Source organism: Bacteroidales bacterium (genome assembly GCA_031275285.1).
In the GTDB taxonomy this organism is placed as follows: Bacteria; Bacteroidota; Bacteroidia; order Bacteroidales; family UBA4181; genus JAIRLS01.
This window is the reverse complement of sequence record JAISOY010000063.1, coordinates 1-57,671: the sequence shown is the minus strand read 5'-3', so window position 1 is coordinate 57,671 and position 57,671 is coordinate 1. Positions and strand designations below refer to the sequence as shown.

Here is a 57,671-nt window from a genome sequence, read left to right as displayed (position 1 = left end):
AATGATGTGTATCAGAAAATAAGAAACAAAGTAAGATTTATGGGAAACACAAAAACAACTCATAAAAAAAGGCATCTCATTTCGGAGACACCTTTTTTATGGTACTTTTAAGAAAAGGCTTTTTACAAAGTTCTTCCAATCATAAAGGTTGCGGCAAGAGCTACAATAGCATATAATTCTGAGAATACAGCTAAAATAAGTGTTTTACCGAAAACGTCATAACCGGCACCAATTCCGGCGATACCATTAGCGCAAACTTGTCCCTGACGATAGGCTGTGATCAGGCAGACCAGGCCTAAAGCAAGGCCGGCTCCGAATATTGCCGCTCCCTGGAACATAGTAATATCAGCTACGAGATAGTTTTGCAGCAAGAAATAGCCCAAAAAACCATATAATCCTTGCGTTCCGGGCAATGCGCTTAATACCATGTAATTACCGAAAGCATCCGGATTCTTTTTCAGCGCTCCGACTGCAGCGTTCCCGGTAATGGACACCCCAAAAGCACTTCCGATCCCTGACAGCCCGATCATCAGGCCAATACCAATATAAGCTAAAAGAATAGGTGACATAATTATAAATTTAAATTATTATTTCTAATTGATTGTGTTATTATTATTCAGTGACTATATGTTTAAATGGTTTGTATTTTTTTCCTCCACCTTCAAATCCTGCATTCTTATAAAATTCGACGAAAGTTAGACGCATCGGATGAACGAAAGCACCCAGACCGCTCATGAAGATATTCAGAGAATGCCCTATCAAAAGGATAACAAGCATGATAATCTGACTTAATACCGGAATATCACCACTCAGGCTTAATGCCAGGTCATTGAATGCAAATCCTAATACGGCACCACAGATACCTAGTGCAAAAAGACGAATATAGGATAACAAATCGCCCAGTAATCCGGTGGCCATATTATACGTGTTCCATAAACCGGTTCCGAAATTGATAAATGGATTTCTTCCCGGAGTATTGAGCAGGAAGATAAACAATACAGCTACACCTACAACTCCATAACAGATGTATTTGGCTGTATCTGCTGAGAGTAAGGATTTTTTGGTAAGAAGGAGTAATCCCCCTCCACCCAAAAAAAGGATCAACCAGCCCCAGGTTTCCAATGAATAAGCCCAACCATAGCGGCGTACCTGACCGATGGCTTTAATAATCATACCGAAAATGATTTGTATGGCACCAAGAATTAAAGCCAGAAGGAATAATTGGTCTGAATCGAGCATGAACTTTTTGAACGAAGTAAGCCATGGCCAGTTGACATTGAGCAGTCCGATCCCAAAGAAAGTCCCGCTGATGGTTCCGCAGACCATAGTAGCCGCACCTAGCCATGTAACCAGTGATAGTATCGGTTTCATGGATGGCTTTACTTTTGGACGGGCAAATATCCCGACAAGAAACAATAAGAGCCCGTATCCGGCATCTCCAAGGCAAAGTCCGAAAAATAACATGTAAAACGGAGCAAAGAAAGCCGTAAGATCCAACTCATAATAGTTGGGAAGATCATACAGTTCTCCGATCGGTTCGAATAAACGTGCCACTTTATTATTTTTTAATAAAATAGGCACAGATTTATCGTCTTTATCCGGTTCTTTACTGGTGTAATAGGCATCCTGACTATCAAGAGCATCGATCAGACCCTGTTCTTTTACCTCAGGTACCCATCCTTCCAGAAGGATCAATTTGTCATCTGCTTTCTTTTCGGTATGCAGGTGTACCTTTGATACGTCGATACTTTCGCTTACTTGTCGTTGTGCCTCAATCAGGTCATTGAGATGTTCAACGGACAACAGGTTTAACTGTTGTTCTATACTTTCAATCTGGGTATTCGCATCAGTTAAAGCGCATCTTAAATCTCCGAGAGACAGATTTGAAAGCCTTATCTTTTCTGCATCGGGTTCTTCTTCGGATCCTGATTTGGTAATGGTGATGAAATATACGATAGAACCCACCATGGCAATTCTGACCACATCGAATTGATCATTCCATTCAGGTTTGAATTCGCGTTCCCTGCACGAATAGAAATTTATTTGTAATCCGGCCTTTTCATATTTTTTGAGTATGTCCAGATCGAAATCTCCCCATACGGACATATTTTCAATATCTTTCTGCAAACCTTGCTGCTTGTTTCTCAGTTGCTCCTGCTGGGTTTTCAATTGTTCGCATGTATTCAGGATAGTAAGGCCGTCTATCTGGGGATTGATAGGATGAGCGGTTGCTTCTTTTTGTTCATTGACCCTCCGCTTCATCATGCGGATATTGTTTTTCAGCAGATCGGCTGTTTTCAGTTGTTGGCGCAAATCAACGGCATCGTCAGGGATACCCTTTTGCTTTTCAACAATGTGTACAACACCTGCTTGCTGGATACTTTCCAGAAATTCATTATAAGTTTTATAATAAATCAGGAAACTATATTTTTTCATTTTCTCAATCATACTTCTTCATATTGATGATGATGAATGTTATTGAAAGTCAAACATTGTTTTCTATTGCAGACTGACGCGATTTCATGATCTTTTGGGATGACTTCGATAAATTTTCTTCATCTTCCATAAATCTTTTGATCTTTCGGATCGCATCTTCGTATCCGGGTATCTGGACTTTTTCAAACAGATTTACTTTTTGTGTTGTTTTTTTCCGGGCATATTCCAGCGAATCGATTTTCATTTTGCAAAATTCATATTCAATCCCTGTTTTTGCCAGTGATTGTAACAGGTGGATACCATCAAGGTACCATTTAGGCTGATTAAACAGGCTGAACGGCCTGACAGTGAAGAGTACATCTTCCAATATGGGGATACGTATTCCGGCTACTTTTCTAGCCGATAGTTGTACGTCCTGCACTGAAATGAGTGACGGATCGAACTCATTCCAGAGAGCAGCCATTTTTTCATATGAATTGATTTCCTCCTCGAGTTTTGCTTTCAATGTACGCGCTTCGTCTTTGGCCCGTTTTACTTCCATCCGTAAAGCACTTTCCTTGCTTTTAATGGTAGGCAGTGAACGCTGTCGCATCTTCAGATTCTTTTCAATGTTCTGAAGAGAGGTCTTATTATATTGGAATTTTATGGCCATCTTTTAATTGATTATTCAATATTGAAAATTGATAAATGATGCTAAGCCCATTTTCAATTTTCCATTCTCCATTTTCAATTACTTTTCCAGTATTTATCCACCAACTCCTTCTTTATATTCACTTCTTCCGGTTTAAAGTGTTTGGCAAACAACGTCCATGCTTCGTCCAGCATTTCCGTAGTATTGATATTGACATCAATAGCCAGCAGGTTATTGGAGTAATCTTTGGCAAAAGCCAATGTCCGTTCGTCGTAATTACTCAGGTCAAAACCATTTTCGAGCTTGGTTTTTGCATTGGCTGCATCCGAATATAAACGTACGGCAGCATTCATTACTTGAGGATGGTCTTCGCGTGTTTTTTTCCCGATGACCAATTGTTTCAGACGGGAAAGACTGCGGAAAGGATCGACGATGACTTTTCCAATGTCACTATCCCGGCGGAGAAATAACTGGCCTTCCGTAATATATCCGGTGTTATCCGGAACGGAGTGTGTGATATCACCGCCCGAAAGAGTCGTAACGGCAATAATAGTGATAGAACCGCCATCCGGGAACTGGACGGCCTTTTCATATATTTTTGCCAAATCAGAATAAAGTGATCCCGGCATGGAATCTTTCGAAGGGATTTGATCCATACGGTTGGAAACGATGGCCAGGGCATCAGCATAAGAACTCATATCGGTGAGCAATACCAAAACCTTTTCATTCTTATCAACAGCAAAATATTCAGCAGCAGTCAGTGCCATATCCGGAATCAGCAAACGCTCAACAGGCGGATCTTCGGTCGTATTTACAAAACTGATGATACGGTCAAGCGATCCTGCGTTACTGAAAACATTTTTAAAATACAGGTAATCATCATTGGCCAATCCCATACCGCCAAGGATGATCTTATCTGTTTCAGCACGTAAAGCAACAGTTGCCATTACTTGGTTAAAAGGTTGGTCGGGGTCTGCAAAAAAGGGAATTTTTTGTCCTGTTACTAATGTATTGTTCAGGTCGATACCGGCCATACCGGTGGCAATCAGTTCCGATGGTTGTTTCCGGCGTACCGGGTTAACGGACGGGCCGCCGATCTCACGTTCTTCACCTTCGGGTACGGCACCTCCGTCAATAGGGTCACCGAAAGCGTTAAAAAATCGTCCTGCCAGTTGAGATCCTACTTTCAATGTGGGGGATTTTCCCAAAAATACAACTTCGGCATTGGTACGGATACCCTCCGTACCCTGGAATACCTGTAATGTTACTTCATCTCCGTTGATCTTTACCACCTGGGCTAAAACGCCATCCACGGTTGCCAGCTCATCATATCCGACACCTGTTGCTTTCAACATACAGGTAGCTTTTGTTATCTGGCTGATTTGTGTGTATATTTTCTGAAATGCTTTTGCCATGTCAATCGGTATTAATTCTTTTTATGACTATGAATGGTGTGTTTTATACTGCTTTTTCGTTAACCAATGCATGTAATTCCTTTTCGAAGGCATCAAATTCATCTGATTTGAATTCGGAATAGTTCATTTGTTTGCAGACGTTGATCATTTTTTTAAAATGATCCATTACATCGGTAAATGATGAAAATTCAAAATCAGCATGACAAATGCGCATGATCAATTCGAGCATGTATTTCTGACGTTCAATAGAGGTTATCGAATCGATCTTGTCGAATGCATCCTGTTGGAGTATGACAAAATCGATTAATTCCGATTTCCAGTAAGTAATGTGGTAACTAACAGGAACACCGTCATCTCCGAGGATATTGATCTGTTCGGCGATTTCCTTTCCACGTTGCATGCGTGTTTTCAGTTCATTGACTTTTCCGATCCAGTCAGATGATATCCGTTCCCTGATATATTCCGAGAATTCGGGATATTCAAGATATTTTGAGTAACTGTCAATAGGGTTTACTGCAGGGTATCTTTTTTTATCGGCGCGGTCTTGCTCCAGTGCGTAGAAGCAACGGGCTACTTTTTGTGTGTTTTCGGTTACAGGTTCTTTCAGATTACCTCCGGCCGGAGATACCGTTCCGATAAATGTGATGGAGCCTGTTTGATCATTGTCCAGAATTACATAGCCGGCCCTTCCGTAAAAATTGGAAATGATGGCCGATAAGTCCATCGGGAAGGCGTCGGGACCCGGTAATTCTTCCAGACGGTTGGACATTTCACGCAAGGCCTGTGCCCAACGGGATGTTGAGTCCGCCATCAGTAAAACCTTCAATCCCATACTGCGGTAATATTCCCCAATAGTCATTGCTGTATATACTGATGCTTCACGGGCAGCTACAGGCATGTTAGATGTATTGGCAACAATAATGGTACGTTCCATCAATTTACGACCGGTATGAGGATCTTCGAGATGCGGGAATTCGGCGAAAATTTCCACTACTTCATTGGCACGTTCACCGCAAGCAGCCATAATCACTATATCCGCTTCGGCTTGTTTGGAAATGGCATGTTGTAACACAGTTTTTCCTGTGCCGAAAGCTCCCGGAATAAAACCTGTTCCGCCTTCAACAATAGGATTGGCGGTATCAATAACGCGGACACCTGTCTCGAGTAATTTGAACGGACGGGGTTTATCTTTATATACGGTAATAGCCTTACGGACCGGCCATTTCTGAACCATATCCAACTCGATGTCTTTTCCGGACCCGTCGGTGATCGTGGCTATTTTATCATAAATAGTATATTGCCCAGCTTCCGCTATTTTTTTGATGGTATAAGTTCCCTCCAAAACAAAAGGTACCATTATTTTATGTGGTTGCAGGTTTTCATCTACCTCCCCGATCCAGCTTCCGGCTTTAACAGTATCTCCTTTCTGGGCAAGAGGCTTAAAATCCCATACTTTCTTCTCATCCAGCGGAAAGGTGTAATCTCCTCGTTTCAGGAACGTACCTTCCATCTTATCAAGATCGTTTTGCAGACCATCATAATTTTTGGATAAAAGACCGGGTCCCAGGGTTACTTCAAGCATGTGTCCGGCAAATTCAGTTTCAGCACCGACTTTTAATCCCCGTGTACTTTCATATACCTGTACAAAGGCGTTTTTACCGATTACCTTAATTACTTCGGCCATCAGTCTATCCCCGCCTGTATGGATATAACATATTTCGTTTTGCAACACAGGTCCGTCTGCTTCAACCGTAACCAGATTGGACACAATTCCTTTCACAATTCCTTTTGTTGCCATTTTTGCTATTTTATTTATTTCGTTTGAACGAATATCAGTTTTTATTTAAAGCTTCGTTAATTTTATTCTTCATTTCGTTGGCGCCGGGAAATCCTGTCGTAAAAAAAGATTTGTTTCCGCTTCTGTCAAGAATCAGATATGAAGGAATTCCGTTGAACTGAACATCCAGCCTTTGTTTGAGATAATCGTACTGTGCACTGGTGAGGCGGTAATGCTCGCCCGACAAATCGGGAATCATGTTTTGCCAGGTTACTTCAGGTGATGACTCATTGGTAAGATACACAAAAGCTACTTTATCGGGGTCGAATGTGTCTTTTACCGGCGTAAACTGTACATTAGCGCTGCGGCAAGGGCCGCACCAGGTAGCCCAGAAGTCGATAAACACCGCTTTACCTTTTTCCTTTCCGATAACGGATTCAAAAAGTTCATCTTTTTCCTTTCCTGCAACATCATGGACACGATAGTTCTGTTTGACTCTGTTCTTTTCGTTACGTGCAATCAACTGCTCGTTTTTTTCCGACAAGTATTGCGCATAAAACGGTTCTTTCATGCTTTTCAGTTCTTCAATACCATTTTCTGACAAGGGCGTATTTTCTTCAAAAGAACTACTCAGGTACTGAACCTTCATCAAATCGTAAAAGAATCCGTCCTGGATGCCGAGCATTTTTTGCTGTTTTCTCACTTTATGCAATTTGCTGAGTTCGTTGGCTGTTTCATTGTATTTTTCGTAAAAAGCCTCTTGAACAGCCTGATCCGGCGAGGGTGGCTGTGGCAATTGCTGGTAAAATGATGTATATTCGACTTGCGTTATTTCTTCAGCCTTTTGCAATGCAGACAATATTTCATGTATCTGAAGGAAAAGATCGCCGATTTCTTCAGAAGATATTTCCTTTTGGGCGTATTTTTCGATAAAAGCTGATACCTGTTGCGAATGATCACTATTTAGATTTTTTGAACTTCCTATCTCTCTAAATAATTCGATGGCTTTAGCGGAATAAGCATTTCTCTGTTCAGCGCCCCAAAAAGCCGGAGAGGCTGCTATTATTTGTCTGGCGGTTTCTATATCTTCGTCGTCAACTACATTTTCATCCAGTAATAACGGGAAGTTTTCTGCCCAAAACGTAATTCTTTTTCTGTTTATATCAATATATTTTGTTGAATTAACCATGCTTCCATAAGTATGAAAATACAAAGAAACAGGGTCATTGAGGGGCAGATCCCTTAAATATGAATAAAAAACAGAATCTAAAACAGGGCGGACAGAGTCCGGGACAGGATCTTGGAAATCAATACCGTGTGCTTTTTTATAGGCGCCCTCAATAACACTTGCTGTCCAATAGAGTCGATCAGCAGCCGTGTATTTCAATTCCAATGAAAAGAACGCTTTTGCTTTTTGGGTCAGTTGTTTTGAACCGGCAATTTGTTCTAACCCTTCATCCCTGACCTTCAGAATATAATCTTTATACTCTGAAGCAGACATATTAGCAATAGCGGCATCCTGTTTTATGGCGTTAATGTTTTGCACAAGTTTTGGAAAATCAAACAAAAAAGTCAGATTATTGATTTCGGCGTTTGCACCTGCAAAATAAAGATATTGGGCGTTTTCGTCCTTATCATACCGTAATTTCGAATCTTTGCGGAAATATTGAGGCAGATGGAAGCAAACCTCCGACTTTTCACCCGGTGATAATAATATATAGTCGTTCAGGCGTATCTTCTCATCATTATGATACGTAACGCGAAACAATACCTGTGTGCTTACTATCATGGGAACCGGAAAAGAGAATGTGCCGTCGGCATTTACGTCTGTGTTGTATTCTTCCTGATTGTCGGTCAGTATATTGTCTACATAAACATTAACCTTGTACCCCAGATCGGGTTTATAGCCAATAAAAACGCCTGAAAATATAGCGGTATCCTGCTTCCATGCAGGAGCGACCAAAGGTTTGTTATCGTCTTTTATTTGGGCCGCACGGACAAACTCTTCCGGAACAGGCGTAATTGACCTTTTCTTTTTAGGTTTTAATTCTATGTCCCAGATAATCCATCCGTCTGATTTGAAGTTGACATATTCGGTTTTTTTATCAATAGGCGGAAATACCAGCGAAAAAGAATAGTTGCCTTTGTCATCCGAATACGTTTGTTCCCCGAATGTGAGGTTTTCCGCATACCGTGCAGGATACTTGACCGATCCGGCTTCTATATAGGTGCTTTCCTTTGCAACACGTATCCACCAATTCGGATTTGTAAAAACCTTCATCGAAAGGATGGTTGCCGTATCGGTGATGGTGATCTTTTCTACTTCAAGAAGCTCCACAGTCCTTACGCTGAAAGGCGGATTTTCGATAACGACATCTTTTGCAGATAAATATCCGCATAAGGTTAATAAGATTATGATGACTGTTTTCCGCATGTGTATTCTTTTCTTATAATTCCTGCTCTTTTACCACAGACTCTTTCAATCGGTTAATCAGTTCTCTGAATATTTTCTTACCTTCTTCATGATCCAGGTTTGCCCAGCGTTCAATGATCCCTAATTTGATGACATAGGCAAAAATACGCTCAATAGTAAAATATTCAAAAAAGGTTTCTTCGTCCAACCATGACCATTTCAACAAATCGATCTTTTTTTCCCGCTCAAATAAATCACTTTCATCAGCAATGCGTTGCAGCTCCTCCAGATTGTCGATTGTTCCTGTAAGCCCCAGGTCACGTTGATTGGAACCCCTGATGGATTGGGCTACCTCATTATCACCTACCACTTCAGTTTCCATTTGATATTTCCGGTAGGTATATGCTGTAAGGATATTATTCAGATTCAGATTGAACTCGAACCATTTGGATACGAATTTGTTCTTATTCTGCATAGCCCATTGGTAATACAATTCGGATATCCTGTTTTCCCATCTCGTACTTTCAACAGCGGTTTGCGTTTCTTTGAATTCCTCTATGAATGTTTTAAAATATGGTGGGAAATGCTTGTTTTTCGGATCCTCATCTTCACTGATCAGACGTATGCCCTCCTCAAGTTCTTCTTTAGTCAGATTTCCCCGCGTATCCAATTCAGCATCTTTATCATTCAGGTATCTTAATAGATTTTGATTGTCATACTGAGTGTACAGTAAATCAATTAATTGATTGTCTTTATCTGATAACTGAGAACGCAAATCTTCCCTAAAATCGGAAATGTTGATAGACAATTTATTGTCATCAATTTCGATTTCTGGTAATCCGGCTATTAAACAATAGTATTTCATATTTGACAAACCATTACTGAATTGACAAAATAACTTCAAATGAAGTTAATGTTTTTCAGGTTAATTATTGTTTGAACAACATCTTCACCAATTGAGGACGAAGAAACTCTTTAAAATAAGAGGCAAATTCTTCTTCTCCGAATTGGACCTTATAGCTGCCATCAGCAGGTTGTATAGAAAATGTTCCTTTTTTACCATTCACCTGCTCAATTTTTATCCCTTTATCGAGCATTTCTTTTGCCTGTTTGGCAAAATATTTCTGTAATGCTTCGGCATCGGAGGTTTGAATGATAATATTTTCCTTGGATATCCATTCCGTGGCTAAAGTAAGCATCAGCTTTTGTAACCATTCGCTATTTACGGTTTCTTTCACAGTGGAATCGATGATCGAATCGTTGATCATATTGGTGATTTCACTTTTAAGTGCTTCTACAGCACGGCCCGCATATAATTGCAATTCCGACTCTGTATTTTTCTTGAGTTCTTCAGCATTCTTTTTGGCATCAGTGATGATTTTTTCTGCATCCTGACGGGCCTTTTTTAGTATATCCTCTTTTTCTGTTTTGGCCTTTTCGATGATTTTTTCGGCCTCGGCCTGTCCTTTCTCGACACCTTCCTGATAAATTTTTTCTGTAATTTCTTGAACCTTATTTTCCATTTTTACAATATTTTGATTGCTGAAAATGATATTATTATCGTCAAATCTCTTGGTGTATATAAAGTCTGCAAGGTAAGAAAAAAATGAAAAATACCAAGCAGTATGTTTTATTTTATTACTTCCTGTATAGAAAATATATATTTATTATTAAATCAGTCATTTAAGATTGTATTTGATGTGTTAAAGCCAAGTGGTCAATCAGATATTTGCTGAGATTTTTATAGAAAGAACAAGCTATATTTTTAAAACACTAATTACTAATATTTTATATGATTAGTGTTTGTTCTGATTCATTGAAGATTTATTTATTTCAATACAAAAAAGATACCAAACGGTATGTATTTGAATAAAAATTTGTGATCTTTTATAATAAAACAAAGAAAAACCCATAGATTTGTACTCAAACAAAACTGTTTCCGAATGAATTTTTCTTTCCTGGTGGCCCGCCGTTATCTCTTGGCTAAGAAATCACATAACGCTGTTAATGTTATTTCCGCGGTATCCGTAATTGGAGTGGCTATAGGCACCATGGCCCTGGTGATCGTAATGTCGGTTTTTAATGGGTTTGAAGATTTGGCCCGTAAATTATACAGTAATTTTGATCCGGATCTGAAAATTACCGCATCGGTAGGGAAAAGTTTTGTTATCGATGCTGAAAAATTACAATTTCTGGAAGAAGATGCGGATATATTTGCCTTTTCACAGACCATAGAAGAAAATGTACTGGTACAATATGGAGAACAACAGGAAATTGCAGTAGTAAAGGGAGTTGATGACCAATATCAGGAGGTAACAGGAATTGATCAAATGATATTGGATGGGAAATACCAGCTTTGGATCAATGAAAATCCACAGGCTGTTGTTGGCGCAGGTATGGCTGCTAAACTGCATATCGGATTGCATTTTATCACGCCTATCCGTTTTTTTGCTATACGTAATACGGGTACTGTCTCAATTAATCCGGAAAAAGCTGTTAATGACAGATTGTATATATATCCTTCCGGTGTATTTTCCGTAGATGAAGAAATTGATGTCAATTATTTACTGGTGCCGCTATCATTTGCCCGTGATTTATTGGAGAATGACAGTATAGTCGGAGCTATTGAAATAAAAGTTAAACCGGGTGCGGATGTTGAAAATGTACAGAAAAGGATTGCTATGAAATTCGGTACCCAGTTTGAAGTAAAAACGGCCTATCAGCAAAAAGAATTTTATTACCGGGTTCTGAAATTTGAAAAATGGGTCGGATTCATGATCCTGGCTTTTGTTTTGTTGATCGCCTCCTTTAATGTGGTTAGTTCCCTTTCTATGCTGATGATCGAAAAGAAAAGGGATATATTCATCATTCAGGGATTAGGTGCAGATAAACAATTGATAGGGCGGATCTTTATTATCCAGGGATGGATTATCGTTCTTGCCGGAACAATGGTTGGCTTGTTACTGGGGATATTATTGTGTTATCTGCAAATGAGATTTGGATTTGTCCCTTTATCCACTTCAGGGGCGTTTATTATTGATGCATACCCTGTTGCTCTTCGTTGGCAGGATTTTGTGATGGTGTTCTTTGCTGTGATCTGTATCAGCTTGTTAACAATCTATTTTCCCGTAAAATATTTTGTGAAGAAATATATTGACTGATTTAAGCATTCAGTGCTATCTAATATTTCTTTAAGAATCATTGATTGAGTAGATTACGCTTTAAAAATGCGACATTAATTTTTGGGTATTACTTATATCTTGCTTAAAAAATTATCCAGCGCTGCTGATGAACAAAAAATACCAATTACATTATCATCAGAATCAATGACTATAATTTTTGAATAATAATTGGTGAAGAAAATCCGTTCCGATTGTGGCGTATCATCAATAGAGACATTCACGCAAATAGGATCATAGTCCAGGATGCGGTTCTCCGGTTGTAGTACAGAAGTATATGTGTTTACAGCGATACCAAAACATGATTTGGACCGGTATTTATTCAACACTTGCTGCCATCTTGAAACATCAGATAAACATCTGGGACAAATAGAATTCCAAAAGAAAAGTATCCGGTATTTTTTTTTAACGGATGATAATTCAAAAGACTGGCCTTCTTTGTCGAAAAGGTGCATAGACCTTAACCTCTCTTTCAATATGTTTTCATTTGGGATCTTAAAATTTATATTTCTGGATTTAACAGGTAACAAAGGGATAGCTTTTGATCCTAACATATAACGGTTGTGTAATAAAAAGCTATGTAACCGGTTAATACCATCAATTTTGTGCCTTAAGCTAAAATCAATCAGAAAATCGGACATATAAAAGAAAGTCTCATAATTACCTGAGGCTTTTTCAAGCATTCTGTATGCAACAGGAATCAGGGAATCGGTTTTTTGGGTAATAAATTGGGTAAAGTAAAACTGTATGGTTTCATGATACAAAGGAGTGTGTAGTAATCTGATATCGGATAAATCCATATTATCGAAAAAATGTTTTTTCTGATATCGATAGGCCGGATTGACCGGCAAATAGGTGCTATCGCTTGATACTGCAATTTCTCCGTGAATAGGTGATATTGCTTTAAGATACGTTGCCAGAAATGTTTCAGGATATTGTTCTATAAATTGTTGCCGGAGTGTTTTTTTCTGTTGATCGGAAATACCAGGTGAATGAATTGTAGCAAAAGCCATCGATTCAGCATTTCCAGTAATTATTTCTTCTCCGGTATCAGGATTCAATGTAATTTTTAATTCCTGTTTTTCCCCTACTAAAAAATCATAGCTTAATTTGCCCGGAACCACCATGGTGTAAATCCCAGGGTGTAGCTCCTGGTCATCCATGAATAAAACCTTTCCATGTGTATCTGACAGGGCGGAATCAACAATAAAGATCTGTTCACCATAATATCCGGCCATAAATACAGGAGTGTTATCCAGGGTCTGGATCCACAATTCGAACTGATATGCCCGAAGCAGATACGGATTTATTAAAAAACATAATAAAATGAATAATACTTTATTAAAGGATGATCGTTGTTTTAATGAGATCATAAACAGAAAGACTTTAAGCACTCAGTGCTATTTATTGTTTTCTTAAATCGCATTGATCAAATTGATTACGATTATAAAATATGTCATTATTTTATAATCGTATTACTTAATAGGTTACTTTTCATCTTTTTCTTCCATGTATTGTTTGTATTTTTTCATTATTTCCCGATTGATCTCTCCCTGTGATGCATAAAGGAGGTATTCTTTGGTGAAAAAACAATATGACATGAATGCTATCAGTTCGTCATCCTTTAACCCGGTTAGCTGGCCAACAATATCTCCGTTGAATTTTTCAGCAATGATTATATGTTCGGCTGTTTTGTTGATAATACTCTGGTAACGTCGCTGGTTTTTTCCTTCTTTGCTCCATAGGTTATAGAAATAAGTAATAGGACTTATGGTAAAAGGAACATTGATACCTCCTTGTCCTGGTAAGGGTGGTGTATATACTTCAAATTTGTTGATCGGATCGATCTCAAGAAGACTGGGTTTTTTCAGCTCAAGCCCCATAACATCTTGTTTAAAACGGTCGTAAGTCGAAAAAAGCCCGATATCAACTACATTTATATCGTAAATTTTTGGCTTTAGGCGAACAATCCGGTTATTGGTGTACATAGAGTCAGTTGCAACAATGACTAGTTTTTCATAACCGATGGCTGTAAATTGAATACTATCTTTTAGATTGGCAGTAATCGTAAAGCTTCCGAATTCATTACTGATGGTCCCCATATGCTGGGTTTTGTTTATGATATGGCAATCTTTGATAGCTATTCCGGTGCTGTCATCTATTACCCTTGATATGAACTTATATTTGTAATCACGCTGTGCTTTTACAGATGAAGTATATGTGATCAAGAAAAAGGTAAAGAATAGAACAATACGAAAAATGTATGTGGTAATTATATACATCAGGATAATCTGTTTTTGTAATCGTCGTATTCAAAACGTTTCAGTAAGGTAAATCCTTTCCGGTTATTCCAGGTGCCTATTGAAGGGTGTGGAACTCCATTGAACATGGTGGTTTTTACCATCGTGTAATGAATCATATCTTCAAATATAACTCGTTTACCGATATAAGGTTCTTCTTCGAAAGACCAGTCTCCCATAAAATCACCGGCCAGGCAACTGTTTCCGCCGATCCTCCATACCGGTTTTCCGGATTGTGGATCAGAGGCTCCCCGGATTCTTGGCTTGTAGGGCATTTCAAGACAGTCAGGCATATGTGCGGTAAACGAAACATTCAGAATGGCTGTATTGATACCATCATTTCTGATAATGTCTTCAACTGTAGCGACCAGTATGCCTGTTTCCCAGACAAATGCAGCACCTGGTTCCATGATCAGCCGGATATGCGGATATTTCTTTCGAAAGGTTTGTAATGTATTGATCAAAAGATCCATGTTATATCCTTTCCGTGTCATGAGGTGTCCGCCTCCGATATTCAACCATTTGATTTTTGGAAAAAAATGGCCGAATTTTAATTCTGTATTTTTGATCAGGTCATTGGTCGCTTCTGCCGGGGATTCACACAAAGCATGTACATGAAGTCCTTCTATATTTTCCGGTAAAGCAACACCCAGTTGTTTTATTGTAAGACCCAACCGGGAACCGGGAGAGCAGGGGTTATATAATGCAGTATCTACCTTGGATATTTCCGGATTAACACGTAATCCCATTGAAATAGGACGTTCATATTGCATTACGCGTTTATGGAAACGATCATATTGGGTCAATGAATTGAATGTAATGTGGTTACTATATTGTAATATCTGATCAAAATCAGAGTCGGTATATGCCGGAGAATATGTGTGGGCTAAAGTGTTCATTTCTTCAAACGCCAGCCGGGCTTCATGTATTGAGCTGGCTGATATGCCTTTAACATATGGAGATATTAAAGGGAATACTCCCCACATGGCAAATCCCTTAAGGGCAAGGATAATATCAACATCTGCTCCTTGCCTGACATTCCGGATAAATGCCAGATTGTTCATCAATAAGCTTTCATCAATGACATAACAGGGGGAAGGTATCTGAGAAAAATCCACTTTAAGTTCTATTAATAGGTTTTACTATTTCAACGGGAGAATAACAAAAATAGTATTAAAGATATCAGCTCTCAGGCTGTTATCTCTTATTTATTTAGGATAACTTATGTAACCGATGGTGAATCAGCTGTTTCCTCCTTCGGTCGTTTTCTTTTCCAGCGACGGTGGCTCCATAGCCAGTATTGTGGGGTTCTTCGTATCGTCTGTTCGAGCAATTCCACGTGTTTGTCTGTGATTTCTTTATCAGCAGTTTCAGCAGCATTTTCTGTAATCAGGGTGGTATCTACCACATAATAACCTCTTTTTACCCGCCGTATCTCGTAATATAATACAGCTGTATTGTAACGCCGTGATAACTTTTCAACTCCCAAAAAAATGGAAGATTCCTGATTTAGAAAAGTAGTCCAGTAATGACTCTGGCTACTTTGAGGGGCCTGGTCTGCCAGGAAACACAAAGCGGTCAACCGGTTTTCAGTTTGGTATTTATTGATAGCGCGTATAACCATATTGGAAGGAATGGCATCTGTACCATATTTTGTACGCAGATCATAGTATAATTTATCAAAATGTTTGTTATGAAGAGGCTGATACAGGGTTGAATGATGATAAGGAATGGTATGTTCGAGTGTTGCCAGCCATTCCCAGTTTCCATAATGTCCAGGAACAAAAAAGATTTGTTTTCCTTTTTTGCTTAGATCTTCAAACATTTGAGGATTACTGTAGCGAATGCGTCGATGAATTTGTTCAGTGCTGATATGTAGCACTTTGATAGTCTCTATAAACATGTCGCACAAGAACCGGTAAAATTGGTGTGCTATTTTTTTTCGTTCCTTTTCTGTTTTTTCAGGAAAAGAATTTCTCAGGTTCTCAAAAATTACGGAACGGCGATAACGAATAACATAACATACAATCAGGTACAGGAAATCGGATATCACATAAAGGACCCTAAGGGGTAAAAAAGAGATAAGCCAGATAAATCCATAAAATATATAGTATCCAAGTGATGACATTGTATAACCGAATAAATTGTTGTAGCAAATATAAGGCTTTAATCTTTATATTGAAAGATGATTACTGAATAATATTGTATGATCAGAATGAATAGAAAAGAGTTGCCTGGAAAGTAAATCCCTGAGGTGTATATGTTTGATTGGCGAAGACACTGCCCGTTTGGCGTTGATTATTAAGGATATTCTGTGCTGAAATGCGCAGGTCGAAACCTTTAAGGATTCCTTCATAGGTGAGTGCAGCATCTAAGAATATCTGATTATCTACATAAAAGAAGTTAAATCTTTCATCAGCGTCGTTATAATGAAAATAATTAGTCGTAGGCTGTCTGGTGAAAAAGTTTAACCGGGGTGAAAAATATAATTTTTCAAAGAAACGAAAATCGGCACCTAAATTAGCACTGAATTTAGGAACTGCGATCATCTCACCTTTATCATTTACTACAGTGGATGTCGGTATTACAGACCCGTCCTGGTCAACCGGTGAACTGGCCTTTTGTGTAAAGTCAGTATTGCTGTATGTGGCATTGGCCCAGACGGAAATATTAGGTGTGAAATTTGTTTTCCAGGTGGCTTCGAAACCGAAACCTGAAAAATTACCGATATTCATGAATGGTTCAAACCAGGATATGAAATCTTTTAAATGTTGGTAGTATCCTACTACCGAAATCCTGGTATTTTTGAAAAAGAATATATTTTCTGACTCAATGGTGTTTAATTTTTCCGGTTTTGTTACCATACGATCTCTTCTGCTGGGCACGTTCTGGTCCCATACGCATAAATGGCTGGCACGTGCCGAAGGATATCTGGTGGCCTTATTATACATCAATTTGGTGGTGAAACGTTCTGTCGGCGAATAAATAAGAGCCACCCGGGGACTAAGGGAAAAATTATTGTCTTTTAAGATGGAATAATAATCACCCCGTAATGCCGCTACTAACTTTAGTTGATCCGAGATCTGGTATTTTTCGGAAATATAGCCGCCAATACTATAAAGATCACTGTCTTTGATTAACGGATATAACCGGGTAGTATCCGGAGATATCCACAGATGAACCTGATTATTCCTTTCCTGATAATACCCTACCTGAATACCGGCCTGTAAATAATTCCGTTCAGTAGTATGATTGATACCGACTTCCATTTTGTATGCGTTTTCCATCATACTAAGATTATTCGGCTGAATGGTCTGTTTATTGTCAAAACTCGCAGAAAGTAAAAAGCCAAGCTTATCGTTTATTTTACTTTCGTTTTTTACAACAACTGAATTGATATAGTCCTGGTTTTTTAGTTTTTCACGATCATCAAGGCTGATACTTCCGGCCCATCCGATACGTGATGTGGAATAATTGAATGATGATATGCCAATCTGCCAGTTTTCATATTGTCCTAAAGCAGTAATGAAAAAACTCGGATACATGCGTTGGGGCATTGTACTTTTGTCTCTTGACAGCAGATCATAGGTGGAGCCGTTTTCAACAGCTCCTACTTTGTAGGCATTCCATCCTTCTCGTTGTGTGCCTGTGAAAGAAAAGGTAATGCTTTTATCGGTATCCCATACCTTTCCGAAAATAGCATTTAAGGTATATTCTTCAGGAGCCCCCACTGTAACACTGATCTCGTTATTGTATGCTTTCCGGGTGATCATATTCACAATTGCCACCAGGCTTTCTGCACCGTATAGGACTGATCCCGGGCCGACAATTATTTCAATACGTTCGAGGTTACTTAAATTAATGGAGCTATTTAATAAATCAGGTTCAGACATTTGGTTGATCCGGTGTCCGTTGAGCATAAAACTGATTTTCTCATTGTCATTGGGAGCAATACCACGAACCTGGGCAACATATTGCACGTCTTTCATAAAAACACCAAAACCAGGAATATTGACCAGGACTTCTCTCAATGTCCTGTATCCCCTGTATTTAATTTCTTCCTGGGTAATGACATGCATGACATTAGGAGCCTCTTCTCTTGACTCTTCGACCCTGGATGATGTACTTACCATTTCGTATAATTCATCCACAGATACACCAACGATCTCTGATAATTTTATGATGTCTTCAAGTGGTAGTTTATATAGCTCCTCGATCGTCAAATTCAATACATCACTTCTGCTCATTTCAGTTACAGGCTTGTTTTGAGCAAACCCGATGGTGGAAATGCAACAGGTGAAGAAAAAGAATATGATGATATATTTGACCATTTTCAATAAATTAAACTATCTAGGGACACTTGTATCATCCACTGATTCTAATTCAGGTATTTTTCGTATGGTGCCCGAACTATCATATACAATTCCCAAATCAAGCAATGTTTTGCTTAATTTTAGACCTTTATTCTGGACCTGCTTGGGATTCACTTCAAATTGAAGCTTTCCGCCTGTTTGAGATATATTAATATCAGCGCCTTGCATGATCATTCCCCTTTTTTCCGTAACAATGAGGGTAGGTTTTCCGGAAAGATGTTTCCGTGCGGCTTCAAGTAGATTGCTCTGTTGTGCCGGAATATATAAAATATTACATTTCCCTATTCCGGATATATTACTTGCTTCCGATATTTGAATGATTTGATTTCCGACTTTCTTTCCTTTTACATTGTGCTGTAACTCAGAAATCATACTGGATTTCCCCAAAACAGTAATGGTAAAATTACCTTGTTGATAATTTACCGGCCATTCTACATTAACGGAAAACTTATAGATGAATAGCGATTTAAATCGTTCATTTTGAGAATATACCGTAATGCTAAAACACAAGAATAGACCTAAAAAAAATAATCTCATGGGGTTTCCATACTGTATTTTGTTACGCAAAATTAACATTTTAACATTCGATAACAAAATATTTTATCAATAAGCATGAACATTTTTACGGATTTTCATCTTTTATGATGAATTTATAGCCTACACCCTTCAACGTTTTAATGTATTTGTCACCGATTTTTTCACGGAGTTTCCTTATGTGAACATCAATAGTCCTGTCTCCTACAATAATGTCATCACCCCATACGTGATTAAAAATTTCTTCACGTCCGAATACTTTTTCCGGCTTGGACATTAATAAAGCCAATAATTCAAATTCTTTTTTGGGTAGAGTTAGTTCTTTCCCGTTTTTGATGACAATAAAACGTTCCTTGTCAATGAAAATTCCTTTATTTTTTACCAGGTTTTCATCTTCGGTTACATGATATCGCTTCAGTAATGCTTTAATACGTGTTTGAAGTACCTTCGGTTTAATAGGTTTGTTGATATAATCATCTGCTCCGGCCTCAAAACCGGCAATTTGTGAATAATCTTCGGATCTTGCTGTAAGGAATGCTACGATGCTATCGTCCAGCTGGGCATATGTTCTTAATTCCTCACATGTTTCTATACCGTCTTTGTCGGGCATCATTACATCCAACAATATCAGGTGTGGTATCTCTTTCAGTGCTATTTGTATCGCTTCATTACCATTAATAGCCGTAAATACTTCATAACCTTCTTTTCTTAAATTGTAACTTAAAAATTCAAGGATATCCGTTTCGTCGTCTGCCAATAATATTTTATATTTTTTTTGTGTCATGATGAATGATGATAAGTATGATTTACAGGAATACTAATGTTGCACCGTAACCATATTCTTTAAAAGAAGCATCCTGATAACGGAGTTTCGGATATTTTTGTTCCAATGTTTTTCGGATTTCAAGGCGTAGACGACCGTTACCAACACCATGTATAAAAACAATCCGTTTCTGACGGTTTCGGATAGCGCCTTCAAGGGCTATATCAAAACGGCCCATCTGTATGTCGAGTATTTCTCCCGGGGACAAATGCTGGTAATTATCAGATAATTGTTCTATATGCAGATCTATTTCCTGGATCTCTTTTTGGGGATCATTTTTTATATTTGGGGACTTTTGGGGTAGGTCTATCTCCTTTTTTTGTTTTTCTAACTGTGCCTGGTGTTTACTGGCTGTATTTTCTATTTCATGCAAAAGGTATTCCTCTGAAATGTTATATACTATCGCTTTTTCATCCAGGTACCCATTGGCAGAATAATGGGTTTTATCAATGAAATAGAATTCGTCAATGCTTAGCTTATAATGCATTGGATCCTGAGGCATGTAATTTCCCTTCTTGAAAAAGAGAATATCAAAATGTATACTTTTGATATTCTTTAAGTCTGTTCCGAATATTTCAGCCAGGTGAATGGTGGTATTGTTTTCAAGCATCCCTGCCTGTAACCCTTTATAAACACCACCGGTAATCATGGCTGTTACATACATGATATGATAACCGCAGTCATTGATGAGATATAAGTCGTAAATATCGTTATTTTCCTTATTTTTGTTCACGGTGCAGGCCAGCAGTATATTGATCGTCGTATCAATATTTGAATCACCGGAATCCATTGAGATGTCGATATACTCCAGGGGAGAAGGATCCTGGCTTACAGGTTCTTTTGATGGTTCTGCGACCTCTTGTATGTCGGGATCAAAAAGGTCGTACGCTTTTTCCTGGGTTTCTTTTTTCAATAACTGGGAAATCTGTACGGGGATCTCAAAACCGTCCTCATTTCTCACATGAACTATCTTACCATCGATCCGTGTGACAACACCCCCTCCGATATCATTTAAAAATTTGACCTTATCTCCTTTTTTTAGTTCCATTTTCTGTATGTTTTTGCGATGTAAAATTACTCAGAATGTTAATGATACAAACTATTAATGGTAATTATTTTTGTAATGATCTTATTCACAATGTGTTGTTTTTTATTATTGATGAAAAATGCTCATATTTACCAAAGGAATTGAAGAACAGGAGAAATATTTCTACTTTTGCCAAATTAATTGGAATACACAACAGAAATTTTGAATCATAGCTCATTGCTGGTTTCAGAAAAATAAACCGAATACATCGAAATAGTTGATGATATTGAACCGTACCCTGACATATTACTTGTTTTGTCTTTTTATATTTTTACCGGGATACCCTTTATACGCACAATTTTATGAATCAGGAACCAATCCGGCTTCTGTTCGTTGGCGGCAAATAAATACCGAACGTTTTCGTGTGGTATTTCCCGCCGATATTGAGCATCAGGGACTATATACTACCAATGTCCTGAACTATATTTATAATGCGGAAAGCAAAACCCTGAACCATCATCCCCGCAAAATACCGGTAGTATTACATAACAGGCCGGCTTTTTCCAATGGTTTCGTTTCATGGGCGCCCAAGCGGTCGGAATGGTACCTTACTCCGCCACAAACCAATTATTCCCATAATTGGCTTGAACAGTTAGCGCTTCATGAATACAGGCATGTCGTACAGATCGATAAGCTGAATCAGAGTGTAACCAAAGGATTGGGTTATGCGATCGGCCAACAATCGGTAGGTGTAGTATCCGCCTTACTACCTCAATGGTTCCTTGAAGGAGATGCCGTAGCTACCGAAACGGCGCTCAGTAATGCCGGGAGGGGCCGTAATCCTGCTTTCGAGATGCCATTAAGAACGATAGCGCTATCGGATAAGTACCAGAAATTTGATAAAGCATTTTTGGGGTCTTATCGTGATCATGTGCCGAACTATTATGAAATGGGATATCAATTGGTCTCATGGTCACGGAAGGAATATGGCCCGCAACTTTTTGAGAATACGATTGATGTGGTTGCGAGGAAGCCCTACCTTTTCTTCCTTTATCCGTTCAAAATCGGGTTGAAACAGCAGACAGGGCACCGTATCTGGGAACTATATAATCATGCATTCGAAGATCTGACCAATCTTTGGGAAAAACAGGACAGAAATACGTCTTATGATGTGTATACCACTATTAACCGGACATCCGAATTATATACAAGTTATAGGTCCCCGCAATATTATACGGATTCTACTTTTGTTGTCCAGAAAACAGGACTGGCGCAAATTCCCCAATGGGTAACTATTGACCGCTCAGGCAATGAAAAAGTTCTTTTTACCCCAGGTTCGCTGAATTCAGATCGAATATCATCTGTTAATGGTTATATTACATGGTCAGAGTCAATTCCGGATGTCCGGTGGACCAACAGGACTTACTCCGTTGTGAAGTGGCTGGACACCAAAACAGGTAAAAAACATACTTTGGCACGCAAAAGCCGTTATTTTGCTCCTTCGCTTTCTCCTGATGCGTCAACAATTGCTGTAATAGATGTTGCTTTGAATGATGAACATACCATTGTATTACTGGATGTGGCAACAGGTAAAGAGAAATTGCGTATACCTGCACCTGAACAGGCCCAGTTACAAACTCCCTCCTGGGGTAATGACGGAAAGTTCCTACTGGTGATTGTGAACGGGAAGAACGGAAAATCCATTGCTAAAGTAGATATTGTTTCGGGACTATTTATAACTGTACTTGAATCTACCTATGATGATATTGCACATCCGGTAGATGGAGGAGAGTATCTGTTTTATACAGGGTATTATAATGGGATTACCAATATTTATGCGACCGGTTACCAGGACAATAAAATCCTGCAGGTGACTTCTTCCCGCTTTGGTGCATTCGATCCTCAACCGGATATCCCGGGCAACAAAATGCTTATTTCCGAGTATTCGGCTAATGGTTACCAACTAGTCGAAATCGAATTGAATGACCAACAATGGACCCCTGTGGAGAAGGTATCTGACCACTCTGTCAAACTGTATGAAACACTTGCTCTCCAGGAAAATTTTAATTTGCAGGATAGTATTATTCCGGAATATACTTATGAGGTGAAACCCTTTCGCAAATGGCAACATTTGTTCAATGTGCATAGTTGGGCTCCGTTATATTATAAAATAGATGTTTCTGATGTTACCTCTACGGGGATCTACCCAGGTGTTGTATTTCTTTCGCAGGATCTACTTGGGAACATGACTTCATCAGCAGGTTATTCATGGAGGGGACATCATACGCTTCATGCAGACCTTACTTATAAAGGACTGTATCCGGTTGTCGAATTCGGGATAGAATACGGAGGGAAAAAAGACGTGTACGGGCCGTCCGGAGAAGGAAGGGAAAATCTGAACTCAAGGCATAATAATGCCGATATCCATGTCCGGACTTATGTTCCTTTTAATTTTACGCGTAACCGTTACATAACAGGCCTGGTGCCTCAGGTAAATTTGTCATACAATACCACTTATTTTTATTCAAATATTAGCGATGATTACTTGTATGGCCTATGGGAACTGGCTTATGGGATTAATTTTTACCGCTATCTGCGGACTTCTACCCGTGACCTGGCACCCAGATGGGGACTCTTATTGCAGGCTGCATTGAAGCATACTCCCGATCATACCCGGTTGTTCGGTTATATGTATTATGTATACGGACGCTTTTATTTTCCCGGTATAGCCAAGCATCATAGTTTACAATTATCCGGAAGCTGGCAACAGCAGAAAACTGATTATTATTTGTATGGGACTATGCTGAATTTTCCCCGTGGTTACTCTAAAGCGCGTACCGAAAAATTACTTATGGGATTGGCTGAATATGCTTTTCCATTGGCTTATCCGGATTGGAACTGGACTTATCTGATGTATGTGCGGCGATTGAGCGCCAACGTATTTTGTAATGTAGCCGATAATCGTAACCAGACGAGTCAGGGATGGGTATCCGACCGGATGTTGAGTGTAGGAATCGACTTATTGGCTGATATTAATTTTTTCAGGATGAATTTTCCGATCAATATGGGGTTACGTACCATATATATTCCTGAATATAAAGAAGTGCAACCACATCTTTTGTTTAAAATCTCATTTAATTAGTGGAAAATATTGAGAACTAACTGATTCAACTTAAACCGTACTTAGGGTAAGTAAATCATTGATATCATTTTGAGGTCAGTATATGAAAATTATTATGTAACTTTGTATCCGCGTGGATGCATGATAAATATGTATCCTAAGTAATGGTAAGATAATTAACAAGCGCAATGATGAACAGACTGGTTTTAACTAATTGCTTGATTCTTTGTATGATTAGTGTTATATCATGCAATAGTTCGAAAATGGATAAAGCGATGTATGCGGGAGAGGATATTTCAGCTTCCATCATTAGGGATAAAAATACCAAAGCAGCCAGTCTGGAAATAAAGTCTGACGGGGAATGGGTATTATATGCGGGAAAGACCGTAGAAAGTATCTCTTTTTCAAAGCCTTTGCTGAAGGGAAAGGACAGTGGGATATTTCCACTGGATGTCCCGGAAAATGAACGGAGTTATTTCCAGTTGGTTACCGGAAAGGGAAAGGCCATACTGGCAGAAAGGCATCTGCCTATGACCGGAGGGTATAATTTCAGGGATCTGGGTGGATATAAAACCAAAGATGGCCGGTTTGTGAAATGGGGAAAGATTTTTCGTTCAGACGACCTGTTTCATTTGACGGATGATGATTTGCGATATCTTTCGAGTATTCCTGTTGTATCTGTTGTTGATTTCCGTTCGGAAGCAGAGATCGCTCAGGCTCCCGATAAGTTACCGGCTTCTTCAAAAGGTTATGCTTATAGTATTAATCCGGGAAACCTGAGTACATCTGCAGTTGCTCCGGATCTGTCTTCACTGGATGCCGCATCCATGCAGGAAATCATGAAGAACATCAATGTTTCCCTTGTTACTGATCCTGTTTCCATCGATCATTATAAAAACTTTTTTGCATTATTGCAAAGTGAAAAGGATATCCCCCTGTTGTTCCATTGCTCTGCCGGAAAAGACAGGACAGGTATGGGCGCAGCCCTGGTCTTTTTTGCATTGGGCGTTGATGAGACAACCATATTCGAAGACTATCTGGCTTCTAATACCTATCTTGGCGATAAATATGCCAAATTTAAGGAGGAAAACCCGGAAATGGGAGCATTGTATGAGGTCAGACGCGAATATTTACAGGCAGGAATTGACCGGATCAGGCAAGACCATGGTACCGTAGAAACCTATCTGGAAAAGATATTGAATGTAGATTTAGAAAAATTCAGGAAAATGTATTTGTATTAAACACAGAAATAAAAACCATCACACACACTCACTACTTTATGACACTGAATATTGACCAGAGCACCTGTATCAAATGCAGGAAATGTATCCATGTATGTACTTCCCGTATTTTCAGGCAAACTATTTCGACGGCAGAAATTGAATTGTTAAGGATCACCAAGTGTGTACAATGCGGACTTTGTGTTGCCGTATGTCCGACACATTCTATCAATCATTCGCATTTTCCTGTGGAGAAAGTGCGTCCGATAGATACGCACCGGTTACCGTCACCCGATCAGATACTATTACTGATCAGGTCTCACCATGTTAACCGGACATTTATCAAGGGACCCGTCCCCGATCAGATGCTTGATATGATACTGGAAGCAGCTTCCCGGACGCCGCCAACAAGCCGGCAACGGGGAGTAGGGTTTACCCTGGTGACCAACCGGGAGATATTGCAACAGATATCAGCGATTACTATTGATACGCTTTTTTCAAGAGCAAGGAAAACTACCTATCCTTTGATCAAACCACTTGTCCAGAAAACCAATCCTTCATGGTATAGCTTCATGCGCAACATTGTCAATATGAAACGGTTATTTGAGACCGGACAGGATAAAGTACTGAAAGGTGCTTCAGCGGTTATTTTCATTCATGCCCGGGATAATGCCCGGTTCGGGAACCAGGATTGCAACCTTGCTTACCAGACAGCTTCCCTGATGGCAGAAAGCCTTGGGATAGGTCATTTTTATACCAGTTTTGTCTGTTTGGGAACTAAAGAAGATAAAAAACAACGGATCAACCGTTTGCTGGGAATTGACGGAGTCATACATGCCGGTATGGCGCTGGGGATGCCGGCATTCAAAATTCCTAATTATATCGAGAAAAGCGATGTGGTGGTGAATAGAATTTAACCGATGGATCAGTCTTCCCACATTTCATCCCTACGCGGATAAAAGGGGAATCCTGTGATCCGGTCGTTTTGATCCGGACGGCGACGTTTCCAGTAGGGATGATCTCCTGTGTCTTTTTGCCATTTTAATAACATGGAAACCAGTTTTTTACCTTCAGCAAGGTAGGGTTGCTCGTCAGCGACATTATTTAATTCATATTTGTCCTTTTGCAGGTCATAGATCTCTATCATGGGCCTTGGGCAAATAAAGATATTTCGTTGTTCTTTGGTCAGCATATCCTCTTTCTGTACTTTTTTTAATGCATACCATGTAGGGCTGGTGCTAAGATCTATGGCGGTTCCGTGGGGAAGTTCATAATAGGCGTTATAGATCAGTTTGTATTTTTCTGTTCTGATGCAGCGGATGTATTCATCACAGTTATGCCAGTTCCTTTCGGCGAAAATATATTCACGCCCTCTTTCCGAAGGGTGGTAGAGGAGGGGAGAAAGGCTCTTGCCGTACATTTCTTCCGGGATATCCATCCCTGCCAGGTCCAGGATCGTAGGCGCCAGGTCGATGGTACTTACCAATCCGTTCCGGTGGACGCTGCCTCCCTGTATCTTTCCTTTCCATGAGAAGATCAGGGGCGTTTGGATTCCGGCATCGTACAAAGTCCCTTTTGCACGGGGGAAGGGCATGCCATTGTCGCTCAGGAATATGATCACCGTATTGTCCAATAGATTGCGGTCTTCCAATTCTTTCATCATGATACCGATATGCCTGTCCAACCTGGAAATTTCATCATAGTAATCGGCAAGATCGCGCCGGGTTGACGGATCATCCACATAGTAAGGAGGAACCGTTACTTTATTAGGGTCATTCTGTTGTACGTTACCTTCCGTATGATAGGGGCGGTGCGGATCAATAAATCCTACCCAAAGGAAAAAAGGTTGTTTTTTATCCTGGTCGAGGAATGCTTTATAACGCGATAATACCGGGTTATTATTGCTGATGGGTTCCTCTTTGTACCATCCTTTTCCCGGATCTACCCAATCGAATTGGCGGTCTCCGTTATTGCCCCAATGTGTTTTCATCATTACTCCTGTCCGGTAGCCGGCCTCTTTCAGGTATGAAGGTATCATACGGGTATTTTCGTCAATCGGGGTATGCAGGTCTTCAGTACCTATCGTGTGGGCAAACATTCCCGTCATCATGCTTGTACGTGACGGGCTGCTTTGGGGAGAAGTCAGGAATGCCTTTTCGAATTTTAATCCGGAAGCGGCCAGCTGGTCGATATGCGGCGTATGTATGTTCTTGTTTCCGTAGCATCCGAAATCCATTCCGGCATCGTCAGCGATAAAGACGATAATATTTGGTTTTTCTGATGCATAAGAAAATGCCGGGATACAAGGTAACAGGTACAGAAGTTTATTCATGGTGATGGGAATTTTATGCTTATTCCAGACAAATATAATGAAAGCCGAGAGGCATTGTAAGCTTGTTTACAAATGTCCGAGGCGCATCCTTTATTTTACAAATATAATTCAATATTTTATCTCACCTGTGCCTATTTTCCGGATAAAAATAGAATTTCTTAAAATATTGAAAAAAATAGAAGGGAAGTGAATAAAATATGGTATTTTATTTCAATTTTATTAGCTTTGTACAAACATAAATCATTATTCCATGACAAAGATATCATTACTTCTTATGACTTTGATCTTCACCTGTCATGTGCAGGCACAGGATCAGACAATTAAACTGAATACTCCGGATAAAAACCGGGGTACGGCGATCATGAAAGTTTTTAACGAGCGGCATTCCGAGCGGGAATATGCTACCGAGAAATTAAAGGCGCAGGATCTTTCCGACCTGCTTTGGGCGGCCAATGGGATCAATCGTACGGATGGCAAGCGAACTGCTCCTTCATGCCGGGATTTCCGGGAAGTAAAAGTATATGTAATACTTCCTGAAGGTGCCTATTTATATGATGAAAAAGCTCATGTACTGAACCTTCTGACTGCCGGCGATCATCGCGGGGCAGTGGCCGGAGGACAGGATTTTGTCAAAAAGGCTCCGCTCAGCATCGTGCTGGCTGCCGATATGACTCCGTTCGGGAATATGTCGGAAAGCAGCAAATTAATGGCAGCCGTGGATGTAGGACTCGTTTGTCAGAATATCAATATGGCATGTGCCGGTTTGGGTCTGGCTACTGTTCCCCGGGCATCAATGGATCATGCCGCACTGAAAAAAGCATTGAAATTGAAAGATACCGATCTGTTATTAATGAATAACCCGGTTGGCTATCCGAAAAAATAAAGGAAAAAGCAGTATATACAGTATATATTACTGTAGAATTGGTTTCACAAGGAAGTATTTATACTTCCTTGTTTGTTTTTATATGATTTGAAGAATATAGGATATGGTTCGGCAATTTTTCGAAAGCAAGCTTTCTGCAATTGCTTTCACCTTTCACTATCTTTAGGGAAGATAATTTTCGGTATCATTTTATCCAAAAACCCGCTCTATCACCATTCCGTCTCTGTATTTTTGAAACACATGATCGTCTGCGGCATAATTGTTTTTTAGGGCAAGAATTGTTTCCTGCTGATGAAACTCCGGTAAAATGGTTGTGCGCAATTGATATGCTATTTCCGAATCGCGTAAGATATGCAATGAACGGGTGACTTTCTCTGTAAGATATGCATCTTTATTACCGGTAATGGCCATATATTCCGGAGCCTCAAGGATGGTTTTAATATCCATGGCTACATAGTCGACCAGCTTTTTTCCGATCAGTTCTTGCAGTACTTCCGGGTGAGAACCGTTGGTATCCAGTTTTACCGGCATACCCGTTTCTTTTATTACATGAAGGAACCTATCCAGGTCTTTATGTATGGTCGGTTCTCCGCCGGTGACCACCACTCCGTCCAACCATTCTTTCCTTTCTGCCAGGTAATTCAATATGGTCTTTTCCGGAATATCCGGCTGTATATTCAGTAGCTTTGGTAACACCAATGAAGGATTATGGCAATATCCGCAACGAAAATTACATCCTTTGGTGAAAATGACGGCAACGGTTTTTCCATCCCAGTCAATAAAACTCTGTTTGGTAAATCCTCCAATCCTCATATTTATCCGATAAAAATATAACAGAGATCAAAAATTGGTAAAAATGTGAACGAATAAAAGGCACAAAGAATATCTGTGGGATCTCTGTGCCTTTCAGGGATCAAACATTTATTTCTGAAACTACCGTATTTTCCTTGATACGCTCTCTGGTATTATTCTCTGAAATCTTTACCCGGAATAACTTCCTGTCTTTATATTCCTGTTGTTTCCCGTTGTTCCATTGTTTTACCGGTCGCATATATCCAACGATCCGGCTGTATACTTCAGTTGCTTCACTACATTCCGGACAGTTGAAATGTTCTCCGGCAATGTATCCGTGTGACGGACAGATACTGAAGGTAGGGGAGATGGTGATATAAGGAAGGCGAAATCTGGCTGTTATCTTCCGGATCAGGTTCTTGGCTGCCAGCGCGGACATATTGGCATCGCCAGTGAATAAATGCAGGACTGTTCCTCCGGTATAGAGTACCTGTAAATCGTCCTGTAAAGAAAGTACTTCATAAATATCGTCGGAATATCCTACCGGGAGGTGGGTCGAATTGGTATAATAAGGGCTTGCCCCGTCTTTACAGGCTTCATGATTGGCTGTGATGATATCCGGATGTTGTATGGTATCGATGCGTGCAAAGCGGTAAGCCGTACTTTCGGCCGGAGTGGCTTCCAGGTTATATATGTTTCCCGTTTCTTCCTGAAATTCGGCCAATACATCCCGCATATAAAACATGACCCGTTGAGCAAATGTCTTTCCGTCTGTGTGGGCTAAGTCCACTCCCAGATAATTCAGACAACACTCATTCATTCCATTGATACCGATGGTAGAAAAATGGTTTTTCCAATAACTGTTAAACCTTTGGTAAACATGGCGCAGGTAGAATTTTGAATAAGGATACAATCCTTTTTCCGTGTATGCTTCTATTGCTTTACGTTTGATTTCCAGACTGTCTTTGGCCAGTATCATGAGATTTTTAAGCCGTTGGAAAAAGTTTTCTTCAGAAGTCGCCTCATATCCGAGCTTGGGCAGGTTAATGGTGACCACTCCCACAGAACCGGTCAGCGGATTGGAAGCAAACAATCCTCCCCCTCTTTTGTTCAATTCCCTCTTGTCCAGACGAAGCCGACAACACATGCTCCGGACATCGTCAGGTTTCATATCCGAATTTACAAAATTAGAAAAATAAGGAATTCCGTATTTTGCAGTCATTTCCCATATTTTATCATACTCGGAATTGCTCCATTCAAAATCCGGTGTGATATTATAGGTAGGTATGGGAAAAGAGAACAGGCTGCCGTTGGCATCTCCCTGAAGCATCACTTCGGCAAAGGCTTTGTTTAGAAGAGTTACCTCTGCCTGAAAATCACCATATACATCTTCTTTCAACGTCCCACCCCATGCGATGGGTTCGTTTTTGAGAAAATCCGGGACAACCAGGTCCATCGTAATATTGGTAAAAGGGGTTTGGAAACCCACCCGTGTCGGAATATTGATGTTGAATAGAAATTCCTGCAAACACTGTTTTACCTGTTCATAATCCAGCCGGTCATAACGAATATATGGGGCAAGATACGTATCGAAATTTGAAAACGCCTGTGCACCGGCAGCTTCACCCTGCATGGTATAAAAGAAATTGATAACCTGTCCCAATGCCGTTCGGAAATGTTTGGCCGGCTTGCTTTCCGTTTTTCCTAATACACCTTTAAATCCGGTCATTAACAGGTCTTTCAGATCCCATCCGACGCAGTATACGCTCAGGAAACCCAGGTCATGGATATGGAAATAGCCTTGCTTATGGGCTTTTGAAATATTTTCAGGATACAATTTATTCAACCAGTATTGTGAAGTAATCAGGGTAGAAATATGCTGATTTAAACCCTGCAGAGAATAAGCTGAATTGGCACTTTCTTTTACTCTCCAGTCACTCATTGAAAGGTAATCGTCCATTACTTCGATGTTGGAAAACAATTCTTTGGCATTACGGGATTGCTCTCTTTGTTTCCGGTAAAGCAAGTATGCTTTGACCAGCTCAAAATTACCATGCTCAAAGAGTACTTTTTCAACAACATCCTGTACCTGTTCTACAGTGGGTACTTCAACACTATGACTATCTCCAAGCAGCTGGACTACCTGGAGACCCAACTTATGGGCTTTTTTCCGGTCAGGAATACTGATGGCCCGCATGGCTTTAAATATGGCATGCTCAATCTTTTCAGGATGAAAAGATACAATTTCACCGTTACGTTTTACAATTTTTTGGAAACGAGGTTCACCATTCATTTGATTATTTTTTAATGATTCATAAATGGTAACTCGCGGGAAGGAATAAAGAATAACTATGGAGTGGTTATTCCCATCGCTTTTTCACCCGAAAGCTACGAAAACTGATGTGTCCGGCAGGTCTTCTGACTCACTCCCGTTGGTCTTGCCTTCCCATCGCCTGTTGCGACAGTGACCTGGATTTAGACCTTCGTATATGGAGTTTACAGCTACGGGGATAGTTTTGGAATTGCACCAAATTCCCTTTTAATCGGTAAGAACCGGATACGGGTGCAAATGTACCGGATAGGATTCATATTAAAAGCCTAATCTGAAAATAGTTATACACACAGTTATCAACAATACCGATATCTCATCGTATTTACAGGCAAAGTTCAATTTTATAAGTCAAAAAGTCGGAATGTTTATAAAGTTTGAAAGTCAGAAAGTTTATAAAGTTTGGATATCCCACATATTAGTTTATCACTTTATGAACTTTTTTGCTTTTCATTTTTTAATTCATTACTCGCTTATAATCATGAGGGCTTACGCTAAGTTCATCATTCAAAATTTAAGATTCGTAAGGAGCGGTGTCAATTTTTTTCAGATACTTTCTCAATAGATCCGACCAGTCTTCATTTGTAAATTCCTGATTAGGGGGAAGTGGAAATTCATGATAAGTAAATGCCGCACCTCTGGTCAGATACAAATATCCTCCGATCTGAACCACTACATATAATTGATGGACATTTCCCGATGCAGCATAAAGATCACCATTGGTTGAAGAACCGGACACATTCCGTACATATATTTTTTCTGATACAGCCACATCCCTGTCAGGTCCGGCTGTATATGCCCACCGGTCCACCAGGGGTTCCACCATCGAAAGCGTAAAATATTCGATACTGTCTCCCATATGAGCAATAAAGGAGGATTCTTCTTCATTCAACAAACCGGCTTTTGCCGATGCATTTTTCACTATGCTCAAATAATATAACAAGCGTTGTGTCTTGACCTGCATATCTTCCGTCATTATTTGATGCTTACTAAATGTTTTATCCAACAGGGAAACCCATTCATGCAATTTTGTCCAGAAAACGACATTGGGCTCTACATATCCTTTCAGGAAAGATTTGGGAAGTGTATCTACAGGAGAGACGGTATTGTGTGAAGTATCTGGATATTCCGGAATAATTCCATACAACAGGACATCATGTTTGAGCTTTACCCATGAAGCAGAAGCTGTTTGTAAATTTTTCACGGCCCAGGCTTTATTCTTTGTCAGGGTAGCCTGTCCGGGTGATGTTTGTTGAAGGGCCAATAAGCACCCTATCCATTGGTGGTACAATGAGACACTTTTTACCTTTTTCATTTTATCCTTCATCTTTTTCAATTGATCAGGATAGGCAATCCAAAGGGTATCTTCCTGTTTTTCAAAAAATAACCAGTCAAAAGCTGATGATGAACCAAAAGCAGCAAATACATCCAGTACACTGGGAAAAGCCCTCTGTGCTCCCGGAGCCGGATCTGCCATATTTTTCAATACTTCATCATCCGGATAATAGGATTGAGGTATAAAATAAATGCCGTCTTTACATACAGGAATGAATCCGGATGATGCCGGATATAAAGGAATTTCTTTTTTCAACAGGTTCAGTATCTTCGATTGTGCCTGTGTAGTCATGGCTGCAGCCATGGTTTGGATACGTTCCTTCTGCAGATAGGTAGCTAAATCTAATAAAGAATAATAGGCCGGTTGTCCTTTCAGAAAAGAAACCAACTCAAAGAAATTACGGTAACCGGTGATCAACGGTCTTTTGGCTTCATCTTTTTCAGTATTTAACAATACAGCAGTGAATGTGGCCTGTTTCAGTTGTGTTTTCTGATCGGTACAATAAGGAGCCAGTTGTAACCATCTCAACGCTTTATAGTAACGGCGGAGCATTGACGTCCTTGTATAATGCCCGTATGGTTGGAATGCTTCATAAGGAAACATCGTTTTTACTTCAAGCAGCGATGGGAGATGGGCCTCCTGCTGGTCAATATAAGCCAGTTCCTCTTCCATCTGCATCTGATATATCCCATTGATCTTTAGATGTTTTCCTGTTATTAACGTATATGGTACCGCATAAAATGCGGCATTATAGTAAGCAAGGTTCTGCATTTCTTCTGCCTTTTCTTTTTTTGCCTGAGCCATGGAGGACTGATACAGTGAGAAACAAAGATCTGCAAGCATGGGCGCCAGAAATTCCTCCTCGGCTTTTCTCAACATATAGGCATAGTAGATGTGGGTCAGTTGTAGAAATACATCAGTGGTAACAAAACCAGGAAGTTGCAACGAATCATTGTATTGATATATCTGGAAAAGTTGTTGCACGGAATCCGGAACAAGCACATAATTATTCAATGCCAGCTCATCTAAAAAGGACTGATCGATTATTCCTGCATACTGATACAGGTTAATGATGTTCAATATATTGGAAACTGTATCTTTGCCATTGGCTATATAATTGGAGCTTTGTAAAAAAGCCATCTGCTTGTCGATCCGTTCTACAAAGGATTGTTCTGCTTCCGGCAGGTCAGGCTGGTATATCTGGTTTCCGTTTTCCAGTGTCCGGGAACGGGATAGCGTATCATACCAGACGGTATGGTCGCGCCAATATGATCTTAATTCACTTTCTTCGAACAACATTCCATGGCGTGCATATACAGAACTCCGTAAGATATATAGTTCCTGCAAGGTCAATTGAGTAATATCCTGTTCTGTATCAAGCTCTTCAATGACAGATCCAGGCTTCTTATCAATAGTGTCAACTGCAGCCGATTCAATAACCGGTACTACCGTTTGTTTTTTCCCTCCACAAGCGAAGGCAATAAGAACAAAGGAAAAGAGAATAACTATTTTAAAATACCGGTTGATCATTGTTGTCATATCTATTATCTCAATTCCTGTGAGTAATCTATGAAATTATCCGTTTTCTTCCGGATTATTGTACCAGCTTGCGTACATGATATAGTTATTGGCTATACGTTCAATCATGTCACGTGTTTGTTCCGGGCTCACATCTTTTACCTTTTTTGCAGGAGTCCCTGCGTAAAGGCTACCTGGCTCGACAATGGTACCGGTTAGTACTACCGAACCGGCTGCAATAATGGAATTTTCACCGATCACGGCATGGTCAAGGATGACGGATCCGATACCTATTAACGAGTTATCACATATTTTGGCCCCATGTACCACCACATTATGCCCGATGGATACATTATTGCCTATTTCCACTATTGATTTCTGGTACAATGTATGCAATACCGATCCGTCCTGAATATTCACCTTGTTACCGATCCGGATCGAATTAACATCTCCGCGTAATACTGTGTTGAACCAGATACTACATTCATCGCCCATCACCACATCACCGATAATGGTAGCATTGTCGGCAAAGTAACAATTTTTACCATGAATGGGTGTAAATCCACGTACTGATTTGATTAATGCCATAATTCCTTTTCAAAATTATTTTCCGGGATGCTCCGGAAATTGTTTCAAAGATAACAACAAGATTTATAGAATGAAAAATCCTCTACCGAAAAATCAGTAGAGGAAGTATGACGAATCTACGAAATATTTGATCAAAATCTTCTGTGGAATATCCGATGTAAGTAATATAAAACAATGAATGTCATATTTGCTGAATGTAATCCATTTGATCAATGTGACTTAAGAAAACAATAAATAGCATTGAGTGCTTATTTGAAACGCAGCTGTACCATAATGGGAAAATGATCGGACGGCACACGGGCAACATATTCATGAAGAGAAACTTCCTTCGGGAAATTTCCCGATTTGATCTCTACATGACTGTTGTCTATCTCTGACCGGTATGAATCGGTCAGTACCCCATAGCGGGCTATTTTTATTGACGGACTTACAAAGATATGGTCAATGCGGCTATCCGTTTTCATATTGGGATTAAAGCCGTTAAAAGTTCCGTTCAACGCGTATTTTATGGGTGATTTTTCATAAGAATCATCCAGGATATCGGAATTATTTAAAAGGGCATAGCTTTCATTATGCTGGTCTACATTAAAATCTCCCGTAAGGATGACTGGGTCTTTACCGCACATTTCCCTGATTCTGGATAAGACCAGTTTAGCACTTTCTTTCCGGGCTTCCACTCCGATATGGTCCATGTGTAGATTAAAGAACCAGAATTTTGTTTTCCCGGTTTTAAATTCCCCCCAGGTACAGATCCTCGGTAGAGCTGCATCCCATCCTTTATTCGGCCGGTCAGTGATGGTAGATAGCCAGAAATTTCCTGAGCGCAGTAGTTTCAGTTTTTCCTTATTATAAAAAATGGGGGCGTATTCGCCTTTTGTCGCTCCGTCATCACGGCCTACCCCAATATAACCGTATTCGGGAAGAAGCTCCAGCATCTCTTTTAACTGATGGTCAAATACTTCCTGTGCCCCGAATATATCAAAATTATGGAACCGGACCAACTGGCAGATGACAGGACAACGTTGTACCCATCCATTGCCTTTTTGCGCATCGCCTTTATTATCGTTACGGATATTGTAGGAAGCGACGGTTAACTCTTGTGCATGTAAAGAGATGCACCATAGCGTAATCAATAAAAAAACTATCTTTTTCATTTGCCGGTGATTATTTGGATGATTGATATTCTTTTGAGAAAGAATAAGGAAAATCGGATTCTTTCGTACCCCTTTCCGTATTGGCTTCGGAAGACATTCTGAACTTTAGCTCTGCTCCACCGGTCAGATCCTGGTGGTTGATATAATTACGCGTATCGGCCTTGCCGTTTAACGATAAAGACGAGACATACCGGTGACGAACATCATTGTTTTCTGCAATGATGTTCACTGTTTTTCCGTTTTCCAGATGGAGACTGACTTTTTTAAACAAGGGTGATCCCAGGATATACTGATCAGTGGCCGGACATACCGGATAAAACCCTAACGCAGAAAAAACATACCAGGCAGAAGTTTGTCCGTTGTCTTCATCGCCGCAGTATCCGTCAGGTGTGGCCGAATACAATTTATCCATCACTTCACGTAACCGGTACTGGGCTTTCCATGGTTCGCCCGAATAATTATAAAGGTAGATCATGTGCTGGATCGGTTGATTTCCATGGGCATACTGTCCCATTCCCATGATCTGCATTTCACGGATTTCATGTATGATATTTTTACGGGGACCGATGTCATACAGCGGCGGCATATTAAATATCGAATCAAGCATCTGGTTGAAGATATGTTTGCCTCCCATCAGGTCGATCAGGCCTTGTGGATCATGAAAAGCAGTCCATGCGTAATGCCAGCTGTTTCCCTCAGTATAATCGTAACTCCAGTCAAAAGGGTTGAAAGGTTCCGGAAACACGCCATCGGATGTTTTACCCCGCATCAGGTTGTACTTCGGGTCAAAAAGATGACGATAGTTCATCGCTCTCCGGGCAAATAACTCCAGTTCTTTCTTTGGTCGTCCCAGTTTTTTGGCCAGTTGGTAGATCGCCCAGTCTGCATGGGCATACTCCAATGTTCTTGCTGTATTTCCTTTGATGTCCAGATCATTAGGAATATATCCCAGCGTATTGTATTGTTCATGGGCATAACGACCTGTAGACCTTACCTTTGGATGGACATGGTCAACAGCATACAACAATGCTTCGTATAAAGTTTCTATATCATATCCGCGTAAGCCCTTGAGATAGGCATCAGCCACTACCGAAGCCGAATTATTACCTACCATACAATCACGATGTCCCGGACTTGCCCATTCGGGAAGAAATCCACTTTCTTTATAGGCATTCACCAAACCTTCCTGTATCTTGACATTCATGGACGGATACATTAGGTTCAGGAAAGGAAACAGGCAACGGAAAGTATCCCAGAAGCCGGTATCGGTAAACATATATCCTGGCAGCACTTTCCCGTTATATGGGCTGTAATGTATGATTTTTCCCTGCTGGTCTGTTTCGTAAAACATCCGTGGGAAGAGTAGGGAACGATAAAGGCAGGAGTAAAATGTCCGGAGGTTATCTATGTTATCATCCTCTACTTCAATTTTACCCAATACCTCGTTCCACCTGTCTTTCCCTTTGGCGACAAGGCTTTCAAAATCATTGTCCCCTAATTCTTTCAGATTCAATTCTGCCTGATCAAAACTGATAAAAGAAGATGCAGCACGGACATGTACCTTTTCTCCCTTTTTAGTGGAAAATCCAATGATGGCACCGGCATGTTCCCCTTCGGTTTCCTGTTTATTTTCTTCTATTTTATCCGTAGTTGCAGTTGCGATGTATTCAAATTCCTTATCAAAGACCAAAACAAAATAATTCTTGAAATTATCCGGAACGCCACCGCTGTTTTTTGTGGAATAACCAATGATCTTATTCTCATTGGGGATGATTTTTACATACGAACCTTTATCAAAGGCATCCACCACAATATAAGATTTGTTTTCAGGAAAAGTGAAACGGAACATGGCTGCTCTTTCTGTCGGTGTAATTTCTACATTGACATCATAATCCGCCAGGTAGACCTTATAATAGTGGGGTTGGGCGGTTTCTGTTTTATGAGAAAACCAACTTTCACGGTCCTGTTGTTTAAACACCGGTTTTCCGGTTACAGGCATGACGGCAAATTGCCCATAGTCATTGATCCACGGGCTTGGCTGATGGGTTTGCTTGAATCCGTTGATCTTGTCGGCTCCATAGGTATATATCCATCCATCTCCCATTTTTCCTGTTTGCGGTGTCCAGAAATTCATTCCCCAGGGCATAGCTATGGCAGGGTAGGTGTTACCGGTAGACAGACTATGTTTGGACATGGTTCCTACCAGTGTACTGACATGATCGACAGGAGTATATTGTGCCGAAACAGAACAGCAGTAAATCAGTACGATAAGGATAGAAAAAAATGAATGCTTCATCTTTTTGCTTTCACATTTAATGAACAGGATACGGATGAATGTTCGTCCGGAAAAATGATGTTATATGGCTACGGTTGTTTGTTCTTTGGCCGCTTCATACCCGGCATTTAATGCCTGTATATTCATATTTACCACTTCGGCACCCTTTCTTTCGAATATTTGACGAACGGAGGTGCTGATATCTTCAAGAGCCATATTAAGAAATGGTACCGCCGCTCCCAGCATCACCATATTGGATGCTTTCGAATGACCGCACTCGGAAGCGATGGCATCCGCATCTACCAGTACATGATTGGGAAGGGCATTCAACTGATCTACCACAGACTGCAATTCAGGATAGTTGTTGATATTGATGAAAGGATGCAGGTTGGTCACCAACCAACCGTCCGGTGAAAGATACGGTAAATAACGTAACGACTCCATCGGTTCTACCGATATGATCACATCGGCTTTTCCTAAAGGAATCAAATCGGAAGCAATGGGATCACTGGATAATCTCAGGTTGGAATATACCGCGCCCCCGCGCTGGCTCATCCCGTGAACTTCCGCTTGCTTGATATGTAGATCATTATTGATGGCAGCCAGCCCGATTACAGTAGCTATAGACAGGATTCCTTGTCCTCCTACGCCGGCCAATATGATATCTGTTTTCATGTATATAAAATTATTTTTAAAGGTCACATGTAATATCCATTTTTATTTATTACTGTGGGCGAACAGTATATTCATGGATATTCCATATATGATATTTGATTTCAGATGGATACAATTCTTTTTATTTTTTACTTCTTGCTCTCCGTGCGGCAGTCTGGATACATTCGCGACGGAATACGATGACGGAGGTTCCTTTGTGCTGAAGCGCTTCTTTCAGGGTTTTTACATTTTCATCATGGAATTTTTTCAGGGGCGTCAATACTTTCAGGCGGTCTTCCGGCAAGCCTAAACCAAGGCAGATCTTTTCAATCAGTCCGTAAGCGGAAGAGGTTTGTCCGCCGGTCATCCCTGTGGTCAGGTTGTCTGATATGATGATGGTGACAGGCGCATTTTCAATCAATACATCCAGCAATCCGGTCATTCCCGAATGGGTGAATGTCGAATCCCCGATGACGGCAACTACGGGAGATAAACCTGCATCAGCAGCACCTTTTGCCATGGTAATGGACGCGCCCATGTCCACACACGAATTAATGGACAGATGAGGAGGCAATGCCCCCAGAGTATAACAACCGATATCCGAAAAAACCCGTCCGGGAGTATGTCCCTGCAAGGCATCATTAAGCGCATTGTACATATCGATATGACCACATCCTTTACATAAGGCCGGGGGACGATTCACCACGATTTCGGGAACCGGGGAGAGATTCTTTTTGGCCATGCCCAGTGCGTCGGCGACAATGTCCGGGGTCAATTCCCCGTCGCGGGGAAGGGTACCGTCCAGGCGTCCGCAAACGGTAAAAGAGGGATTCGGTATCAGCCCTTTCAATTGTTCTTCCACCAGGGTATATCCGTCTTCAAGGACCAGTATTTTTTTACATTGACCGGTGAGTTGTTTGATGTAAGAAACAGGGACAGGATATTGCGATACCTTTACCACAGGGTAGGGGCATGTTTGTCCCGGATAATTTTCCATCAGATAATTATGAGCAATGCCGCATGTGATCACGCCTAAGGATTTGTCCGGGCCATCTATGAACTGATTATAACCGGAGGATACCGATTCCTGTTCAAATTCCGGTTGTTGCCTGAGTAATTTTTTATAGCGCTGGCGTGCAATGCCGGGTAATAAAACAAACTGGCGCGGATCTTCCGGTAAGGATAATTCATTTTGCGGCCTTTTCGTTTTTAAAGCAACACCTGTCCGCGAATGCGCCATGCGTGTCGTAATCCGCATCAATACAGGAACACCCAGTTTTTCGGATATATCAAAACCATAAAAGACCATATCATACGCCTCCTGCTGGCTGGCTGGCTCTAGGATCGGAATCATGGCAAATTTCCCGTAGAAACGTGAATCCTGTTCATTTTGTGATGAATGCATGGACGGATCATCTGCCGAAACCACGATCAACCCTCCATTGACTCCTGTGATGGCGGAATTGATAAATGCATCGGCAGCTACGTTCATTCCAACATGCTTCATACATACCATGGTTCGCTTCCCGCAGTATGACATTCCTAAAGCCGTTTCCATAGCTGTTTTCTCATTTGCCGACCACAAACAATGAATATGCTTCTCTCCGGCTTCCGGCGAAGATTGGATATATTCCATGATTTCTGTGGAGGGAGTCCCCGGATAAGCATATATTCCGGACAATCCGGCATCAATAGCCGCCTGGGCTATTACTTCATCACCTAATAATAATTCCTTATGCATGTGCTGTTTTTAGATTCTAATTTTCGGCTGCAAAGTTACATGAAATTCATCAATTTTTGGTAGTTCGCAAAGAATACATATTTTTGACAGACTTTTTATCTTATTTTACAATTTTAAGATCAGATGAAAGGTTGATAAAATAATCATTACGGTGGATGCCTGGATATTTTATGTGCAATAAAATTGTATGAACACCTGTTATGAAAATAACTGATTTCTCATCTAATTAACAATGACTTATGTCACTGATCAACTCTATTGTAAATAGTTTCAATGCAGGAAGGTTAAAAAAGATCGAACGGTTCAAGAAAAATCCCGGACTGGTACAGGAAAAGATGTGGGCCGGGTTGATCAAAAGAGCAAAGGATACCGAATGGGGTAAGCAATATGATTTTAATAGTATCCGTAATATAAAGGATTTTCAGGACAGATTGCCTTTACAGACTTATGAAGATATCAAACCATATGTGGACCGGATCCGTGAGGGAAAAGACAATATCCTTTGGCCGGGTTCTACCAGATGGTTTGCCAAATCTTCAGGAACAACCGGGAATAAAAGTAAATTCATACCGGTTACCCGGGAAGCATTGATCAAATGTCATTACCAGGGTGGCCGTGACGTGCTTGCCGTCTATGCGAAACAAAACCCGAAAACCAGGGTTTTCACAGGCAGGACCCTTACCCTGGGGGGAAGCCACCAGATCGACAATGTAGATAACCGGAGTTTATATGGGGATCTTTCCGCCATATTGATCCAGAATGTTCCCAGATGGGTCAACTTATTACGGACTCCTCCTTCTGACATCGCATTGCTGGGAGATTTCGAAAAAAAACTGGAGCTGATCACGGAAATATCCGTCAGGCAGCATGTGGTCGGCTTTACCGGGGTGCCTTCGTGGAACATGGTGTTGATGAAACATATCCTGGAACGTACCGGTAAGCAGCATATCATGGAGGTATGGCCGGATATGGAACTGTTTATCCATGGCGGTGTAAGTTTTACCCCTTACCGGGAGCAGTATGAAAAGTTATTCCCTTCCGATAACATGCATTATTTTGAGACCTATAATGCTTCGGAAGGATTCTTTGCATTACAGGATGATCCGGATGACAGCGGCATGTTGCTGATGCTTGACTACCACGTGTTTTTTGAATTTATCCCGCTGAACGAGTTAGGTAAGGAATCTCCTGAAGTGCTGACTATCGACCAGGTGGAAACCGGGAAAAATTATGCCATTGTGATCTCTACGAATGGGGGACTTTGGCGGTATATGATCGGCGATACCGTCACTTTTACTTCCCTGTATCCACATAAAATAAAAATTTCTGGCCGTACCAGGCAATACATCAATGCTTTTGGGGAAGAGATCATTGTGGATAATGCGGAAAAAGCGTTACACGAGGCCTGCAAAACTACCGGGGCCATTATATCCGAATATACTGCAGGGCCTGTATATATGGATCAGGACAACAATGGCGCACACGAATGGCTGATCGAGTTTGAAAAAGAACCGGATGATCTTTCCCGTTTCACTCAGGCACTCGATCAGGCTTTATGTTCGCTGAATTCCGATTATGAAGCCAAACGAAACAACAACATCACATTAAGGATGCCGATTGTACGATCCATGCCTAAGGGATCTTTCTACAACTGGATGAGAAATACGGGAAAACTGGGCGGACAAAATAAGGTGCCGCGACTGGCCAACGACCGGAAATACATTGAGGATATACTGGGAACTACAGTTGCCAAATGATCATCCGAAGGTAATTCTGTCTTAAAAATATGAATAAATGTTTTGAAAATCCGTAATTATCTGATGTTACGCAATAATCCGCTTAGGTTATCTTATCTATTAACATGATCATTACACATAGGAGTGATTTTGATAATATTGCTTTCAAATATCAATATATCAAGGACTGTAAGTCCGTTTTAATTTAGCCCGACGGCAACGTCTCGGGATATTGATCATTTTTGATTCTCCGGGCTGCAAGCCCAGGTTAGCCAGTTAACCTGGGCTTGCAGCCCGATTTGTCCGAATTTGTTTTCATTTCCCAAGGCTGAAGCCATTGGGTTAAAATAACATGACATTTCATGGCGAAACGCTTATTTTGGGAATAAAAATCTAATCTCTGCATAACATCAGTAATTATATAAAAAGTCTATCATTATTTTCCTGTGATGACGAATACCGGAGAACTATTTAGTGAATAATTGAAAAAATAATTGAAATAAAAATCATTGTCTTACAGTGATTTGGTATTTTTTTTCATTGTAAGAAAGAAAAATACATATAAAAATTTCGTTTTTTCTTATTTGAGGATTATATTTGTCTTGTAGTGCTAACTTTTGCAGTAGTCTTTGAGGAGAAATATTTATTAAACTAAAAGCGCGGGAAGACACTGATTGCAAAAGTATACCGGGGAAAACAGTATTACTTGAATGAGGTTTGTTTATCCGGTAGTAGGGCTGACATTGGGTCATTATTGCTCTATAGGGATGATGCAATACTAAAATGTAAATATATTTTAACCATGAGACAAGACCGAAAACATTTATTACGAAGTAAGCAGGTATGTATATGTTCCTGCAGTATCATTTTTTTCTTTCTGCTGTCCGGTTTGCATGCGCAGAGCGATTCCACCGCCATCAAGCGCAGTTTCCAGCAAAGGATGCAACAGCTTCAGCTGACCGGTTATACGGAGTCCACCCGCATGAGCATGCTTTCCCTTCCATCGGCTTACCACTGGTACGTTTCCGTGGATGGCAGCGACAGTAACCCCGGCACCGAAACGGCTCCTTTCCGTACCATCCAGTACGCCATCAACCGTTCCACCAGCGGACAGGGCATCAAGGTGGGCGAAGGCCGCTACACCGAATGCCTCGATTTCAACGGCAAGAGCGTTCAGGTAGTCGGTAACCCCCACGATCCCATGTCCACCATCATCGATGCCGAAGGCCGTGGACGGGTCATCACCATGACCCGCAGGGAAACTGCCAGTACCTTGCTGTGCGGTTTCACGCTGACCGGTGGCAGCGCCGTTTCCACCGTTTACCCCGACCACCATGGCGCCGGTATCTACCTGTTTGATAATGCCAACCCGGTACTCTCCGACCTGGTCATCACCGGCAATACGGCCAGCAGCGTTTCTGCCCTCGCCGCCCTGCACAGTTCCGCCCCCACAGTCCGCAATGTGCTCATCTACGGCAACACCAGTTTTGGAGGTCTGGACGTGCGTATCCACAATAACATCAGCAATGCCCGTTTCCACAATGTGACACTGTCCGATGGGCAAGGCAGCGAGCGCGCTTCGATCCTTGTCTCTTCCAACTCCACCCTTGAAGTAAAGAACAGTATCCTGTACAATTCCTCCTATGCGAACGAACTGGAAGTCAGCGCCTCGATCCTTAACGTCAGCTACACCAACATCAAGGGTGGCAGCGGGAGTATCTTCCGGCACAGCGGAACGATCAACACCGGCGCCGGGATCATCAATGTCGTTCCCGGTTTTGTGGACCCCCCTTCAGGCAAGTACCAGTTGACGGCCGGTTCCCCGTGCATCGACATGGGAGATCCGGCAGCCGGATGGAACGACCTGAACGCCCCGCCCTCCCGCGGTACCGTCCGCAACGACCTGGGCGCTTACGGCGGACAGGTTACCGCACAACCCTACCAGGAAACCCTTCCCACCATCCGTAAAGTACGTTTCAGCTACGATCCCTCCGGCAATATGAAAAGCCGCGAGAAAATACTGGTGAGCCAGGCACAAAGTTTCAGCCGTTTAAAATCAGGAAATATGCAGGATTACCAGTGGGAAGAGGCCGATTGGGATACCCCGGTGCCGACGCCTGTCGAAGAACAGCTACAAGAGAATAAAGTCACCATCTACCCCAACCCCACCAGGGGTGACCTGAGGGTAGACATTACCGGTGAGATTCCCTCCGGCTCGATGATCTACCTGTACAACAGCAGCGGTTCCCCTGTCCGCCATTGGGCGAACCTTTCCGGCTCCAACCAGCTGGACATTCCGGAGTTACCTGCGGGTACCTACCTGATGCGGTTGATCCTGGGCAAGGAAGCCGGCGTATGGAAAATTATCAAGCAATAAAGAAATCATATCTATGATAAATACATTTACTATGAGCCACCAACCACTCAACCATTCAATAATGAGCACCTGTATATCTACCCATATCAGAAATATTATTTTATACTGTATTGTTATTTTATGTCCGTATATCCCTGTAAACGGGCAAAAACAGGAAACAACCCGGTTACAGTCCCTATCAGCCGACGATGAACTGATCAGTAAGATATCGTCCATGGCAGGCGTAGGATGCGACACGGTGAAAATGAAACAAATCCTGCAAAAGTTTTCCGCAACCAAAGACCCGTCCATTTCCGGACAGCAGTTAGCGCAACTGAAATCCGAGATCGGGCAGTTGACAGAAAGCGGTAAGCGCACCATGCAAAGCAGAACGCTTTCCGTAGGATATCCCGACGAGTTACCTGTTACTTTTCAATGGTATGTATCCCCGGCAGGCAACGACAATAATCCGGGAACGTCACAGGCGCCGTTCCGCAGCATACAGAGGGCCGTTGATGCAGCCTCATCAGGCGATGCCGTAAAAATAGAAGACGGCAAATATAACGGCTACGTTATCCTGGAAAATAAGGATATCTATCTGATAGGCAACCTGTATTGCCCCTATGCCGTTATCCTGGATTCGTACGGTTTCGATCCGACCCCGGTATTGAATATCTCCGGCGGGTCGCCGGAAATCCACGGAATGACCCTGATGCGGGGAACCACCGGTATAAACATCTCCAATGCCTATCCCTATCTTTCACACCTTATCATTAAGCAAAACTCCGGACAGGCGATCGATACCGGCGGGACTTTTTATTTCGCACTGTACAATTCGCTGCTGTACAACAACAATGCAGGCGGAGGACCAGTGGTTCTCCTGGAACCACCCACTTCCGGGTACGGAGTAGCAGAGATCCGTAATGCTACCATCACAGACAATAAAGGTACACACACTTTTTCCATTTCTTCAGGCGGACCAGCTTATCTTTATCTGTACAATAGCATTATCTTTAACTGGAGTATTGAACAGGAAATAGTTATATACGGCATGGCCGGAACCGCTTCCGTGTCTTATAGCCACCTAAGTAACTGGCCCATTTACGAAGAAGACAGCCGGATATATCTCGATCATCTGATTGGTTCCGATCCGGAATTCAAAAGTATTTTCTATTCCCGGATACCCATTTATGATCTGAGCGATTCCTCCCCCTGTATCGATGCCGGCGATCCGGGCAGCGAATGGAACGACCGGTTCGGAAAAGGTACCGCCAGGTGCGATATGGGCGCCTACGGGTGGGAATCCAGGATGATAGCGGAAGATAGCTATTACACCATGTATGATATTTACGGGGACAACATCCTTAACCCTTTTCTTACAGACACCTACTCAGGAGATTTTACCTATGAAGATACACAACAAATAGAAGATTTCACGGAACAGTATACCGCAGTTCCGGGGACAGATGTTTTTTACCAGTTCCGGATTGACAAGCCCGTGGACATAGAGATCAGCCACTGCGGTTCCGGAATTTCCGGGAACACCTATATTGCCCTGTTCGATGCATCCGGGAATGTGATTGCAGAAAGCAGGGATGATACGGAAAGCTGTCCGCAATATGCCACCCTGACCCATTTAAAGCTGACACCCGGTTCTTACTATGTGGTGTCTAAATCTTTATCGGCCTCCTCCGGCTCCATGAAAACCACCATTAAAGGCTTTTTCAGGGGCGACCGCCTGGACAGTCCCATTAATTCCGGGGAATACCATACCGGATTTCAATACAGCGATCCTCAGGATACCAACGATTTCACCAATACGGATCCCCAGAACCCTTCTAATGATATCTACTACAAGCTGATTATTACCAAAAAAATGGATGTGGTCATTTCCCACTGCGACGATTCGTCCATTTCCGGCACCTATATACAACTGCTGGATAAGGACGGCCACCTTATTGCCTATAATGACCGTTCGATCACTACCTATTCCCCTTCTGTCGTAGACGAAGCAACCATACTGAACAGCAATCCCGGAGCAGGCACCCTCGAAACCTGCAAAGGATTTGTCCTCGAGCCCGACTTTCATTTTGCCGCTGATGCGAACAACAGCCTTACCCTCAGGACCAATGAATCACTTTGCCGGATCGAAAATACTCCCGAAGGAGAAGGTTGTCCCTCCGGGCAGCAGGCCTATCTGAAAATTTCCGGGCTTGAAGCCGGCACCTATTATATCGTATCGGAAGGATACAGTCAGAATGGATTGGTTACCACTAATATACAAGGATATGAGATCGATTATCCCGATGATTTTCATTACCCGGATCCTCTGCCAACCGAAGGGAACCACCCTTCCGAAACAGCTCCCGTAGGGATGACTGCCGGTACATTCAATGTCGGCGCTACCGGTGCAGCCACTTACAGTATTCCTATCGCGGTCCCCACCGGAGTAAACGGATTACAACCCTCCCTGTCGGTCACATACAACAGCCAGGCAGGTAACGGCATTGCCGGGTGGGGATGCAGCCTTTCCGGCATATCAGCCATCACACGGAGGCCAAAGACCATTTATCATGACGGGAAAGCCGGTCCGGTCGAGTATGAGTACAACGAACATATGGATTTGTCCCTGGATGGCCAGGTGTTGATCAGAAATGGGATTTCCGCAGGAGTCAATACCGTTTTTTATCCCGAAAGCGATCCGTATACAGCCGTTGTGCTGAGAGGAAGCATTTCCGATCCCTGGTTTGAAGTAATCACCAAGGACGGTACGATATACCGTTACGGCAGTACCTTATCCAGTAAACAAGGATCCGGCAGAACCCACACCTGGTACCTGGACCGCGTTACCGACCCGTATGGTAATTATATGAGCTATTCCTACAGTCCGGTGAACCAGTATATCTACCTGACAGGAATTACTTACGGGTACAATACCAATATCACTCGCGCTACATCCCATAATGTAACGTTAGAATATGAGACCCGTCCGGATATCACCCCCTTTTACCTTCGGACCACCAGGGGCGAGATGAACCGCCGTTTGAAAAAAATAACGACAAAAACCGGATCGGAAATATTCCGCGAATATCATTTTGCATACAGCAACGCCGACCAGTTTTCGCGGCTGGCTTCCGTTACGGAAAAGAACGGGAGTGGAGAAGCCTTGAAACCGGTAACCTTCCAGTGGAGTACCTATGGAAGTTCTAACGATCATACTGTCCAAAATCTGACATTATATTCTTCCATCAATCCGTTCAAAAGCCAGATATTTGCCACTGCCGACCTGAATGGCGACGGAATCAGCGATATCATTGGGATTACACCCGGCTATGATTCCCTGTCCGTAAGAGGCACTTTGTCCCAGCAATTTATTTCCGAGAAAACCCCGGACGGCAGCTATAGGTATATTTCTGATTATCCTAAGTTGCTGCCGCAGAGCTACCAATTCAATAACTGGACCCAGCAGGTGGAGCAGATGGCCTTCAACCCTTTGGGCGACGGTAAACAATATTTACTGGCCCCCGTGTATCCGGATAATATGACTGGAGGACCGAAGGTCATGTTTTATGTATACAATCATGAAAATGTGAACGGAAACCCAAGTGTTCCTCAGGTAGTTCCAACTCCCTATGATCGTAATGGGATACTGGACCTGACAGCCAGCAGCGAACTTCCTGCTTATGCTACCGGGGATATTGATAATGACGGGAAAGAGGAGATCATTTATATAGAAAAAGGAGCCAGAGATGGATATTATCCGGCTAAAATCGGGAAATTAGAAAAACTTGATGGAATCCATAAACCGGTATTTAAAAGTTGGACCGACCGGAGGTTGGACTTACCCTCCAAGCCGGAAAAAATATTCATTGCCGATTTTAACGGCGATGGGATGAATGATTTGCTGGTATTTTATTCGGGAGGACATACCCTGTATTTTAACCAGGGAAGTTCAAAGTCTTATTTTGATGATAACCGGAAAGAAACACCATCATACACTGCCAACAAATATTCGGCGCTACAGGTGGGTGATTTTAACGGTGACGGTTTACCCGATCTGATTTTGAATAATACAGATGATCCCGACTGGTATTTTTTACTGAATCAGGGTAACGGCACCTTTATCAGGGGTTCCGAACCAGCCATTACCTTGCCGGACATGCATGATCATGACTTTACTGCAAAAGACAACCACCGGTTCAGTTGTATGGTGCTGGACCTTGACTTTGACGGTAAATCCGATGTGGTGATCACCAAAGGGATTTATGATCAGGAAAGTACATGGGGGAACTTCCGGGAAGTCAAAACCATCTGGTTGCGTTCCACCGGCAGTACGTTAACACCTATCGTTCCACCGGTAGTCTCCTCATTTGAAGACAATGGCAATAATGCCTTTTTCATTGCCGGGGACTTTAATGGTGACGGCCATTCGGAGATCGCCAATTATGGACACAATTGCTTTATCGGCGGTACTACCGGAAGGGAGTGGCGGGTATATCAACGTAACGGGCTGCAACCCGAAAATGGTTTGCTCACTTCCCTGACTGACGGTATGGGGCACCAAACCAGTATCGGATATGCTAACTTTACCGATCCGGATTTTTATACTAAAGGTGTGGGAGGAATTTATCCGGTGATGGATATTCAACCGGCTATGATGGCCGTAAAAGAAGTGACGGTCCCGGATGGCGTCGGCGGCACTTCCGTGACGACCTATAAATATGAAGGATTGAAAATTCATCTGACAGGTAAAGGGCTGTTAGGGTTGACAAAAACAAAAGCCACCAACGATATTTCCGGAATGACTGTGGAATCAGGCATTCGATCATGGAACGAGCGATATACCCCGAAGACCGTTTATCAGCGTACCCTGTTGGGTGACAAAATTATCGATTCGACCAGAATCGTATATGCATTGATCGACAAAGGCCCGAATCAATATTTTACCCATCCCGGCATACAGGTTAAGAAAGACGAGTATGGGAATATGGTTACTATCGCCCGTACTTATGACGATAATGGTAATATTACCCGGGAAAAGACAAAATACGGTACGAACGACAACATGTACCAGACTACATATTATTCGGATTACGTACCTACAGTAGGAATCTGGATCCCGCACAAGCCCCAAAAAATAACCATGGTACAGAAACACCCGGATGATTTGGATTCCTGTGTAGTACGAACCGAATATACCTATGACGGCAGCAAGAACCATATCCTTTCACGGAAAGACAATGCCCATGCCGGGGACAAGGCAGTTACCACCCTTTATACCTATGACACCTGGGGGAACGCCCTGAGTGAAACCGTCAGCGCCACAGGCGTGCCCACCACTTCCCGGAAGTTCGAATACGACCGTTCCGGACGCTTCCCGGTCAGGAAATCTTTTGTTCCCGCCTCTTCTGCGGCGAGCTATATTTATGATACCTGGGGAAATATGCTGACGGAGACCGATGAGACCAATTCCGCCGATAAGTTCACTACTACACATACCTATGACGGGTGGGGCCGTCGTACGGCAACTATCACCCATGACGGGCACAAACAAACCTACAGTACCGGCTGGGGTAGTTCGTTAAGCAGGAAATACTATACCCTGACCCAGGGTAACGGTATTCCCTGGGTAAAGACCTGGTACGATGCTTCGGGGCGTGAAACTAAAACAGAGACCATAGGACCGGAAGGCATGCCTATCAGTTCTGTAAAGGCTTATGATGAAAAAGGGCTGGTAAAAGCGGATACCACTGTACAGGGAGCATTGACTACCTGGGCAGGTTATCTCTATGATCCACAGGGCAGGAAAACAGAAGAAAGCTATAGTAACGGGAAAAATGTATCCTATACCTATGGTAACCGGATAGTAACCACTTTGGTAAACAGAGGAGAAGAAAACCCGGAAACATATACCCGGACCTATGATGCCTGGGGAAATGTCAAAACCTCCAGTGATCCTGCCGATGAGGTCAGCTATACTTATTATTCCAACGGAAAGCCGGCATTTATCACCGCCGGTCAGGGCACCACTTCCGCCAGATTCGAGATGGAATACGATGGCGTAGGCAACCAGACCGCCTTAGTCGATCCCAATGCCGGCCGGATCGAATACCGCTACGACGCCCTGGGGAGGGTGATCCGGCAGAAAGATGCCAAAGGACAGATACAGGGCACCGCTTATGACGCCCTGGGAAGGGTAGTAGCCGATACGTTGGGTAATGAGATCACCCAATATACCTATGTCCCTTCCGGCAATGGCATCTACCAATTGCAGAAAGTGCAGGCAGACGACAAGTCCATCAGTTACACCTATGACCGCTTTGGCCGGGTGGTCACCGAGAAACGTCAGATGGACGGGGAAAGCGACCTTCATTTTGCCTTTAGCTACGATGCCTTCGACCGGTTGAAGAAAACGACCTATCCGGAAGGATTTGAGATCATCAATGATTACGATGCCTATGGTAACCGGGTAAAAGTAACCGCAGGCGCACAACCCATATGGGAGCTGGCGGGCTATACCGGCAGGGTGACTACGGCGATACTGGGCAGCAACATGACATCCGTTACCACCCGGGATGAACAGGGGTTATTGACCGGGTTGCGTACCTCTATAGGCAACACCGATATCCGTCATTTCACCTACCGGTTCAACAGTAGCAGCGGCAATCTGGAATCCCGCACGGGCATGGTCCCTAAAACGGAAAGCTTCGAATACGACCATAACAGGTTGCATGTGGTAAAACACGATGACGAAGAAAAGATGAAGATTGAATACGAAGCCAACGGCAATATCAAAACAAAAACCGGCCTGGGCAGTTATGACTACCATCCGTCCAGGGTACATGCTGTGGAATATGTTGATAATACCGGCGATCTTCTGAACTGGCGCGGTCAAACCATTGAATATACCGCTTTCCATAAGGCAAGCAACATCAAGGACACCACGGAAAATGATGAAGCCCTTGAACTGGATATTATTTACGGTCCGGAACAACAACGGTGGAAATCCGAATTAAAAAAGGACGGTATTGTTATAAAAAGTACGATCTTTGCAGGAGATTACGAAAAGATCACGGAAAATGGGATAACACGGCATCTATATTATATTTCGGGCGGCGACGGCCTGGCAGCAGTCTATGTAAAGCAGGCAGGCGAGCAGGATAAGACGTATTATGCGCATACCGACCATCTGGGAAGCATTGTTAAACTGACGGATAACAACGGCAATCCGGTCTTCCAGGCCAGTTATGATGCCTGGGGGCTGCAAACATTATCCGAAAGTAATACTTTTACCTTTCATCGCGGCTATACTGGTCATGAACACCTGCCTGAGTTCGGACTGATCAATATGAATGGTAGGATGTACCATCCGGTGCTCGGAAGGTTTTTAAGTCCCGATCCTTTTGTGCAGGCGCCGGAGTATTCACAGAACTTTAACCGGTATAGTTATTGTCTGAATAATCCGTTAGTATATACCGACCCTAGTGGGGAATGGATTCATTTACTTGCAGGTGCTTTAATCGGAGGAATTTCAAACTGGGCTACAAACGGAGCAAACTTTACGTGGGAAGGTCTAGGATATTTCGGAGTAGGCGCTTTAACAGGGGCACTAAGTGCAGGTGTCGGTGTCGGCGCTCAAACTGCTTCATCCGGAGCATCTTTTTGGGCTGGTTTTGTTGGTAATCCCCAAGGGATATCAACTATTCTTAATGTTGGTTATACATCAAGTTTTTTTCACGGAGCTATGACTGGGGGGTTATCCGGATTTACAGGAGGATTTGGTATAAGTTTCGGTAACTCATTACTTAAAGGCGAAAGTCTTAAAGACGCTTTTGGAGGAGGCCTAACTGCCGGACTGATTTCCGGTTTATCCGGGGCACTTGTCAGTGGAATTTCTGATGGAATAATTGCTTCAGCACAAGGTCGGCATTTTTGGAGAGGAGGTAAAATTTATAAAGGAACAATGGCAGATCAAAGTACTGTCCTTGGAACACCTGTTGGACAAAGGGGACGAAGAAATTGTTTGGCAGCAAATGTTGAATACATTGATCGATCATTTGGTGGAGACTTGTCTCAAGAATCAGTTAGAAATTGGATGGGAGGTGATCCAGATCTTGATTTATTAATAGATGGATTGATATGGGATAAATATATGCTTGAAAGTGGTCATAAAGTTATAGGAGTAGATGCTCGGAGTGTATCATTAGGCGAAATTTCAAGAAGTATGAATCAAGGTGCAAGAGTATCTGTTAATTTAAGGACAGATAACGGACATAGTGTCACTATCAGAAGCATTCAGATGAAAGCAATTACAAAACCCAATGGTGATTTATTAAGAAAAAGGATATTCTATTATATAGCAGATCCCCGAAATGGTGGGCAAACTTTCCGTTTATCTTCCAAGGATATTTCTAATGCTTACAATATTTTCTTTATATATCCATAACATCTAAAATATACGATAATGTATCACCCATGTCATGAAAAACAATTTTTATTATCGGACTTTGGTTTCTTTATAAGAAAAGGAATTAGTTTCGTGATTCTTTTTTGTATATATTCTGTTTCATATGCGCAAAATATACCACAACATGACATAGACATTTTAAATAAAAAATTATTTAAAAAATTAAAGAAAACCAAATGTTACACCAAAAATGAAAATTATAAAATTATTCATACTTTTTGGGTTCAATATGATAAAAAAATAGATAAAGATGATTTCCTTAACCAGTCTTTTCTAACACATCTTAAACCATCTTATCATAAATATGGAATAAGAAAAAGAAATTACCTCAATAGCTATGCTAAAATTATTAATTCCAAAAGAGATATAGTAGCATTTACAGATGGAAATATAATGAACTGTATTGACTTATCTGATTCTGATTTAACAACTCAATATGTAAATATGATAGAAACAATAGAAAAACTAAAAATAAACTTATTATTTTATATTATGGGTACTAATCTTTCTTTTAGTTTTGGAGTTACAGAAGAATCTAAAATTTTTGTTTTTAGACAACAAAAAAATTTGACTGAAATATTTACAATAAATGAATTTGTAAATTGTTGTTGGGTTGATTGGGATTAAAATTTTTTATAATATCATTGTGAAAGAGCAGACGGGAGCATTTGACCAAAACTATTATGCGCATACCGCCCTTCCGTTGAGCGGCAAATGTTTTGCCGCCCAACGGAAGGGAGAGGTTATTATTTCCCTGATCAATATAATTATCCAATCGAAGTTGTTGCGTCAAGAATGAATAGTGGACAAAAAGCATTGATGTATATGGATTCAGAAAGAGCCATTGGGCATTTAGTTAATGTAAAAACAATAGTTAGAAAAATTATAACTAAGCCAAATGGTTTTTCTATTAATAGATATAAACTTAATGTTATGATGGGGAATGGGTTTCAAAATGTAAAACTTAGTACAAAAAATTTATTTTATATATTAAAATGGGAAAAAGATATTTGGCCGGTATTTTCTTGTTTTTTATAATCAAGTGCAATGCTCAAACTGCATTCATTTATCAAAATGATACTCTTATAAAAAGTGCAGATATAAAATTATCTGAATTAATCATATTAGAATATTTTAAAGAACAAAAATGTTACAATTCAAATTCTATCATAAATAATATATTTATTTTTTCGTTTCAGATGGATAGTACTTTTGAAAAAGAAGATTTTTTGTTAAAGAAATTTATGATCAATTTGACACCATATTATCATTTTGTCAAAAAGAAGAACATAAAGAAAATAATACGGGATATTAGAACAGATCAAAATCCATCTAAAGTACTTACAATTAATGGCGGGTATTTATATGATGAATGTGAAAAGCCTTTGGCAAGTATTCAAATGTCGAGAGTATACTGCTCTATGTTTTCTGAGCAATATTTTAAGGATTTTTTGAAAAATACAAAGCAGAATAATATTAATTTTTGGTTTTATATACACGATCCTAAATACGGTAAGTTTATAGGAATTATCGGCATTGATAATTTGAATAACCTTTGGGTAATACATGAAAAAAAAGGGGGATTTATGTCCTTTGGTGATTTTATTCAAGAATATTGGGACGAGTGGCAAAAGGAAAAAACAGATCGAAGTAGATATTTATAATTTATATACAAAAAATAAAAAAAAATAGCAATAAAAGTAGAATATTTCATACATTCAAAAAGATCGGAGTTGATGTAAATCGCTATGGTGCATGGTGGCAAACGGCTTCACATCAATTGAATAGTGCAAGTTATAATCAAGCATGGAGGGCGTTTTTTATAGCCAATCCTAATCCAAATAAAGCACAGATTTATAATGAATTATTAAGATTAAAAATATTTTATGGATTTTAAACAATTTTATCAATTATCCAATAAAGACACAAGGGGCATGTTTTATGCTTCATCAAAGGATGATTTAGACAGTTATAAACTTTTCAGGGGAGAATTGGAATTGAATTCACCAATTAAGTTTTATCCCAATATTGGAAAGAAGATATATGATGTAGTAGGTACGGGATATGCTGTTTTTGATTTATTTTCAAGCAATATAATCAACGTATTGGTAGAGAATCAGATAACAGGGTGGAAAACATACCCCCTAGATGAGCGGAATGTATATTGAGGATTGGGCGGCAAATGTTTTGCCGCTCGGAATATCAGGCAATTTGTAATTGCCGCTTGATATCAAGTGCTTTTAAGCAGACTGCTGAACTGGCGCGGACAAACCATTGAATATACCGCTTTCCATAAGGCAAGCAACATTAAGGACACCACCATGAACGACGAAGCCCTTGAACTGGATATCATTTACGGTCCGGAACAACAACGGTGGAAATCCGAATTAAAAAAGGACGGTATTGTAATAAAAAATACGATCTTTGCAGGAGATTACGAAAAGATCACGGAAAATGGGATAACACGGCATTTATACTATATTTCGGGAGGCGACGGATTGGCGGCGGTCTATGTGAAACAACCCGGAACGTCTGATCAAACCTATTATGCGCATACCGATCATCTGGGGAGCATAGTCAAACTGACGGACAACAACGGTACTCCGGTCTTTCAGGCCAGTTATGATGCCTGGGGCCTGCAAACGTTATCCGAAAGTAATACCTTTACCTTCCATCGCGGTTATACCGGTCATGAACACTTACCTGATTTCGGTTTGATCAATATGAACGGTAGGATGTACCATCCGGTACTCGGAAGGTTTTTAAGTCCTGATCCTTTTGTACAGGCCCCGGAGTATTCGCAGAACTTTAACCGGTATAGTTACTGTCTGAATAATCCGCTGATCTATACTGATCCTGATGGAGAGGTATTTTGGCTTATTCCTGCTGCGATCATTGTTACAAAAGCAGCTATAAATGTAGCAAAGAATTGGGATCATATAAAAGTGGCGGGAAATGGATGGCAAGCTGCCGGTAGAGTTTTAGGATATGCGGGTATCGGAGCAGTTGATGGTGCAATTAGTTACTATGCACCGGGGGGTGGAAGCATATTGGGCGGAACATTAACAGAGGGATTAAACTCAACAATGCGTGGATATTCTTTAAAACAAATAGCGATAAATACCGGAATAAGTTTTTTTTCGAATGCTGTAGGATATGGAGTTGGTAAAGGATTTTCTCACCTAACAAAGCAAGGATTATCAGCATTGAATGTTACAAGTCCTTTTATCAATAAAATATTGCCACCCATAATAGGAAATGTTACAGGCGATTTTGCTGCAAACACAACTTATTTTTATACGAGATATGACAGGGAATATTCTAACAAAGGCGATCAATTTCTTGATGCTTTAAAGTATTCCGCCAGACCTGAGAATATTCTATCTTCTGTGGCAAGCGGAGTAGTTGAAGGGTCAATTGATTACTTTCAATACAGGAGAGAATTAAAAGCAAAAAGAAACACACCAATACTACCCCCAAGTCCACTTGATTTAAACAAGTCAAATACTTCCCCAACTATTGACGTACCGCTGTCAGTACCACAGCCTATACCGGAAATAAACCCGCCATTGCCAAGAGTTGAGATTTTCCCAAAATCTCCGGTACCGAGTAGAAGGCCAAGAGTTCGTGTTTTTGACGACGTACAAAACCGATGGATTTACTTTTAGGATTTTTAAATATTTAATTAAAATAAATCAAATGAAAAAGATAAAGTGGACAAAAAGGAATATTCTGATTTGGGGTATGCTAACTGTTTTTGCATTCATAGTAATTAAAATTGCTTCCCGAAGTATTGAAAATGATGTAAAAAGCCTTTTAGAAAACTGTGAATATACTGTTGGAACAGTTAAAGTTTTCTTTATACCCAATAAGCCGCCGGATCCATATTTAAGATATAAATATTATGTTGATGGTACTGAAATTGAAGGGCGGGAATATCATAATTTAGTATTAACAAGAGGTATGAAAGGAGCAGAAGTAGATGAACGTTATATTGTTGCCTACTCTAAAAAGAATGTAAAAGAAAGTGTGATGTTATTCAAATATCCAATAAAACAAGCCGGTGATTTTGAAAAATATCTTGAAGAATTTAAGATCAATCCACCGAGGTAAGCGGAATATCAGGCAATTATTAATTGTCTCGTCCTGAAATAGCGTTACAAAAAACAATAGTTCTTTGATTATATAGAATTTTATTGGCAGCGGTCTATGTAAAATAGGCTGGCGAGCAGGATCGGACGTATTATGCGCATACCGATCA

General features: G+C 41.2%; 40 protein-coding genes and 1 riboswitch. Of the genes, 14 read left to right on the top strand and 26 right to left on the bottom strand.

Annotated features, from left to right (window positions below):
- Window positions 1–122: 122 nt before the first annotated feature.
- The 8 genes from LBQ60_06075 to LBQ60_06040 all read right to left on the bottom strand — a co-directional run bounded on the left by LBQ60_06075 (window position 123) and on the right by LBQ60_06040 (window position 10,195).
- Window positions 123–572 carry a V-type ATP synthase subunit K gene (locus tag LBQ60_06075; protein MDR2037473.1) on the bottom strand — a complete coding sequence of 150 codons (450 nt, stop codon included), beginning with the start codon at window positions 570–572 and terminating at the stop codon, window positions 123–125.
- 40 nt (window positions 573–612) lie between these two features.
- Window positions 613–2,436 (bottom strand): ATPase, encoded by a 1,824-nt coding sequence (locus LBQ60_06070; protein MDR2037472.1) that lies wholly within the window; start codon window positions 2,434–2,436, stop codon window positions 613–615.
- A 49-nt stretch (window positions 2,437–2,485) separates the two neighbouring features.
- Window positions 2,486–3,088 (bottom strand): V-type ATP synthase subunit D, encoded by a 603-nt coding sequence (locus LBQ60_06065; GenBank protein MDR2037471.1) that lies wholly within the window; start codon window positions 3,086–3,088, stop codon window positions 2,486–2,488.
- Between the two features lie 74 nt (window positions 3,089–3,162).
- The gene (locus LBQ60_06060; GenBank protein MDR2037470.1) at window positions 3,163–4,482 is read right to left on the bottom strand and encodes a V-type ATP synthase subunit B; all 1,320 of its coding nucleotides are present in this window, start codon (window positions 4,480–4,482) and stop codon (window positions 3,163–3,165) included.
- A gap of 43 nt (window positions 4,483–4,525) precedes the next feature.
- A complete protein-coding gene (locus tag LBQ60_06055) occupies window positions 4,526–6,280 on the bottom strand; it encodes a V-type ATP synthase subunit A (GenBank protein ID MDR2037469.1) in 1,755 nt (584 codons plus the stop codon).
- A 34-nt stretch (window positions 6,281–6,314) separates the two neighbouring features.
- The gene (locus LBQ60_06050; protein ID MDR2037468.1) at window positions 6,315–8,693 is read right to left on the bottom strand and encodes a TlpA family protein disulfide reductase; all 2,379 of its coding nucleotides are present in this window, start codon (window positions 8,691–8,693) and stop codon (window positions 6,315–6,317) included.
- Between the two features lie 13 nt (window positions 8,694–8,706).
- On the bottom strand, window positions 8,707–9,537 hold the full coding sequence (locus tag LBQ60_06045) for a DUF2764 domain-containing protein (protein ID MDR2037467.1): 831 nt from the start codon (window positions 9,535–9,537) through the stop codon (window positions 8,707–8,709).
- A gap of 64 nt (window positions 9,538–9,601) precedes the next feature.
- On the bottom strand, window positions 9,602–10,195 hold the full coding sequence (locus LBQ60_06040) for a hypothetical protein (GenBank protein MDR2037466.1): 594 nt from the start codon (window positions 10,193–10,195) through the stop codon (window positions 9,602–9,604).
- A 420-nt stretch (window positions 10,196–10,615) separates the two neighbouring features.
- Here LBQ60_06040 and LBQ60_06035 point away from each other — a divergent pair, with 420 nt between their 5' ends.
- The gene (locus LBQ60_06035; GenBank protein ID MDR2037465.1) at window positions 10,616–11,833 is read left to right on the top strand and encodes an ABC transporter permease; all 1,218 of its coding nucleotides are present in this window, start codon (window positions 10,616–10,618) and stop codon (window positions 11,831–11,833) included.
- Between the two features lie 92 nt (window positions 11,834–11,925).
- Here the strand turns inward: LBQ60_06035 and LBQ60_06030 are convergent, their stop codons facing one another.
- The 8 genes from LBQ60_06030 to LBQ60_05995 all read right to left on the bottom strand — a co-directional run bounded on the left by LBQ60_06030 (window position 11,926) and on the right by LBQ60_05995 (window position 20,929).
- Window positions 11,926–13,224 carry a DUF5106 domain-containing protein gene (locus LBQ60_06030; protein MDR2037464.1) on the bottom strand — a complete coding sequence of 433 codons (1,299 nt, stop codon included), beginning with the start codon at window positions 13,222–13,224 and terminating at the stop codon, window positions 11,926–11,928.
- A gap of 114 nt (window positions 13,225–13,338) precedes the next feature.
- Window positions 13,339–14,133: a hypothetical protein gene (locus LBQ60_06025; protein MDR2037463.1), complete on the bottom strand. Its 795-nt coding sequence runs from the start codon at window positions 14,131–14,133 to the stop codon at window positions 13,339–13,341.
- On the bottom strand, window positions 14,133–15,269 hold the full coding sequence (nspC, locus tag LBQ60_06020; GenBank protein MDR2037462.1) for a carboxynorspermidine decarboxylase: 1,137 nt from the start codon (window positions 15,267–15,269) through the stop codon (window positions 14,133–14,135). The genes LBQ60_06025 and nspC overlap by 1 nt, the downstream gene beginning before the upstream one ends.
- A 104-nt stretch (window positions 15,270–15,373) precedes the next feature.
- Entirely contained in the window at window positions 15,374–16,279 is a 906-nt protein-coding gene (locus LBQ60_06015; protein MDR2037461.1) for a lysophospholipid acyltransferase family protein, read from the bottom strand.
- An 82-nt stretch (window positions 16,280–16,361) separates the two neighbouring features.
- Window positions 16,362–18,482, bottom strand: a complete 2,121-nt coding sequence (locus LBQ60_06010) for a TonB-dependent receptor plug domain-containing protein (protein ID MDR2037460.1) — start codon at window positions 18,480–18,482, stop codon at window positions 16,362–16,364.
- A gap of 15 nt (window positions 18,483–18,497) precedes the next feature.
- Window positions 18,498–19,061 (bottom strand): YfiR family protein, encoded by a 564-nt coding sequence (locus LBQ60_06005; protein ID MDR2037459.1) that lies wholly within the window; start codon window positions 19,059–19,061, stop codon window positions 18,498–18,500.
- A gap of 85 nt (window positions 19,062–19,146) precedes the next feature.
- The gene (locus tag LBQ60_06000) at window positions 19,147–19,842 is read right to left on the bottom strand and encodes a response regulator transcription factor (GenBank protein ID MDR2037458.1); all 696 of its coding nucleotides are present in this window, start codon (window positions 19,840–19,842) and stop codon (window positions 19,147–19,149) included.
- A 22-nt stretch (window positions 19,843–19,864) separates the two neighbouring features.
- On the bottom strand, window positions 19,865–20,929 hold the full coding sequence (locus LBQ60_05995; GenBank protein MDR2037457.1) for a DUF2027 domain-containing protein: 1,065 nt from the start codon (window positions 20,927–20,929) through the stop codon (window positions 19,865–19,867).
- Window positions 20,930–21,188: 259 nt separating this feature from the next.
- On the opposite strand from LBQ60_05995, the gene LBQ60_05990 reads away from it, so the two are divergent.
- From LBQ60_05990 to LBQ60_05980, 3 genes are all read left to right on the top strand, one after another.
- Window positions 21,189–24,050, top strand: coding sequence for a hypothetical protein (locus LBQ60_05990; GenBank protein MDR2037456.1), 2,862 nt, complete (start codon window positions 21,189–21,191; stop codon window positions 24,048–24,050).
- A gap of 242 nt (window positions 24,051–24,292) precedes the next feature.
- The gene (locus LBQ60_05985; protein ID MDR2037455.1) at window positions 24,293–25,270 is read left to right on the top strand and encodes a tyrosine-protein phosphatase; all 978 of its coding nucleotides are present in this window, start codon (window positions 24,293–24,295) and stop codon (window positions 25,268–25,270) included.
- Between the two features lie 38 nt (window positions 25,271–25,308).
- The gene (locus LBQ60_05980; GenBank protein ID MDR2037454.1) at window positions 25,309–26,166 is read left to right on the top strand and encodes a nitroreductase family protein; all 858 of its coding nucleotides are present in this window, start codon (window positions 25,309–25,311) and stop codon (window positions 26,164–26,166) included.
- 8 nt (window positions 26,167–26,174) lie between these two features.
- Here the strand turns inward: LBQ60_05980 and LBQ60_05975 are convergent, their stop codons facing one another.
- Entirely contained in the window at window positions 26,175–27,581 is a 1,407-nt protein-coding gene (locus tag LBQ60_05975) for a sulfatase (protein MDR2037453.1), read from the bottom strand.
- A gap of 250 nt (window positions 27,582–27,831) precedes the next feature.
- Here LBQ60_05975 and LBQ60_05970 point away from each other — a divergent pair, with 250 nt between their 5' ends.
- Window positions 27,832–28,464: a SagB/ThcOx family dehydrogenase gene (locus LBQ60_05970; protein MDR2037452.1), complete on the top strand. Its 633-nt coding sequence runs from the start codon at window positions 27,832–27,834 to the stop codon at window positions 28,462–28,464.
- Between the two features lie 189 nt (window positions 28,465–28,653).
- Here the strand turns inward: LBQ60_05970 and LBQ60_05965 are convergent, their stop codons facing one another.
- From LBQ60_05965 to LBQ60_05930, 8 genes are all read right to left on the bottom strand, one after another.
- On the bottom strand, window positions 28,654–29,277 hold the full coding sequence (locus LBQ60_05965; protein MDR2037451.1) for an anaerobic ribonucleoside-triphosphate reductase activating protein: 624 nt from the start codon (window positions 29,275–29,277) through the stop codon (window positions 28,654–28,656).
- A gap of 100 nt (window positions 29,278–29,377) precedes the next feature.
- Window positions 29,378–31,549, bottom strand: coding sequence for a ribonucleoside triphosphate reductase (locus LBQ60_05960; protein ID MDR2037450.1), 2,172 nt, complete (start codon window positions 31,547–31,549; stop codon window positions 29,378–29,380).
- A gap of 97 nt (window positions 31,550–31,646) precedes the next feature.
- Window positions 31,647–31,829: riboswitch (cobalamin riboswitch) on the bottom strand.
- 270 nt (window positions 31,830–32,099) lie between these two features.
- Window positions 32,100–34,460, bottom strand: a complete 2,361-nt coding sequence (locus LBQ60_05955) for a DUF3160 domain-containing protein (protein ID MDR2037449.1) — start codon at window positions 34,458–34,460, stop codon at window positions 32,100–32,102.
- Between the two features lie 36 nt (window positions 34,461–34,496).
- Window positions 34,497–35,027 (bottom strand): gamma carbonic anhydrase family protein, encoded by a 531-nt coding sequence (locus LBQ60_05950; protein MDR2037448.1) that lies wholly within the window; start codon window positions 35,025–35,027, stop codon window positions 34,497–34,499.
- Between the two features lie 248 nt (window positions 35,028–35,275).
- On the bottom strand, window positions 35,276–36,181 hold the full coding sequence (locus LBQ60_05945; protein MDR2037447.1) for an endonuclease/exonuclease/phosphatase family protein: 906 nt from the start codon (window positions 36,179–36,181) through the stop codon (window positions 35,276–35,278).
- A gap of 10 nt (window positions 36,182–36,191) precedes the next feature.
- Window positions 36,192–38,477, bottom strand: coding sequence for a GH92 family glycosyl hydrolase (locus tag LBQ60_05940; protein ID MDR2037446.1), 2,286 nt, complete (start codon window positions 38,475–38,477; stop codon window positions 36,192–36,194).
- Between the two features lie 60 nt (window positions 38,478–38,537).
- Window positions 38,538–39,131, bottom strand: a complete 594-nt coding sequence (locus tag LBQ60_05935) for an indolepyruvate oxidoreductase subunit beta (protein MDR2037445.1) — start codon at window positions 39,129–39,131, stop codon at window positions 38,538–38,540.
- 121 nt (window positions 39,132–39,252) lie between these two features.
- Complete coding sequence (locus LBQ60_05930; protein ID MDR2037444.1) at window positions 39,253–40,851, bottom strand: indolepyruvate ferredoxin oxidoreductase; 1,599 nt, start codon at window positions 40,849–40,851, stop codon at window positions 39,253–39,255.
- Window positions 40,852–41,090: 239 nt separating this feature from the next.
- On the opposite strand from LBQ60_05930, the gene LBQ60_05925 reads away from it, so the two are divergent.
- Entirely contained in the window at window positions 41,091–42,608 is a 1,518-nt protein-coding gene (locus tag LBQ60_05925; GenBank protein ID MDR2037443.1) for a GH3 auxin-responsive promoter family protein, read from the top strand.
- An 805-nt stretch (window positions 42,609–43,413) separates the two neighbouring features.
- On the opposite strand, the gene LBQ60_05920 is transcribed toward LBQ60_05925, so the two are convergent.
- Window positions 43,414–43,782, bottom strand: coding sequence for a hypothetical protein (locus LBQ60_05920; GenBank protein ID MDR2037442.1), 369 nt, complete (start codon window positions 43,780–43,782; stop codon window positions 43,414–43,416).
- On the opposite strand from LBQ60_05920, the gene LBQ60_05915 reads away from it, so the two are divergent.
- From LBQ60_05915 to LBQ60_05880, 8 genes are all read left to right on the top strand, one after another.
- Window positions 43,666–44,964, top strand: coding sequence for a T9SS type A sorting domain-containing protein (locus LBQ60_05915; GenBank protein ID MDR2037441.1), 1,299 nt, complete (start codon window positions 43,666–43,668; stop codon window positions 44,962–44,964). The two genes, LBQ60_05920 and LBQ60_05915, sit on opposite strands and share 117 nt — an antisense overlap.
- Before the next feature lie 31 nt (window positions 44,965–44,995).
- Window positions 44,996–53,389 (top strand): FG-GAP-like repeat-containing protein, encoded by an 8,394-nt coding sequence (locus LBQ60_05910; GenBank protein MDR2037440.1) that lies wholly within the window; start codon window positions 44,996–44,998, stop codon window positions 53,387–53,389.
- Window positions 53,390–53,407: 18 nt separating this feature from the next.
- Complete coding sequence (locus LBQ60_05905) at window positions 53,408–54,037, top strand: hypothetical protein (GenBank protein MDR2037439.1); 630 nt, start codon at window positions 53,408–53,410, stop codon at window positions 54,035–54,037.
- Window positions 54,038–54,124: 87 nt separating this feature from the next.
- Complete coding sequence (locus tag LBQ60_05900; protein ID MDR2037438.1) at window positions 54,125–54,448, top strand: hypothetical protein; 324 nt, start codon at window positions 54,125–54,127, stop codon at window positions 54,446–54,448.
- Window positions 54,406–55,074, top strand: coding sequence for a hypothetical protein (locus LBQ60_05895; protein MDR2037437.1), 669 nt, complete (start codon window positions 54,406–54,408; stop codon window positions 55,072–55,074). The genes LBQ60_05900 and LBQ60_05895 overlap by 43 nt, the downstream gene beginning before the upstream one ends.
- A 222-nt stretch (window positions 55,075–55,296) precedes the next feature.
- Entirely contained in the window at window positions 55,297–55,578 is a 282-nt protein-coding gene (locus LBQ60_05890; protein MDR2037436.1) for a hypothetical protein, read from the top strand.
- Between the two features lie 66 nt (window positions 55,579–55,644).
- Window positions 55,645–57,078, top strand: coding sequence for a hypothetical protein (locus LBQ60_05885; GenBank protein ID MDR2037435.1), 1,434 nt, complete (start codon window positions 55,645–55,647; stop codon window positions 57,076–57,078).
- Between the two features lie 31 nt (window positions 57,079–57,109).
- Window positions 57,110–57,523, top strand: a complete 414-nt coding sequence (locus tag LBQ60_05880; protein ID MDR2037434.1) for a hypothetical protein — start codon at window positions 57,110–57,112, stop codon at window positions 57,521–57,523.
- The last annotated feature ends 148 nt before the right edge of the window (window positions 57,524–57,671 follow it).

Coding starts and splice junctions, on each gene's coding strand:
- LBQ60_06070 (MDR2037472.1), bottom strand. CDS start 2,436: ATGAAAAAATATAGTTTCCTGATTTATTATAAAACTTATAATGAATTT.
- LBQ60_06065 (MDR2037471.1), bottom strand. CDS start 3,088: ATGGCCATAAAATTCCAATATAATAAGACCTCTCTTCAGAACATTGAA.
- LBQ60_06060 (MDR2037470.1), bottom strand. CDS start 4,482: ATGGCAAAAGCATTTCAGAAAATATACACACAAATCAGCCAGATAACA.
- LBQ60_06055 (MDR2037469.1), bottom strand. CDS start 6,280: ATGGCAACAAAAGGAATTGTGAAAGGAATTGTGTCCAATCTGGTTACG.
- LBQ60_06050 (MDR2037468.1), bottom strand. CDS start 8,693: ATGCGGAAAACAGTCATCATAATCTTATTAACCTTATGCGGATATTTA.
- LBQ60_06045 (MDR2037467.1), bottom strand. CDS start 9,537: ATGAAATACTATTGTTTAATAGCCGGATTACCAGAAATCGAAATTGAT.
- LBQ60_06040 (MDR2037466.1), bottom strand. CDS start 10,195: ATGGAAAATAAGGTTCAAGAAATTACAGAAAAAATTTATCAGGAAGGT.
- LBQ60_06035 (MDR2037465.1), top strand. CDS start 10,616: ATGAATTTTTCTTTCCTGGTGGCCCGCCGTTATCTCTTGGCTAAGAAA.
- LBQ60_06030 (MDR2037464.1), bottom strand. CDS start 13,224: ATGATCTCATTAAAACAACGATCATCCTTTAATAAAGTATTATTCATT.
- LBQ60_06025 (MDR2037463.1), bottom strand. CDS start 14,133: ATGTATATAATTACCACATACATTTTTCGTATTGTTCTATTCTTTACC.
- LBQ60_06015 (MDR2037461.1), bottom strand. CDS start 16,279: ATGTCATCACTTGGATACTATATATTTTATGGATTTATCTGGCTTATC.
- LBQ60_06010 (MDR2037460.1), bottom strand. CDS start 18,482: ATGGTCAAATATATCATCATATTCTTTTTCTTCACCTGTTGCATTTCC.
- LBQ60_06005 (MDR2037459.1), bottom strand. CDS start 19,061: ATGAGATTATTTTTTTTAGGTCTATTCTTGTGTTTTAGCATTACGGTA.
- LBQ60_06000 (MDR2037458.1), bottom strand. CDS start 19,842: ATGACACAAAAAAAATATAAAATATTATTGGCAGACGACGAAACGGAT.
- LBQ60_05995 (MDR2037457.1), bottom strand. CDS start 20,929: ATGGAACTAAAAAAAGGAGATAAGGTCAAATTTTTAAATGATATCGGA.
- LBQ60_05990 (MDR2037456.1), top strand. CDS start 21,189: ATGATATTGAACCGTACCCTGACATATTACTTGTTTTGTCTTTTTATA.
- LBQ60_05985 (MDR2037455.1), top strand. CDS start 24,293: ATGGATAAAGCGATGTATGCGGGAGAGGATATTTCAGCTTCCATCATT.
- LBQ60_05980 (MDR2037454.1), top strand. CDS start 25,309: ATGACACTGAATATTGACCAGAGCACCTGTATCAAATGCAGGAAATGT.
- LBQ60_05975 (MDR2037453.1), bottom strand. CDS start 27,581: ATGAATAAACTTCTGTACCTGTTACCTTGTATCCCGGCATTTTCTTAT.
- LBQ60_05970 (MDR2037452.1), top strand. CDS start 27,832: ATGACAAAGATATCATTACTTCTTATGACTTTGATCTTCACCTGTCAT.
- LBQ60_05965 (MDR2037451.1), bottom strand. CDS start 29,277: ATGAGGATTGGAGGATTTACCAAACAGAGTTTTATTGACTGGGATGGA.
- LBQ60_05960 (MDR2037450.1), bottom strand. CDS start 31,549: ATGAATGGTGAACCTCGTTTCCAAAAAATTGTAAAACGTAACGGTGAA.
- LBQ60_05955 (MDR2037449.1), bottom strand. CDS start 34,460: ATGACAACAATGATCAACCGGTATTTTAAAATAGTTATTCTCTTTTCC.
- LBQ60_05950 (MDR2037448.1), bottom strand. CDS start 35,027: ATGGCATTAATCAAATCAGTACGTGGATTTACACCCATTCATGGTAAA.
- LBQ60_05945 (MDR2037447.1), bottom strand. CDS start 36,181: ATGAAAAAGATAGTTTTTTTATTGATTACGCTATGGTGCATCTCTTTA.
- LBQ60_05940 (MDR2037446.1), bottom strand. CDS start 38,477: ATGAAGCATTCATTTTTTTCTATCCTTATCGTACTGATTTACTGCTGT.
- LBQ60_05935 (MDR2037445.1), bottom strand. CDS start 39,131: ATGAAAACAGATATCATATTGGCCGGCGTAGGAGGACAAGGAATCCTG.
- LBQ60_05930 (MDR2037444.1), bottom strand. CDS start 40,851: ATGCATAAGGAATTATTATTAGGTGATGAAGTAATAGCCCAGGCGGCT.
- LBQ60_05925 (MDR2037443.1), top strand. CDS start 41,091: ATGTCACTGATCAACTCTATTGTAAATAGTTTCAATGCAGGAAGGTTA.
- LBQ60_05910 (MDR2037440.1), top strand. CDS start 44,996: ATGAGCCACCAACCACTCAACCATTCAATAATGAGCACCTGTATATCT.
- LBQ60_05905 (MDR2037439.1), top strand. CDS start 53,408: ATGTATCACCCATGTCATGAAAAACAATTTTTATTATCGGACTTTGGT.
- LBQ60_05900 (MDR2037438.1), top strand. CDS start 54,125: ATGTTTTGCCGCCCAACGGAAGGGAGAGGTTATTATTTCCCTGATCAA.
- LBQ60_05895 (MDR2037437.1), top strand. CDS start 54,406: ATGGGAAAAAGATATTTGGCCGGTATTTTCTTGTTTTTTATAATCAAG.
- LBQ60_05890 (MDR2037436.1), top strand. CDS start 55,297: ATGGATTTTAAACAATTTTATCAATTATCCAATAAAGACACAAGGGGC.
- LBQ60_05880 (MDR2037434.1), top strand. CDS start 57,110: ATGAAAAAGATAAAGTGGACAAAAAGGAATATTCTGATTTGGGGTATG.